Below are 57,671 nucleotides of genomic sequence, written 5' to 3' on the forward strand. Positions count from 1 at the left end.
CGGCAGCAGCGGGCGCGAAGGCTTCCTGGCCGGGGCCGCCGTGGGAGGCGCGCTGATCGGCATGAGCAAATGCCTGGCCAAGGAACTCGGCCGCTACCGGATCGCCGTCAATGTCATTTGCCACGGTTTCATCGAGGGAATCGATACCGGCGTCCGGCTCACCGCCCACGAACAGATGTTGTTCAAGGTGATGGGGCTTGGCAGGCAGGGCAATCCCGGCCACCTCGCCGCCAATGTCCTGCATCTCGCTCGCGGCGGCCATTGGATGACCGGGCAAGTGCTGCGGGTAGACGACGGTTTGATCATGTAGACACGGACATGCCGCGAGTTTCAAAGACCAAGATGGAATCATACGAGAACGAAAAACCTATGGGCTTCATTCAAATAAGCGATTTGCACAAGACCTACCAACTCGGCGAGAGCCAGGTGCATGCGCTTCGCGGCGTCTCTCTCACCGTGAAGGAAGGCGAGCGCCTGTTCCTAGGCGGCCCCTCGGGAAGCGGAAAATCGACTCTGCTCCACATCATCGGCTGTCTCGACCGCTTCGATCAGGGGCGTATCGTCGTCGCAGGACGGGATGTCGCCTCCGCCGACGATCGGGCATTGGCTGATTTCCGCGCGCGCCATATCGGCTTCGTTTTTCAGAATTTCAATCTCTTGCCGGTGCTCACGGTATTCGAGAATGTGGAATATCCCTTGCTCCTGAACGGCGAGAAAAGCGTCAAGAAACGCCGCGGCCGGGTCGAAGCGATGTTGGAGGCTGTGGGGCTGCTCACGTATGCCAAACACTATCCGAACGAGCTCTCGGGCGGGCAACGACAGCGGGTCGCCATTGCCCGCGCCCTGGTTCATCATCCGCGCCTGCTTATAGCGGATGAGCCGACGGCCAATCTGGATTCCACTACCGGCGATGCGATCATCCGCCTCATGCTGGACCTCTCTCGCAAGCAGGGTTCCACAGTGATCATTTGCACCCATAACCGGGAACTTCTGGACAACGCCGAACGCTGCGTCCTGCTCCGGGACGGCCAGATCGAGAACGACGCGACGGCGGAAACTCAGGGGAGGACGGCGGCATGTTTCTGATCAAGGTTGCTTGGCGCAACATTCTCCGCCACAAGCGGCGTTCGCTGTTCGCTCTGCTGACGATTCTCTCGGGCGTCACCGGCATCGTGCTGTTCGGCGGCTTCGTCGAAGCCAACTATGTCGGTCTCCGGGAATCCGTGATTCGCAGTCAGTACGGGCATCTCCAAATTCACCGCGCGGGCTATGAAGCGAACCACCGGCAGGACCCCGACCGCTACCGTATGCCGCCGGAACAGGCCGAACAGGTCAAGGCGCTTCTGGAGAGCAACCCGCATGTCCAAATGACGTCGCGCAGGCTCGAGTTTACCGCGCTTCTGGGTAACGAAAAGAATAGCCAAGCGGCCATCGTGCGCGGTGTCGACCCGGAAACGGAGACGCTGATCAACTCGGCTTTGACGATCATCGACGGCACCGATCTGGATGAGGAGGAACCCGAGGGCGTACTGCTCGGGGAAGGCCTGGCTCAAGCGCTCAATGCCAAGGTCGGCGACCAGCTTTCGCTGCTCGCGTCCACCGTCAACGGCGTGATGAACGCGGTCGACGTGAAAGTCCAGGGCATCTTCCAGAGTTTCGCCAAGGAATACGACGATGCCGCCATGATGATGACGCTCCCGCACGCGCAGCAGCTCCTCAATACTCAGTCGGTCGACACCGTCGTGGCGCTCTTGGACGAAACCATGGCCTTGGATGAGGTGGTGGCGGACGTGGCCGCGCGCAGCCAGGCGCAAGACCTCGGCATCGAATGGGTCGAATGGCATAAGCTAGCCACCTTCTACCAGAAGGTGGTGGATCTCTACGACGGCTTCTTCCTATTCATCAACCTGGTGATTTATGTGGTCGTGGTGTTCGGCGTGGCCAACACCATGATCGTCACGGTCATGGAGCGCACCGCCGAGATCGGCACGCTGCGCGCCATGGGCACCCATCGCGGCGGCATCGTCCGGCAGTTCCTGATCGAGGGACTGATGCTGGGTGTCCTCGGCGCCGTTCTGGGCGTGCTCGTGGGTATTGCCTTGACCTACTCGCTGAACGCCCTAGAGATCATGATGCCGCCGCCTCCCGGATCGTCCAAGGGCTATCCGCTCCGTATCGCATACGTTCCGGAGATCTGGGCTGGTTCGGTCGGCGCGGTCGCCCTCATCGCCCTGTTCGCTACCCTGGTGCCGGCCATGCAGGCGGCGCGGAAATCCATCGTCGACGCCCTGAGATACGTTTGATCACTATCCATTCGTGAGGAAACATCCATGAGATACGTTCTATCCTTCGTGACCAGCGCTTTGCTGCTGGCTGTGTCCACTTCCGTGCCTGCGGAAGACATACCTAAGAGCGACACCCCGTCGGCGGTCGAGTTGCTTCAAAAAGCTGACGAATACCGCAATTTCAAAGGCAAGTCGTTTGCTTTCGATCTCAAGCTAACCAGCATCGAGCCCGGTGAAGCCGAAAAGACGTTCCTGCTCAAGGCCGAGATCCTGAATGCCCACACGTCGTTGATCATCTATGCCGACCCGGTCAGCGAGCGGGGCAAGGCGCTCCTGATGGACAAGAGCAATCTCTGGTTTCACTCGCCCTTGAGCAGTAAGCCGATTCGCATTACGCCACAGCAGCGGCTGCTGGGCGAAGCCTCCAACGGAGACGTCGCCAGCACCGACTTTTCCGGCGATTACGATCCGACCTACCTAAGGCACGAAACCGTGGACGGCATTCCCTGCCATGTTCTCGAGCTGAAAGCCAAGCCTGGCAGTCTCGCGACCTACGACAAATTGCACCTGTGGATACAAGAGAAGAACTTCATGCCCTATCGGGCGGAGTTTTTCGCGACTACAGGAAAGCTGCTCAAGACGGCGCGCTACACCCGCTACGAGAAGCTTCCTGACCTGGGCGGCAAAGAGCAATTGGTCACCATTGAGATCCAGAATCCTTTGAGCGAGGGCAAGAAGACCATCATGGAATACTCGCAGTTCAAGGTCGCTGATCTCCCGGTTTCTCGGTTCACCGTGTCGGCGCTCAGCAGGCTGAGATGAAATCGACCCGCTACGGCGCCATCGTTCTCATACTGGCGGCCGCCTTCTTCAGTCCTCAGGCTACGGCCTTCGATCTAGGCGGTGTGGACGTTCGTGGACAGGCCGAAGCCGCATGGCAGTATGCGCCGCTCCGTGACGACACACCGTTCAACCCTGACGGACGGATAGTGGACTTCCCGGCGCACACGGGCATCCTGGGGCTGCGCTTGTCGCCCATTTACGGTGCGGGGCCCTTTACGCTCCGGGGCGATTTCTGGGGGCAGCAACGGATAAGCAGCACGGATGGGGATGCGGATTTCTACACGCAGATGGCGGCGCTCGATTGGAACCTTTCCGACAACGTGGTGCTCAGCGGGGGCGTTGACATTTTCAAATGGGGGCCCGGCTACATCTGGAATCCCAGCAATCCTTTTCAGGACCAAGAGCTGAATTTCGAGGACCGGGTCATCTCGTACAAGCGGAACGGCGAGGTTTACGCCAGCCTCGACTGGACCGGGGAGGATGGCTGGGGTGCCACCGCCTACGTACTCAACCACAAGTCGCGGGAAAAAGTCTACGGACCAGATATCCGCTATGACTGGGCCTACGCTCTGAGGCTGCGCAAGCAGTTCACCAGCAGCGATGTGGCTCTGACGTATGCCCGTATCGGAGACATGAATTTCGTGGGCGGATCCTATTCGGCTGCGATCGGCGACAAACTCGAACTGCACGGCGAATTCAGCGTGCGCGACCGCCGCCGAACGGCACTGCCGAGACGCATCGACCTGCCCGGTGGAACCGAGAGTTTTTATGTATTCGACCGCGATGACCAACGCGAATGGCGGCCGCAATTCCTAGTGGGTGGACAATACACGACCGAAAGCCTAGTCAACGTAATTGTGGAGTATCTGTACAACGGCGAGGGCTATAGCAAAAGGGAGTTCGACCGGCTCGAAGACGCTGCTGAATCGAGCACGCCGCTGCTCGATTCCCCTCTAGGACCTGCGGCCGGCGGCTTTCTGGGCACGGCGAATACGCTGCTTGGGCGCATGCAGCGCCACTATCTGTTCGCCCGCATCTCCGACAATCACCTGATCGGGGATTTGGACGCCCGCGCCTTCCTCCGTTACGGCATCGAGGATCAGGGCGTGTTGGTCGGCGGATTATTGCGTTACCCGGTTTTCGACCGGGCGGCGATCCTTATGGGGGGCCAATACTACGGCGGTGGGTCTGGGTCGGAAACCCGAGACATCCCCTTTGGCTTCGTCGTCTATTCCGGCGTCGCCATCTACCTTTGATTTCGACAACGACCTGAAGGTGTTCACAATATGAAAAAGAAGACTGTGCTTGCTCTGGCAGCGGCCGCCTTCATTGGTGGCTGCGGCAAAGAATTTCCGGAGACGCCGTGGTCTGCGGCGGAGCTCGAGTTGCGCCAAGCCGTCGAAAATCAGACCGACTATGACAGTCGACTGGAGCTGGCGCGCCTCTACTTCATGCACAATCGGATTGACGAGGCCGACGCGCTGCTGCGGGAACTCATCAAGGAAGATCCGGAAGACATGACGGCGAAAGCCTGGTTCGCCGCGAACGAATGCAAGATCGCCGGCCGAACCGGACCTTGGCTGCTTGGGCTGGAAAAGCTCTATTTGGTATGGGATTGTCTCAAGGATCTCGACGAAGCCGTTAAAAAAGCGCCGGACGACTTCACGGTACTGCTCGTGCAGATGAATACGGATGCCGAGGTCGACATGTACGGTTCCATGCAACGCGCTCTCGACATCCGGGCGCGCCTGGAAAAACAGATCGAGGCAAAGCCGGATGCCTACCCACCGTCGGCCCGGTCCGCCTTTTTCGAGACAGCAGCCCACATCGAAACCCTGCGGAAAAACCCGAAAGCCGCAGCCGACTACTGGCAACGGATCATCGCGCTGAACGCGGATCCCGATGGTGTCGAGCGGGCGAAACGGGAAATCGCGGCATTAGCCCAGGCGCCTCAGAACCCTTAGGCTTCCATGCGATAGAACCGTCTTCTTGCCAAAGCGTTAAGGAAGCTCTGAAGGAAATCCGCTCGTTCAGAGCTTCCTTAAACGCGAACCGACTATTCAAGACTAACTACCGGGCCGCTTATGGCGCCTGGTCTTCGCAAGTTACCCAGCGTTCCCGTGGGCGGGCAAGCAGCGGGGTGAGCCGGCGGATCGTGTCGGAGTCCTTGTATTTTTCGCGAACGGCGTCCGCATCCGCCCGGCTCCGCCAATGGGCGAACGCTATGATATGCCCCGGAGCATCCTGATCGATGAAAATCTGATGCGAGACGTAGCCCTCGAAGCTTCGCATGTCCGACCACACTTGGCGCGTCAGTTGAAGCCCTTCTTGTTCCGCACCGGGTTTTAGCCAAGTATCCCAAATAACTGTAATCATTGACTCCCTCTTAATTTTCATGCTCGTTACGGGCTTTTCCGCGACGGCTTCCGAGCGAGGCCAAGCCTGGACCGGTGGAGGCACGGCTGCTGGGCAGGTTTTACCCCGCACTCTCGACGACGACAATCATCCAAGCCACGCCGAATCGGTCAGTGACCATGCCGAAGCACGGTGAAAAGAAGGTTTTGCCCAACGGCATCTGCACCTGTCCGCCCTCGGCTAGCGTGTTGAATAGCCGAGCAGCCTCGGTTTCGTTCGGCGCCGAAAGCGATAGCGAAAACCCCTGGAAGTTTGGCTGTCCTTGGCAGAGGCCGTCGGAAGCGTACACCGTGCTGTTGCCGATGCGGAAGCTCGAATGCAGGATTTTCTCCTCGGCTCCGGGCGGGAGCGGGCACGCAGGAGGCTCAGGGCTTTCCTTGTTGCGCAGCAGCATCGTCACTTCGGCACCGAGTGCACGCTGATAGAAATCGAGCGCTTCCTTGCAGCGGCCTTCAAAAAACAAATAGGGTTGGATGTGCATGGTTTCTGCTCCTATGGGGTTGGGGGGAACGCCTAGGGGCCACTCGAGAGTTGCGCCTCGATGCGGTCGAAATTCTGTTCGTTTGCAACCCTGTACATCGCCAGGAGTTTTGTCGTACTCGGTGCCGCTTGTCGAGGCGGAAGGGTTCGTTGGTTTCTCCTCATTTATTTATTATCGAATTGCGAGAACACTCGTCTTCAAGCGGCGGAGGATCTGTTAGGTGCCACGCGGGCAATGAGCTATGGATCGTCGCCTGGAATATCGGTTTTCTTTCCGGAATGCGGATTCAAAAGATTTCGGCATTGACGACATTCCAGAGGTATAGGGACGCGACTGTGCGATAAGGCTGCCAAGCGTCGCCCAAAGCTAATGCCTTTTTGGGGGAGGGCACCTCCGGCATTCCGAAGACTTTCGCGATACCTTTTCGAAGCGCGTAATCATCGACCGGAAAGACATCCGTCCGCCCCAGGTTGAAGATGAGCAGCATCTCGACCGTCCACCGTCCCACCCCTCGAATCGAACTCAGCCGCCGCACGATCTCGTCATCGTTAAGCGCGACGATGATTTCGGCCGTCGGCACAGTGCCGTCCAGCGTCTTCGACGCCAGATCCTTGAGCGCATTGATTTTCGGCTGCGACAAGCCCGCGCTCTTCAAAACGTGGTCGGGGGTGCCGAGGAGTTCGCCGGGCTCCGGGAAAGTCGCACCTGGAAATAGGGCTTTCACCCGGCTCAGGATGGCGGCCGCGGCTTTGGGCGTGAGCTGCTGGTGAACGATGGCACTAAATAATCCCGTGTAAGGCGAATGTTCGGTATTCGGCTTGAACGATAGGGGCTGGGACAGCCAATCGGCCAAACGCGGGTCCTGGGACTTGAGCTTGGCCGCCGCTCGCCGGAGGTCTTGCGCAGATTTGAGCGTAGGCGGTAGCCCCCAAGCGACGCCTTCGACGGCCAGCATCCGGGATTTGGTCGTCAATCCGCCCGGCGCGGAAAAGCCGCCGGGTTTGCCGCCGGCCGCTACAACGCGGTGGCAGGGGATAATGAGCGGGATCGGGTTTTTCCCCAAGGCGTAGCCGACCGCCCTGGCCGCGCCGGGCCTAGCCAGGGTTTCGGCGATCTCGCCGTAAGTCGCTGTCTTTCCCGCTGGGATGGCGCGCGCGGCGGCGTATACTTGTCGAGCGAACGGCCCGACGCCGTCGAGATCAACTTCGACGTCCCGAAAATCTTCGGGATACCCTTCGAAGTGCCTGCGAACTCGCTCGACAATCGCGGCGATCGCAGGCGGCGGGTTCGATGGGCGTCCGCCTGTTTCCCGCGCGATTCTCTCTTCCGTCGCCCGCGCATCGATATCGGGCAATTGAAACGAGGTCACGGCCGGCCGTTCGCCCTCGCACCAGGCAATGCCGCAGGGGCCGAGCGCAGTCTCGAAGATGTAGTAGGCGGTAGGTTTCATGGACAAGCTTCTCATGCGGGATCGGAGTGTCTTTTAATAAAGCACGACCGAGTGCCATGCCAAGGACTGCCCATGCACCGGACGGGCGTCTGTCGGCTATCGTCGTCATGGCTCATCATGGCGCGCCCATCAGCCGGTAATCGAACTCGGCGAGACAGCCTAATCGTCGACTTCAGGATTTTCAATGGAATGGATTACCCGGTTGCCCTTCGCTGCTACTGCCAATGGTGACATGGAGGCTTGCAGGAAGCTCTATGGTCGTTCCCATCCCGGCGACCCGGATGGATTGCACCGATGCGCCGGCTAGTACGGTAATCCTGTGATTGGCACCGCTGATCCACAATGTTCTCACCGCACTGCCGGCAGGCACCCGAACGGTATTGCTCTCCCCGGAGACATAGAGGTCGAAAAGTGTCGGATGCGAGGCGGCAACGTCTTGTTTTGTTCCTGAAACCGTGATTTCCGCAACGCTCTCGCTTTCGATTGTATAGAGCAGCGATTGATCGGCACAGCCAAACACGGCGGCTGTCAGGGCAGCAATAACCCATCCTGCAAGACTACGGAGGCGCATAAACATCTTCGTATTGAACACGATACTCCAAGAGCGGTTACGGTAATGGTTTCGCCGAGCAATGTCTTTGTATTGTTGCCTGCAATTGCAGCCGTTGTTAACGAGTGTAGCAAGACGCCCTCGGAATACCGTGAAGAATGTCGGATGACTTCGCTCATTTTCCGGTTGTCGGGACTCGTCACACGCCGAGGATTTCGAGGGACAGGGACGTGTAAGATCGGACCTGGGCAGAGGATCACCGGATCTATCGACGACGGCAGGAATCGGTTCACCCGAACCGAAGAAGATATCCAACGACCTCTGCGAAATCTGTTTCACCGCACGAGCGCGCGGCAAGCGCTTAAAAGTGGTAGTTGACCGCTTGGATGAAGTAGCCGGGGCGATGTTTCTGGGCAGCTTCGCCTACCCAAGTCAGCCTTCCATTAACGTGGCGGTAGGTCGCGCTGTCTATGCCGTGGAAAAAGTACGGCCAAACCGGTAACCATCAACCATAACGCGGTAGGGAGCGGAACCGGAGCGACCGTCGCGGACGACACATTGGCCGTCAAGGGATTTCCGTCCGCATCGCCGAGTGCGTTGACAACTAGGTTCAACAGGCTGCTGCCGGCTTGCAGGAGGTTGAACGTAACTACCGCCAGGATAAAACTGTCGGCCTGCAGGGCATTTAAATCGTCCGGCGAGTCGAAGGACAGTTCGAAAAGGTTCAACCCCCCGCTACCGCTTGACTCGGCCGAAGTAACGTTTGCCCCGAAATCGAGAACGTCCAGTTCGTGTCCTAACACCGGGTCGCCGAAATGGGTATCGACATATTCCAAATGGCTGCTGTCGAAATGGAGATCCAGATCGTAGCTGCCTAGGGAGGGCGCTTCGCCGGTGCCAAGTCCCGCAACCGTGATGCCGATGTTGATCGACGACGCCGATTGGGACAGCGGGGTGATCGCCAGTGTAATCGCGGATTCGGCAAATCCCGATATGGACAATAGCAGCGCTCCGATTAGAGGTTTGCAATAACGGTCTAGCATCTTGATAGTCTCCGGTTAACGAGTTCCTCGCGGGAACGATCCAGGGAAACTCCACCCCGGGTTTGGTCCGAGATCACGCGCACGGATTTCCGCAAACCACATGAATCCAGAGCGGAACCCGGTTGTCGGGAGTTTCCCTAGATGGATAAGGGATGGCATGCACACTTTACTCACTCAGTCGCGCAACGTGGACGGGTGCACGACAAGGTCAGTTTGCGGGCATCGAGCGCGTCGATCGTACCGTTGTTGTCGATATCGCGGGGATCGTCCGGGCCGGATGTCGGTTGATTCCTGGCGGCGAGGATCAGGTCGATATCCAGGCGATCGATATCACCGTCGCCGTCCAGATCGCCGGCCAGCGGGGTTGTTTCGCACGAATCGGGAATATGATTGGCATCGGCGTCAGCGGCCCGGCCTTGTTCGATATCCAGGACGTCCGACAAGCCGTTTTCGTTGCAGTCTGGAAACACGTTCAGATAGTAGACGTCCTGCTCGCCGTTGAAGGTTGCGGTATAAGCCACGCTCGCGCCGTCCCTCCTGGAAACCAGGGTCGAATAGTCCCCTATCTTCAGGGATGCGTGCGGATTACCAATTGTGGTATCGAAAGGCTGGCTGACCGGAACGTTCTTGCTCCAGGTTACGCCACCATCCCACGAATACGCGTAATACAAGCGCGAGACGTTATAGCGGCCGCTCTCGCGCGTGTCGTACCAGACGGCATCGATGCGCGAGTTCGGAGCCACCCCCATCATGCCGAACCATTGCCACGAGTTTCGATTGGGCGGGTCGTCCGTTGACTCTGATCGGTGCAGACCAAGTCTCGCCGCCGTCGCTGCTTCGGATGAATTTGATGTCCAGATTGTCCTCGCCGGGTGGATCGATCGTCGCCAGCACATAGACATTGCCTCGCAACGGCCCGTCGGACAGGTCGACTCGAACTTGAACGTCGCCGATAGGACCGTACTGATTCGGATTGTTTCGAAAATGGAATAAAGGCGCGGGACCGCCGATATCCACGATTCGCGTTGTAAAGCTGGGTATCGAAGCGGGATCTCGCGCGTCTAACGATTTCGAGAAAATGTGCTGGTAGTGGTTTCGATTCTGGGTCTCTTCGTCCCACTCACCGGGCTCGAGCCGTCCGGCGATATACAACTCGCCGTGCGGCCCTACCGCCATGGTGCCGAAGCTTGGATTACCCGGAATCCCCACCGGCGGCTCGAAACTTGCGCCGCCGTCGATAGAACGGGTGAAACACTCGTCATCGCCCGTTTCGCGCCAGTTGACGTAAATATGACCATCGCCGATTCCGCCGCTACGGTCTACTACGATCTGGCCTTTATCGCCGCCTCGTCCGTGGGCGAATACCGGGTTCTGCCAACTGCGTCCGCCGTCGGTCGACTTGATGACCTGAATGTCTTCGATAAAGACGCCTTGCTCGTCGAAATGTAGACTCTGAAAGTAAAAGTTCCCCTGAGCATCTACATCGATAACCGGATTGCTCCGGCCCTGTCCAGGCGTCAGCGATCCTGGAAAGGTCCAAGTAGCACCTCCGTCGTGGCTATACGCCCAGCCGCCTTGGCGAAAGGAGGACTGCACGGAGTCGAACTGGCGCCAGGCGATGACGATGTTGCCTGGGTCCGTCGGATTGATGGCGATGGTCGGCTCGTTGGCCGCATCGCCTACGATTGCTGCAAAGAGCGATTGTCGGATCCATATTCTTTTCGATTCGGCTTCTTGCATAATTTTTTTCCTAACGGTTTGTTAAAACTGTTTATTTCACGGTTTTCCGCTTTGAAGCGGACGCGGCTAAAACGTCCATTTCATGACCAATACCATCCTGATCCAAGTGGTTACGCACTAAACCGCTGGCGGTCGCTGATGAATCTCTTCCACGGAGAAGTAAGGAAAACGAGTCGGTGAGCGGCGCTCTCACCGGTATAGCGCGAGTAACTAAAGCAAATACGATGCCAGACGGCTATGGCAATTTGGGTTTGAAAATCAGGATTCGTCTACCGACAGATACCCCGAGAATACTCAAGGGAACTGAGGGCGAAATTGCCGCCGACCGGAGTAAGAATGCCGATCTACAGGTAGGTGGAGGGATGTCAGAAGCGAGTATCGATTTCCTATCTAAAATTTATTTGACGAACGGATATTCCAGGATCCAAACCGAAAACGATCAGGAGGCCCCTTAAAGACTTAAGCAGCTATGAAAAATGACACAAACCATGGCGCCAGGTGCCATTCTAATTAATTATTTTTATTACTGTATCTCGAATGATATGTGAAAGTCCGCAAATCACTATGGTATATCGCCTGATTTTTAAATTGAGGACTGAGGCAATTCCGAAAATCTTAGAGCGAGATCTTATTTCTTATTCAAAATGGGAGAGAATCCCGATTATGTGTAATCCAGGGACTGCGAATTTTGCTGCGGAATCGGAAGACTAAACATCTATAAATTGCTCCAACTGGTGGCGGTGCGGGCCGTAGCCGCTTGAGGCAGAGCGCGCCCGGCATCCGGCCGACGGCGAATGGCGGGGCGGAAAAGCCGCGGAAAGGGGTGAAAAAACCGGCCAAAGTAATCGAAAACCTTCTGTTCCGCCCAAAAAAAATCGTTCGGCGATCGGCAAGGGAGAATATGGGGGAGTTTGTTACCGTCCTGCTGTTAGGGTCAATCCTCACATTCCAATATGTTGGAACGTGAGAACTGACGCCGTTGACTTCCGAAGAGACGATAACTCTGAGGGTCATTAGCTGACTGTACAGGTATCCGATGCGCTGTGGATTCCCCGACCATCGCCTCATACGGCGCCACACGCGGGACCGCTATTGCACCCGACGAGGGTTTCACGTAAAGAAATTAAAAGCAAATACACAAAGCCTGACCCCTTTACGATACCGGCATCTGTCGCGGGAGCTGGCGACCAAAACCGGAATATCTACGCGTCACCAGCCTACATGGGGAGCGCGGTCCCGCGTATTGTGTCCGGCGCGCGCCCGGTATTGCCTACATGTCAAGTCCCGCAAGATCGTAAATCTTCTTTCGAAAAAGATGAGGATGGGACAGTTGCCAGTTTTTGAGAGCCTGGATCGGGGTGAGATGGCCTAAGGCCTTTTGGGGAATGTGATGATTGTACAGCTCGACATAGCGGTGCAGGGTGGTGTCCAGATCGGCGGTTGAATCGAAGTGATGGGTTTGCAACACCTCCTCGATGCGGCCATTGAAGCGTTCCACCAGGCCATTCGTTTGGGGCCGGCCCGGCGGAATCAGGCGATGTTCGATGCCTTGTTCAGTACAGAGGCGGTCAAACTCATGCGTCCCCGAGGGCTGCCGAGTTCGGGTCAGGAAACGGTCGGTAAACTCCGAGCCGTTGTCGGTCAGGCATTTCTGGATGCGGAAAGGCGCGGCCTGAATCACCGCTTTGAGGAAGTCCTTTGCGCTTAAGGCGGTGCGGTTGGGCTTGAGGGCGACATAGACCCAGCGGGTGGCGCGGTCGATGGCGACGAACAGGTATCGGCGGGGTTCGCCGTCGATGGCGGGCAAGTACTTAACATCCAGGTGAAGGAAGCCGGGCTCATAGGCCTTGAAGGGTTTGACCTTCGCCTTCTCTGTAGGCGGAAGCAGGGTCTTGAGGGACGCCACCCCGTGGCGGCGCAGGCAGCGGTCTAGCCCGGAACGGGACACGGCGGGATTGAGAAATTCCCGGGTCACGGCCAGGAGATCATCCAAGGGGAGGAGCAGAGCTTGGCGGAGGTAGACCACGATGGCTTCCTGGGCGGGCGTGAGCGTGGTTCTGAGGGTGTGGGGCCGGTGTGAGGCATCTTCGACCGAGGAGCGGTGTTTCCACTTGCGGACGGTCGTTCGGCTAATGCCATGCTTTTGGGCCAAGGCGCGCTCGCTCAACGTGGACGCTTGAATGGCCTGCCGAACGGCCGGGGTGGTACGGGCGTTCTTATGAAGACGAATCTGCATGGAGAGGAACCTCACTTGGACGAACCGAATATCTCCTGGAGAAGGCTCCGGGCTTCAAACAGAGCATAACTCCTTCTCGGTAAATAATCACACGAGACGCGACACCTACACAATATCGACAGAACCTAGACCTCGATCGACCAATTTTTCTGCGGCGTCGGCAGCCATGTCGCTGATCACTTTCCAGTTGGCTTTTCCTCGGTGAATTTGTGCTAAGACCTCCTGCGAAGAGATGAATCGTTCAGAGTCGTAGAAAAAGTCGCTACCTAGTTCCCGGCGCTCCGATAATTGCATTTGTTGGCTGCGAGATTTCCACTTGGTGACGATCTCGCCCGTTTTATCAAGCTCATCGACAATATATTCAACTGACTTTATATATTCCGTAATGAACGGGAGCGCTTTCGGAAAGTTAAAAGTTCCCCAGTTTCTATGCACCTTGAAAAGGTTTTCCCAAATAAAGTTAATGTCATTAAACTTATCGAAGTACTGGGCTGTACGGGATAATATTTTCCGAGGCTCGAAGGCCGCTAAGAAAGTCCTTCCTCTATTGAGTTTTATCTTTTTTGTTCCCTGAGCTTCGTAGATGGCTTTCACAATATTATGAAAGCGATTCTTGGTATCGCTGGAAAGCGCTAAGATTTCATTTTCGGAGAGTCCGAGTCTTTTTAGCCATCGATGAGTCAGAGTTCTCTCCATCGTATTGCGGAATTTTTCCCAGTAAAATTTTTCTGATGCAATTTCGTTTGTATATTTAAATCGACTTTTGCAAGTCAGTTTTATTAGGTCGCTAAATAAGGTAAACAATTGTTCAGGTTGTCCCCACCTGCCGCCCAGGAAGTATTTGTTTCCAGGCATATAACTATATTTTTGGTGATGAGCATCGAGGTAAACAAAGGTCGATAGATCGATGGTGCCGCCGTCAGACGTTCTGTTTCCATAAGTTGGAGAGCCGTGCACAGCGTGAAGGTCATAGTAGACTGCAGCCTCTTTTGCGAGATTGGTTACGATACGATCCAGATAATTACGAACGTTTTGGGGAGTTACTGGATAATTTAGAGGTAAACCTAGATCTCGTTTTAATCCGTACTCAAAAATCTTTTCAAGCTTCCACGGTTGGTTAGAAAAATAGCGGTAATGGGCAAATCTCAGATGGTTCCCGATGCGGACAATAAGAGCTGCCTTTTCACCTGTTGCTTCACGGAAGAAGGGTAACTCTATTACCGCGAGAGGGCGTACGGTGTCGATACCGTTTTTAGTGGCAGCCAAACCATAAATGTATTCATGGACAGCTTCTGTTATTCCTAGTTTTCCGTCGCGATGGCTTTGCTTGGAGTGATTCAGCCAAGCAAGAGGAGTAATGCCGATTCCTTTCACCGTAGCATCCATGTAACGAATTCGCTGGTTTACATCTACATTAGAAAGTTCACCAACCCAGACGGTGCGGCCATCACCTAAGGCGCTGCCAACACATTTATCGTCGGAATCTTGATAGCGGGTTGCAAAGAATGTTCGGGTATGGTCGGTATCTAGGTCTTCGCGAGCTGTCTTTTCGTCAGCCTTAAACCACGCGAATAAATCAAGAACAAAATTTTCGATTTCGGTGCTTTTTCTTGGTAATTTTATATCTAATGTTTTAGCGAGCTCTTGATTAAACAAAACTAATCGAGCTCCTCTAATACGACTTACCGGGACATCTACGTAAAAATGGGAGCCAAGGGATTTGAAGGAGTGGATTCCATTGGCAAGTCTTAAATTTTCGTGCTTAGAAAATGGTGGGAGAAATCGATTGAAAGCAATATCTGGCAAAGAATATCGCAAAAAGGCCAACATGAAGTATTTCCGATTTCTAGAAATAAATGGTTGTACGTGCCACGTGCTTGATGCTGGCACTTAATAATAGATTTTTGTTTTTTATTTAATCGGTTTATGTTTTTGCCAATGACATACTGCTGACCTCGCTACGGGTCGCGTAGGCAGGCCAGTCATCCGTGTAAGAGCTTAGCGGGTACCACGCCCTATTAACCGGATTAGAAGTAAGGTATTTTAGTATGAGGCGAGCGCAACGTAACCCGGCTCGTAGGATGGGGTGAGCCAGGAACTGCATCATTTGCGTCATTAGCTCCAAAGGACCTTTCGCGTCTCACCCACCATGGTCGTCAAGTGGTTCAAAAAAAGTCCAAAGCCTGCCGCCTCTGAGCGTCACGGTAGTCGATCCACCGCAGTCCAGCGGGGCTCCACCTGTGCTGGAATGCGATGAAGTCAGGAGCTACGTTGGTCGGAAAACCACACCGATGTGGCTGTGGATCGCCTTCGCCCCGCACACCCGACAAATCGTAGCCTACGCGTTGGGTGACCGTACAGAAGCCACGGCCCGCCAACTGTGGGATCGTCTTCCGTGTCGCGTCTCGTGTGATTATTTACCGAGAAGGAGTTATGCTTGGTTCGAAGCCCGGAGCCTTCTCCAGGAGATATTCGGTTCGTCCAAGTGAGGTTTCTCTCCATGCAGATTCGTCTTCATAAGAACGCCCGTACCACCCCGGCGGTTCGGCAGGCCATTCAAGCGTCCACGTTGAGCGAGCGCGCCTTGGCCCAAAAGCATGGCATTAGCCGAACGACCGTCCGCAAGTGGAAACACCGCTCCTCGGTCGAAGATGCCTCACACCGGCCCCACACCCTCAGAACCACGCTCACGCCCGCCCAGGAAGCCATCGTGGTCTACCTCCGCCAAGCTCTGCTCCTCCCCTTGGATGATCTCCTGGCCGTGACCCGGGAATTTCTCAATCCCGCCGTGTCCCGTTCCGGGCTAGACCGCTGCCTGCGCCGCCACGGGGTGGCGTCCCTCAAGACCCTGCTTCCGCCTACAGAGAAGGCGAAGGTCAAACCCTTCAAGGCCTATGAGCCCGGCTTCCTTCACCTGGATGTTAAGTACTTGCCCGCCATCGACGGCGAACCCCGCCGATACCTGTTCGTCGCCATCGACCGCGCCACCCGCTGGGTCTATGTCGCCCTCAAGCCCAACCGCTCCGCCTTAAGCGCAAAGGACTTCCTCAAAGCGGTGATTCAGGCCGCGCCTTTCCGCATCCAGAAATGCCTGACCGACAACGGCTCGGAGTTTACCGACCGTTTCCTGACCCGAACTCGGCAGCCCTCGGGGACGCATGAGTTTGACCGCCTCTGTACTGAACAAGGCATCGAACATCGCCTGATTCCGCCGGGACGGCCCCAAACGAATGGCCTGGTGGAACGCTTCAATGGCCGCATCGAGGAGGTGTTGCAAACCCATCACTTCGATTCAACCGCCGATCTGGACACCACCCTGCACCGCTATGTCGAGCTGTACAATCATCACATTCCCCAAAAGGCCCTACGCCATCTCACCCCGATCCAGGCTCTCAAAAACTGGCAACTGTCCCATCCTCATCTTTTTCGAAAGAAGGTTTACGATCTTGCGGGACTTGACATCTAGTTAATCACTACCCCCGTGGGGAGAGACCCGCTTCAAACTCACTCGCTGCCGAAGGCAGCTTCTATTCGAGCGTACATCAGAGATGAAAACGCTCTAGTGATCAGTAATTCAGCCCCCTATTCGTTAGTCCCAGCTATATCCGCGAAGCCAAATGTCGTGGTGTTTTTATGGCTGTCGAGTGATTAACCCATTCTGCCCCCATTATACCCTTATACTTTTCGGAGACCGGATCTTGCCGTAATGACGAGTGAGCCTTGGCTGCGGTTTCAAATTCGCTCACGGCAGGAAAAAACAATATTGCGAAGTAATAGGGGGCTTGATGGATAGGATTACGAACGAGCGGCCTTACGGCGAAATCGGTTGGCGTGTGCCGTCCCAACGCATCGAGGCAACGCTCGTCTCTAAGCTGAATCTCGCCTACTTTCAGAATTCCGTCCCGATGCTTCGGGAGCTCAGCATCGTGAATGATGCGACGGAGACGATAAAGGATCTCGAGCTCCGCCTCGAATCCGTTCCGGCGTTCCTCAAATCGAAAAGATGGCGAATCGATGAAATCGAGGGCAGCAGTCGCTACCACATTACCGATCTGGACGTTCAGCTCGATGGAGCACTGCTCACTCGTTTGACCGAAGCCGAGAAGGCATCGGTCTCTCTCGTTTTGTACCGGGTTTCGGTGCTGCCCGAGGAACTGGTGCGATTCGAGTGTACCGTTGAACTTCTGCCTCGGAATCAATGGGGTGGCTTGTCGGATTTGCCGGATTTGGTTGCCGCCTTCGTTCAGCCGAACGAACCGGCCGTGGAGCGTCTGCTCAGGCAAGCCGCCGAGATTCTTCGCAAGAACAAAAAAAGCCCGGCGCTGGATGGCTACAGCGGCGGCCCGAAGCGGGTATGGGAACTCGCTTCCGGTATCTGGAGCGCGATTGCATCGATGGGATTGAACTATGCCCTACCGCCCGCGAGCTTCGAACATAAGGGGCAGAAGATTCGCGGCCCGGCGCAGATCGCCGAATCCGGTTTGGCCACTTGTCTCGACCTCGCGCTTCTGTTCTGTTCGGCCATTGAACAGGCCGGTTTAAACCCGCTGCTGGTCTTTACCAAGGGGCATGCGTTTGCGGGCGTCTGGCTCAACCCGGAGGAATTCTCGACCACTGTGGTCGATGACGTCACGGCCTTGCGCAAGCGGGTCAAGCTGAAAGAACTGCTGCTGTTCGAAACCACTCTCGTCACGCAACATCCGCCGCCGCTGTTCTCCTTTGCCGTCCAACTCGGAGAGCAACAGATTTCCGAAGAAAAGGAAGAAGACTTCGAGCTGGCGGTAGACATCCGCCGCGCGCGCCTGCAGCGGATCAGGCCTTTGGCGAGTGCTGAAACGCTCGTGCTAACGACATCCATCGAGCCATTCCAAGTTGCCGAACCGCGAATCGAGGACGCTCCGGATTTACCGGACGAGGAAATTGTCGAACCCGATCCCGCCACCCTCAATCCCAAGGATCGGTTGATTCGCTGGCAACGTAAGCTGCTCGATCTGTCGCTACGCAATAACCTGCTGAATTTCAAAGGCGGAAAGAAATCCCTCAAACTCGAAGCACCGGCTCCTAGTGCGCTCGAGGATCTTCTGGCCGAAGGCCAGGCTCTGAAGCTTTTGCCGAGGCCCGACCTCATGGACGGTGCCGACCCGCGCAATCAGGCCATTCATGAGGCACGAGTACGCGAAGACCTACGGCGCGAACATGCGCGCGATGCCTTGAAGCGTCGTGAGGTATTCGTCGACCTTCCCCCGGAAGAGCTCGAAGTGCGGCTCGTGGAACTGTACCGTGCGGCTCGCAACATGCTGCAGGAAGGGGGAGCCAATACTCTCTATCTGGCGTTCGGCTTTCTGTCCTGGATACGGGACGACAAGGCCGGCCAGCGTTATCGCGCGCCATTGATACTCGTGCCGGTCACGCTGAATCGCAAGAGCGCACGCTCGGGCTTCACCTTGACCTTGCACGATGACGAACCACGTTTCAATCCGACGCTGGTCGAAATGCTGCGTCAGGATTTCAAGCTCAACCTCGGCTTCGCCGATCGCGAGCTGCCCAAGGATGATTCCGGACTGGACGTGGCCGCCATCTGGAAGGCGGTGTCCCATGCGGTAAAAGACATCAAGGGTTGGGAGGTCACGGAAGATGTCGTGCTGGCGACGTTTTCCTTTGCCAAGTATCTGATGTGGAAAGACCTGACCGACCGTATCGACCAGCTGCGCGAAAACGCGGTGGTGCGACACCTCATCGATACGCCGCGCGAGCCCTTTCCTTCCGGCGTACCTTTCCCGATCCCGAATCAGCTCGACCGTGAATTCAGGCCGGACCAGATTTTCTGTCCGCTTCCGGCGGATTCCTCTCAGCTTTCGGCCGTCATGGCGGCCGCACGAGGCAAGGATTTCGTACTGATAGGGCCGCCCGGCACCGGCAAGAGCCAAACCATCGCCAATCTCATCGCGCAATGCTTGGCGGAAGGCAAGCGGGTGCTCTTCGTTTCCGAAAAGATTGCGGCGCTCGATGTGGTGTACCGCCGGTTGCGCGAAGTGGGGCTAGGTGAATTCTGTCTCGAGCTGCATTCCAGCAAGGCACGCAAGCTGGACGTGCTGGCACAACTGCAAAAATCCTGGGAGGCGCGCGGCGATATCGACCCCGAAGCATGGCGCCTCGAAGCTGAGCGGTTGAAACGTGTGCGTGACGAGCTCAATGCCTATGTCGAGCGCCTCCATCTCCGGCATGCGAACGGCATGAGCATTTACGATGCGATCGGACGCGTGGTCGACGGTAGGGACGTGCCGGTGATCGGCCTGTCATGGGGTAGAGCGGATGTCCACGACAGGGCGTCCCTGGACGCCATGCGGGAGCTAATTGACCGCTTGGATGTGAACGTTCAGGCCGTCGGACAGGGAGCTTTGCAGGACCATCCTCTTGCGCCTATCGGCCATAGCGATTGGTCGCCGAGCTGGCAGCAAAGCCTGATCGATGCCGTAAGCAGCGTCATTCCAGCCGTGAATGCCTTGCAACAGGCCGGCGAGCGGTTCATTCAAGCCGTAGGGCTACCGAGCGTGCCTTTCGACCAGCGGGCGCGGAGCGCCTTCGCCGTGCTGGCCCGCGCACTACCGAACGCCGCCGGGCGCGATTGGCGCTTCGCCCTGCGTGTTGACGCGCGTTCGATCGCTGATCGCCTCAAAACCGGTACCGCGCTCTTGAGCCAACATCGGGCGCTGCGCACAGCGTTCTCGCCGAACGGCACAGAGATCGTCGTCGATGCCGATCCCGATCTACAAGGGATGCTCGACGAGATTTTCCAGGCGAGAAGCAAGCTGTCGGTTCAGTACGCCGACGAGGTCGAACGTTTGGATCTTCCTGAGCTCGCAGCTGCTTGGAAAAAGGCGGAAAAATCGATTTGGCCGTTGTCGTGGTTTCGGAAACGCAAGGTTCGCAAACGTCTTTCTACCGCGATCGTTGCTAAAGGCAAGCCGCGCATCGCACAGGACATCCGTTTGCTGGCCAGAATGGCGCGCTTGCGCGAGCAAGGGTTGGCACAGGTCGAACGACAGCTCGCCGATTATGAGGATCTTCGGGACATTACCGCAGGCCTTTGGAACGGCCTGAAAACGCGTGTGGAAGAAATAGAGCAGGTCCTGAAATTTCAGTCCGCTCTTTCCAGCGCTATAGCGAACCTAGCCAGAACACCCGAACAGATCGGCGCCGTTAAATCGCCGCTGGAACGCTTGCTCGGTGATGGCAACGTTTTCCTAGAACCTGGTGGCCCGATCACAGCGGCGGGCGAAGAATATCTTAAAGCCTACGAGGCGTTGCAGCCGGCCATGGACCGCCTGGTTTCGGTCGCGAGCTTTTCGGAAACCGCCAAGTGCGATTTCACCGAACTTACCCTCGGCGAAATCGCCGAGCGGTGTGCAAGCTTCGTTCGCCTTCAGCATCGACTGAATGCTTGGTGTGCTTGGTGCAAGGTGCGGGATGAGGCCCTAGCGGTCGGACTTGGGCCGCTCGTAGAGGCCATCGAACGCGGCACTGTGGCGCAGGGCAGCATACGCCGGGCGTTCGAGACCAATTACAGCCGCTGGTGGTTGAACGCGGCGGTGGACGAGGAACCAGTCATCCGCAGCTTCGTATCAGCCGTGCACGAAAAGCGCATCGACGATTTCCGACGGCTCGACGACCGTTTCACCGAGTTGACCCGAGCCTATATCCGAGCCCGATTGTGCGCGGATTTGCCGACTCAGGACAGCGTCGCACGAAACTCGGAGTGGGGCATCCTCAAGTATGAAATGACCAAGAAGCGGAATCACACGCCGCTTCGTCAGCTCATGAGCAAGATCCCGACGGCGCTGACCAAGCTAACGCCGTGCTTGCTCATGAGCCCGCTTTCGATCGCCCAGTATCTGGTGGCCGATGCGACCGCGTTCGACGTCGTCGTCTTCGACGAAGCCTCGCAGATTCCGGTGTGGGATGCAGTGGGAGCGATCGCGCGCGGCAAGCAGGTCATCATGGTCGGCGATCCCAAGCAGCTGCCGCCAACCAGCTTCTTCGATCGCGCCGAATCGGATCTGGACGATGAGGATGTCGAGGGCGACTTGGAAAGCATCCTCGACGAGTGCCTAGGGGCGAGACTACCGACCATGAACCTGACCTGGCACTACCGCAGTCGTAACGAGAGCCTGATTGCCTTCTCGAACCATCGTTACTACGAAGGCTCGCTCGTGACCTTCCCGTCGCCGGTGACTGAAGATCGGGCTGTGAGCTTCCACTATGTGAAGGGGGTGTATGAAAAAGGCGGAGCTCGCGTCAACAAGCCGGAGGCAAAGGCGCTGGTGGCCGATCTCGTGGGGCGGCTGAATTCGCCGGGCTTCCGCGAATCCGGGCTGACTATCGGCGTGGTGACCTTCAATGCCGAGCAGCAGGCGCTGATCGAAGACTTGTTGGACGAAGAGCGCCGCAAAGATCCAGCCATCGAGCCTTATTTTAGCGAGACGGAACTGGAACCCGTGTTCGTGAAAAATCTGGAGAGCGTCCAGGGGGACGAGCGCGACATCATGTACTTCTCCATTACTTATGGCCCGGATCTCCACGGTGCGGTGTCGATGAACTTTGGTCCCATGAACCGTTCAGGCGGCGAGCGCCGCCTGAATGTCGCCATCACCCGTGCCCGCCACGAGTTGCGCGTGTTCTCCAGCCTCAAGGCCGAACAGATGGATTTGACGCGAACCCAAGCCGCGGGCGTGCGCGACCTTAAGCACTTCCTCGAATTCGCCGAGCGCGGCCCGCGCGCCCTGGCAGAAGCCACTCACGGCAGCCGAGGCGGCTTCGAAAGTCCTTTCGAACAAGCGGTAGCCGCCGCTCTCGCCAGCAAAGGTTGGGAATTGCACACTCAGGTTGGTGCTTCGGCGTTTCGTGTCGATCTGGCGGTCGTGCATCCGGACGCCCCCGGCGCTTATCTGACAGGTATCGAATGTGATGGGGCGACCTACCACCGCACCGCCACTGCCCGCGATCGCGACAAGTTGCGCGAGCAAGTATTGCGCGGGCTCGGTTGGGAAATCATTCGTGTCTGGTCGACCGATTGGTGGATTGATCCCGAGGGTACGCTGGAGAAACTGGACGAGAAGCTCCGGTCGCTTCTGGAGGCGAGCCGTATTAAACGCGCCGAAGCAGCCGAGCAGGAGGAAAGCCCGTTCCTTATGCCGGTAGAGACGATGACGGAAGCGTAAAGGAAGTTCGGCTTCCGGCACGATCCTCGACGCATCCGGAAATGACATTGACGCAAGTCTTGTAACGGGTGGTTCAATCTGGCGGGCGGCGCATAGGAACTAGGAAAATTGACCTTTTCGCCGATCATGCGCCAACTGAGGTATATACCAAGAACGCCAGTGAAAGACTAATCATGCAGTATGCCGTGTATTGGGGAAGCGGGCCCGACTTGAGTGGTGGATTGCATCGATCCGGAAGCTTTCTTCGATACGTCTTACGACGCCACGTTGACCCGGATGATTATTCACATCGATGCGGGACCCGGGTGTGCTGCCAACCGTGCGCTTTAGCTATGCGCGGCGGGCGAGTACCGCGCTCAACACCTCCCGATAAACCTCGACGATATGAGCAATCGGTTGTGCGGCCACTGGTTTAATAGGAACATGGCAGCCGCGAGGCGGCCGAAGATGTGAACGAGGAGTCCCCGCGAGGAGCGGACTTTGCAGGCCGTCTCCATACCGGTTTTCGCCTAAATCCAGTTAAACAACGCTTCAATGGGCTGGTGAACCTCGACACGGCCGAGGAAGACAAGCGGTCGGCGGCATCGAGAGGCGGCTGTCCCGGCATCTTTCGCACGGGCGTGAAGACCGTGAACGGGAGCGAGGTCCAGCGCGACAGGTAGTCGTAAGCCTTATCGGCAAACAGATATCGATAGCCCAGGTTCGGGGCAATCTGTTCGGTACCGGGCAATCGTTCAAGTTTGCCGCCGTCAGAGCGATAGAGCGGGGTCGGGGTAAAGTGCCCGGCCGCTCATCGCCGATCACGCGGATTTTCACTCCAGGTAGGAGAGCTTCTTGGTCGAACAATAGCCGCTCGCCGCCAGGTCCGGGGCAGCCTTGGCAGTATACTGCCGGGTTTGCTAGGCCTGCACTACCTAGGAACGATTCGGCCTTCCTGATCCAGGAGGCGGGCGCGCCCGCTGGACCCCAGCGTTCCAACAGCGCGGGAAACCCATCGGCGAGCCGATTCAGGCGCCGGACGAAGCCGCCGTTGTGGACAGCTGGGGAAACTCGTCGCGCTAAGAGCGCCGCGCATGCTCGTACAGCGCTTTGACCTGGCACGTTCCATCGAAGATGTCGCATCAATAAAGGGCGATGACCTCTTCATCCCTAAAGCGCAGGTCGACACAGGGGGCGCGCGCTCTGTTAGCTTGTGATTCAGATTTAAGTGGGCGCGAAGTCTGAGTGCAGAGCCCGTAGGCTAGGTTGGAGTTTTGCGGAAACCTAGCATTTCCATGCCTCAATTGCCGGGTTTCGTCTTCAGCCCTGCCCACGATTCTCGTCAACAATCATCGAGATACCGCTTTCGTCATTGAGGTCAACATCGGGTTGATGAGCTCAACGGCCAGTGCCTCGAAGCTTTCGTCCAGCGGATCGCTGCGCCGGTAAACCGTCTGGTAGTAGACATTTATGCTTTCGCCGGACTGGAATTCCGAACCTTCCCAGATACTCCGCGCCTGTCTTAGGGCATTGAGCCTGATAGCTTCCGGATCGCCGCCGAGTCTGGCCGGAGGGTCTTGTAGGCAGCGGGCATAGGCGTAGCTGGTTTTGGGGAAGAAGGGGAGCGGGGCGGAGAGACCTTGCCAATAAGCGTTCAGGAGTTTGGTGAGCTCGTGCTCGGGATCGGTAATCGCTTGGAACGTGAAGGTCTGTTTGGGCGTGTGCAGTAAGGATTGAAGCGTCGCGCCTTCGGGGGCGATCAGGCATAGCATCAGGTGACGAAGCCACAGGTTGAAGAGTTGGCGGGGAGAGGGTTCTTCGAAGCTGTAATCGATCAGACCGCTGGCGCTGACGTCGGCGAGCGAGCCGAGGAGGCGCAGGCCGTTTGCTTCGAAGTCGATCGGCAGGGGTTCGAAACGCGGTTTGACGAGGTCTGGGAGCAGTTTCACGGCGAAGCTCTGGACCAGCCGTTGCTCCTTGCTGTGCAGCGCTTCGCCGAAGCGGCCGTGGGGCAAGAGTCCCTGGGCGTCGGCGAGCAGCAAAGCGCTTTGTGGTTTTCGATCCAATGCCAAGGCGTTCAGAAGGTTCTGCCGGACCAGATTTCTCGTTGGGTAATCAAGACCGAAGGGTTCGCGAACTTCGAATTCCGTTGCGGCGTCTTCCAGGATCAGGTTCAGCCGCCGCCGCAGTAGATACCGGACAGGGTTGCCGAAAAAGTAGGCGAGACTTTCCGGGTCGACCGTTCGCCATTCCTCTTCGGGGTCCGGAAGAGGGCCGGCGAACAAGGGATCGGGCTCCTTATTGCCCCGTCCGATCAGTTGTGCCGCGGCTAGCCAGGTCGACGAAAATCCGGGCAATCTCGGGTCATGCCGGAAATAACCGGGATCGAACGGCTGGAGCGGATGTTCGGTTAGGAGATGGGATTCGAGGTCGCCCTCGGCCAGTTCGCAACTTTGTTTCGCGACGTCGATCAGTTCGGACACCAGCGGGGAGGGCGGCAGCTGGGTATTATCGCGAACGCTGCGGCCGACATAGCTGAGATAAAGCACTTCCCGCGCCGACAGCAGCGTTCCCAGGAAGAGATAACGGTCGTCGAGCCGGCGCGATCGGTCTCCTTTGCGGGGGTGTTTCGCCATCAGGTCGAAATCGGGAGGATGGCGCTCGCGGGGGAAACTGTCGTGATTCAGACCGAGCACGGCGATGATTTTGAACGGCAGGCTGCGCATGGGTACCATGGCGCAAAAGGTGACCGCCCCCGTCAAGAAGCCGGCCGTGCCGGAGGGCTGCGAAAGGCGGTCGGCCAGCCAGCGTTTGATTACCCGGATTCCGACCGGTGCGCCGAAGCCAGCTTGTTCCGCGAACTCCCGCAGCTGATCGAAAGTGCTACGCAGCTGGAGCAGCAGCGTTTCGTCCTCGTCGCGCGGATCGAACAGTCGGTCGATGAACGCGTTCAAGCAGTCGACCCACTCTGGTATGGACTGTCTGGCCTTGAACCGGTCCGCCCATTCGAACAAGGTTTCCAGAAATTCCGCGAATCGTTCCAAGATCAAGACCCGGCTGCCTTCGATATCGTCGTACGGCAGGGTGTCGGCGAACAGTGGAAAGCCGTCGCCGGCCAGTTCCTGCGGTAGGGCGTAGCCCAGCATCAGGCGCTTGAGGCCGTCGCGCCAGGTGTGGCGTGGGATGTCCGGCAGCCGAAATTCGGCTTTGTGAGCGCCGTCTCGTCCCCAGCGGGTGCCGACCGCCAGCGCCCACTGATGGATCATGGGAAGGTCGTCTTCGCACAGCCGGAAACGGCGTTGTATAGATGGTTGTTCCAGGTAGCCAAGCGTGGTGTCCGCCGCGAATCGGCTTTCCGGTAGGTCGAGCAGGGCGAGAAACGTGTCCAGGAGCGGCTGCTCGTGAGCCAATCCGCGGTCGGCGATGCTGAAAGGAATCGGCGGAGTGTCGCGGCTTTCGGCGAAGACGGCTTCGATATAAGGCGTGTATTGTTCGATGTCTGGCGTCAGCACGGCCACGTCGCTCGGCTTCAGTTCTGGATCGGCGTCGAACAAAGCCAGAAGCTGATCGCGCAGGACTTCCACTTCGCGCATCGGACTGTGGCAGGCATGGATTTGCAGCGAACGGTCGTCCGTTCGTATGACCAAACGTTCCGCCTTCCGGCGGTCTATCGGTTCCAGAATATCGGCCTGAAGTATGTGTAGCAGCGAATCTCGGGGTGGCTCTGGCTGAAACAGGTCGTGGATCTCTGGTTGTTCCGTCAGGAGATCGAAGAATTCGCGGCCCTGTTTTCCCAGGGACGCCAACAGAGGATTTCCCACTTCCAGGTACAGATCCTCCGGAGAGCGGTCGCCGGCCATGTGGCCGATTTCCCGTTCGTCCCGGATTTCGCCCCAATACGTACGGCACGGGTTGAGCGCGTACAGGTCGACCTCTGTGTGCTTAGCAAGCGCGTTCAATACGTCCAGAAACGCCGGCGGTAGCGAGGAGACGCCGAATACGGTGATGCGCCGCGGCGGCAGCCGGTCGGCCGCCGACTCGGATTCGAGCGTTGTCTTAAGTTCGTTCAGATAGTGGGCCCGATGGGGTGTGGTTTCCGCCGCGGTCAGATCGCGCCACAGCAGGGCTTGCCAATGCTCGTCGTTACCCAAACCCAGAGTCTCGCCGCGTTCCCAGGCGGCAATCCAGTCCGGTCGGTACATCAGGTATTGATCGAACAAGTCGGCGATTCGCCGGGCGAGCTGGAACCGGCGCAACTCGTCGCCGTTCTGTAGATAGCCGGAAAGGCGCGGGGCTCGCTCCAGGTTTGCAGGCAGCTCTAGCCAGTCGAGTATCCGGAACGTGAGGACCTCGCAGGAGAAGGGCGAGCGTCCTGGGAGTTCGCCCAGGAGTTGCTCAAGCAGGCTCCAGATGAACGAGGCCGGCAATTGAAAACGCACGTTCGCGCAGATGCCGAGCCTATCGGCAAGGCGCAGGGAAAGCCAGCGTCCCATGCCGAGGCTTGGAACGATGATGGTTTCCGGTTCGAAAGGGGAGGTCGGCGGTGACGGGTTGGCCGTCAAGAATTCGGCGAGAAATTCCAGTTTGTTGGATTGGTAGAGGCGGAGCACGGGAGGTTGGTTTGGTTTCGTTCTCGAATACCCTTGCTTAAATCCGCTTCCAGGGAACGGGAAAGAGTAGCACTACCGCGCAATGAGCGGACCGCGCCGGGGCCAGGGCTACAAGCTCGCGAGGTGCGGCATCGTACGCCGGGTCGAACGACGAGCCCCAGGCTTTGCAGGGCCGCGGAAGTCAGGCCAGGCCGGGATTCCGCAAAGCGACACACCCGGCCTGGGAGGTCTCTCCTTATTTACAGAACGGCGCGCCCGTTCATTTCATGCCTTGCCCAGGTGAGGCCATTTATAGCCCCTGATCAGGCCTTTCCAGTAAATCACCGGGATGATATAGCGCTTCAGAAGATACATGCTGTAGCGCTCCTTGCCCTGGTCGAACGGGAAGGTTTCCTTGGGCTTCAGGTCGTAGTCGAATTCGGCCAGAATCAGTTTCCCGTAGCCGGTGATCAGCGGGCACGAGGTGTAGCCGTCGTATTTGGCGACCGGCTGTCCACCGTTCATGACCGATAGCAGATTCGCGGCCAAGACCGGGCTTTGCGCGCGAATGGCCGCCGCCGTTTTGGATGTGGGTAGACTGCTGGCGTCGCCTAGGCTGAATACGTTGGGATAGCGGACGTGCTGAAGCGTTTCCTTGTTCACGTCCACCCATCCGCCCTCGTTACCGAGCGGGCTCTTTTTGAGGAAATCGGGGGCGCTCATGGGCGGAACCACGTGGATCATGTCGTAGGGTTGGACGACGTTTTCTCCGGTGTCCAGATTCTTAAACACCGCCTCTTTCGAATCGGGGCGCAGTTCCACCAGATTGTGCTTGAAATGGACCTCAATGTTGCGCGGCTTCACCACCTGCTCCATGAGGCTGGTGGCGTATTTCGGCGCGCTGAAGATAGTGGGTGTTGCGCAATAATAGACGACGCGCGATTTGTCGCGAATGCCCTGCTTACGGAAATAATCTTCCGCCAAGTACATGATTTTCTGCGGCGCTCCGGCGCATTTGATGGGCGGCGGCGGAAAAGTGAACACGGCGTTGCCGCCCTTGAAATTCCGAATGTTTTCCCAGGTGCTGTTGACGGTGTCGTAGCTGTAATTGCTGCACACTCCGTTCTTGCCTAGGGCTTCTTTGACTCCCGGAATCTTATCCCAATCGATCTGCAGCCCAGGACAGACGACTAGGTAATCGTAGCCGACCTGCTTGCCGCCACGGGTTTTGACTAAATTGTTGTCGGGATCAAACTCCTCGGCAGCGTCTTGGATCCATGCGGCGCCTTTGGGAATCAAATCGGCCATGGGTTTTACCGACTGCTCGCGGTTGACGACGCCGCCTCCGACGAACGTCCAGAAGGGTTGGTAATAATGTTTATCGGACGGTTCGATGATGGCGACATCCTTGACTCCGGCATGCAGCATACGGGCGGCGATGCCGAGCCCGGCAGCGCCGCCACCGATAACGACGACACGGTGGTGAATCTTGGTATCCATGTGATCTTCCTCTTGAGTGGATTAGGTGTGGTTTTGTTGACTGGGGATTCTTCTGCTTGCTTTGTTCCTGTAACTCGTTTTTTTCCTTCCCATTCTGCATTGCATGAGGGCCATTTGACAATCCGATGGATTCGGTCATGAGCCGGCGTTTTCGAAGTCGCTCTTGATCGCGTTGTCAAGAATGACGCAGCGACGATCCGATGGGTGCAGCGGAAGTCCGTATGGAGCGCCGCTTTTGAGATTCCACGAATGGAGTGGAGCGAGAGGCGCTTACGGCAAATCGGCGGGCCGGACGAGTAGTTTGCCGAGGGTCTCGAAATCGGCATGGATGGTGTCGGCGACCCAATCGAAGCGCAAAGCGGCAGCCGGGTGGTAGGTGACGAAATAATTCTGCCCTTTGTGATTTGCTAGTTTTCCATGCAAGTCGGAAACGGTTGCGGTATCGCCCAGCATCTGGCGAGTGGCGACTTGCCCGAGCAGAACGATGAGGTTGGGTGAGATCAGCTCTAGCTGTTTTTCCAGCCAAAGGCTCGTGCAGGTTTTCAGCTCATCGCGGCGCGGCGTTCGATTTTCCGGAGGGCGGCACTTGACGCAGTTAGTTATGAATAGCCGTTCGCGGGTCAAGCCCTGATTTTCGAGCAGCTTGTCGAGATAGTGGCCTGCTGGACCGACGAACGGGCGGCCGGTCGCATCCTCTTTGCCCCCCGGACCTTCGCCCAACAATACGATCTCCGCGCTCGCCGGGCCTTCGCCGGGAACCGCGTGTCTGCGGCGTTTGTGAAGCCGGCAGGAAACACATCGGCGAATGCCGCTCGCCAAGTCTTCGAGCTGTTCGGACGGCGTCCTTGATTCGTCTTTCATCATATCGGTGTCCGTGCCGGCTACAACCGGGGCTTATTTCGGTGACATGCTCGATACGTCTGAAGTTCAACAATAACCGGATTGAGCGCCCGGAACAGCCGAAACCCGTCGAAACCTGCCGAAATGACAGAAAAAACGAGTTGTGTATCTGCGTTCTAGCGGATGAGTTTGCCGCGCAAATTTGTTAATCTCAGATTCGCTAACCCGGCGCGGATGGCTGGTTTGAGTCCGCGCGCAGACCAGGAATGGTCGGCTACCTCGCGAGCCGGGATCTCGTCAACGGACGAGTTTCCATGGACATGGTTTGCGAGGTGTGATTTCAATCAGGACGAAGAGGTGGCACATGTCTAATTTGAGAAAAGGAAACATTTCTATCGCACGGCATTCCGCCGCCCAGGTGCTCACGGAAGACACCGGCGGTGCATTCCCGGGCCTCGAATTGGCCGGACTGGAAACCGTTTTCCGAGGGGGCAAGCGCAAGACTTTCGCTGCCAAGCAAGTCATTTTCCGCGAGGGGGATCCGGCCGATACCGTGTTGGCGATTTTGCAGGGTTTGGTAAAACTCATCAGCTATTCGCCCGACGGGAGAGCCCGTATCGTTCGGCTGCACGGCAAGTGTGCGTTTCTCGGTCTCGGTGGGTTGATCGAACCGACCTACCAGCACACGGCGGTCGCGGTCGATCAGGTGGAAGTGATTTGTACGCCCGTGCGAGCGATCGCCCAGCTCAAGAAAGACAACCCTTATTTGTATTGCCGGCTCATCGAGTGCTGGTATCAGCATCTGAAGAGCGCCGACATCTGGATTACCGATTTTTCGACCGGATCGATAAAAGCTCGGGTCGCACGGCTAGTCAATTTTCTCGCGGCCATTCAGAACGATACCCCGGCCTCGACGGCAGTAACCTTGCTGACTTGCGAGGAAATGGCAGCGATTCTGGGCGTCACCGTTGAAAGCGTTAGCCGGGTTTTGGCGGAATTCAAGCGCTCACAGATGCTCAGAGCGGTCAAATGCAAGCCGGCTAAGCGGTACGAGACTAATCCGTCCGCGCTCAAGCGCGTCGCGCAAATCTGAGGAAATAAGCAGCAATTTTGTCGACTTACGGACAATCCGCCTGCCGAAGACGGTACCGGCGGGCGGATTGTTTCAAGTTTTTGTGATGCTGCGAAACAGCCACTCCCTCAAACGCCCGCTGGCACCGAGAACCAGGCCAGCGACCAAAGCGGCAATCACGATGTCACTGGCTTTGATGTTAGACGCGCCGAGTACGTCGCTGACGGTCGCCCGCACTGCCTCGGGTACGGACCCGGAAGGTTGATGCGCCGCGGCAAGAGTGGACGTCGAAGCCGAGGGCAGCGTTTCCGGACGACCTTGCTTGGTGAACAAACGCATGATGATCCATAACGCGATGACGGCGATCAGGATCATGGTGCAGCCGACGATCACCCCGGCAAGCCACGGCTCCATCACGGTTTCCAACGATAAATAAATACCGAGCAGCGCGAAAACCAAGCCGCCGAAAGCGGCTAATGTGGCGAAAATCGCCAGGGCAAGCAGCACCGCTGATCGACCTAGCGAATGCCAGAGCTTCGCTTTTTCCGCAGCAACAAGGTCAGTGAACGAACGAATCACGGCCGAGACCCGTCGTCAGCGGCGAGAGGCCAGCAACGTACCTATTGCGAAGCCTGTGCCGAAGGCCACCAGCAGACTGGTCAAGGGACGCGCCTCGATATAGTGTTCCACGCTTTCCTGTGCGGCCAGCGCATGACCGCGGGCGCGTTCGCCGACGTCGCGCGCACGCTCATAAGCGGTTCGTCCGTGCTCTACGCCCAAATCCTTCATCGCGGCCATGAGGTTGCCTACATCGGCTTTGAGTGTGGCCAAGTCCTGTCTCAGATCCTTGGTAATGTCTTCCGTAGTTGCCATCGCTGACCTCCATCTTCCTTTTCCAGCGGAAACTGCCGATCTCGGGACGGCTTCGTTGCAAGTTAACCTTCGTCCGACCCGACCGGCAATTAGAAAAATCAACGACCGGCGGCATTCTGCGCCTGCCGTGCCGATTGCATTATGTTAGCGTCCCCCCGGATCGTGGAGAAACGGCAGAAGGACCAACCGACCGACCTGTGTACGCGGGATTCGCAAGTCGAAAGACCGATCGGCTGTCTGTAGTTGGACTCGAAGATGAAGGGGAAAGTTGCTTTAGAGGGCGCGTACTCGAGTTGTCGACGTATAGCTTTATTTATGATAAAGAGAGCGATCCCGAAACCGGTCCGGCTCGGTTTTACCGGCGAGAGCGAGACCGAAGTCGTTCAAAACGGTTGTGCTCAGTAGAATATGTAAACAACAAGAAGTTCTATTGTGATTGTTTTGAATATTGTGCATTAACGAAATTTGTGTTTGTAGGCTTCTTTGTCACTATTCCGATGTTTGTAAACATCTGAATCTCTTCGGCTCGCTAACACTCCCACTTGCTATGTCGCTGCGAAACGTTGTTGTACTAGGTGTCCCTCCTATGGCTTCGCGTCAAGTCGCAACCACAAATGTGCGATTTGCCTGGGTGGAGTTACCACCCCCTAAGGCGCAGCAAGGCGCCAAAAGCACAAGACTGCATAAGCATAAAGCCTATGCTTCAAACAGCAACTCCTACACATTCTGCATCGGATTAATATCTCGTCTTAAGTAAGAACTACTTCTCAACGCTAAACGTGATTACACTACCTACTCCAAATCTATCACACCCAAAGTACCGTCCGGACATAGATGGCTTGAGGGCCATAGCAGTTTTATCTGTTGTTACCTTTCATGCATTTCCAACTTGGATTAAAGGTGGATTCATCGGCGTTGATGTGTTCTTTGTAATTTCAGGCTTTCTGATTTCGACAATTATCTTCGAGAGCTTGGATAAGGGAACGTTCAGCTTTGCAGAATTCTACGTAAGGCGTATTCGAAGGATTTTTCCGGCGCTCATTTTAGTTTTGTCTGCCTGCTTAGCATTCGGCTGGATGGTATTAATCGCAGACGAGCTAAACCAACTCGGCAAGCACATCGTCGGTGGCGCTTTATTTGCTTCCAATTTTGTTTTATGGAGTGAGGCTGGTTATTTTGATAACTCTGCAGAGACTAAACCACTTTTACATCTTTGGAGCTTAGGAATCGAAGAGCAGTTTTATATTTTATGGCCTTTCGTCCTTTGGTTTTTTTGGAAAAGAAAATTCAATCTAATTACGTTAACGTTTTTGATTGCTGCTTGTTCTTTTTATCTAAATTTACGAGGAGTTAAAAAGGACCCTGTTGCCACTTTTTATTTGCCACAAAACAGGTTTTGGGAGTTATTATGTGGGAGTATATTGGCGTGGGTTGTGCTTTATAAAAAAATGCATGTAAAAGCATTAGACTAAAACTTGATGGCTGGCTTGCCAAAGTCATCTATAGAGATAACGTAGATACGGATGGCAAGACTATTTCGAATGTTACTTCCTTTGTCGGATGCTTGCTTCTTGCATATGGTATTTGGAAAATAAATAAGGATATTAGGTTTCCTGGTAAATGGGCAGTTTTTCCAGTAATGGGTACTGTCTTGGTAATTTTGGCTGGCCCTCAAGCTTGGATTAATAAGAAGATATTATCTAAAAAGATTGCTGTTTGGTTTGGTTTAATTAGCTTTCCTCTATATCTTTGGCATTGGCCGTTGCTTTCCTTTGCGAGAATAATTGAAAACGAGCCTCCGGGTCATGAGATTTGCACGGCGGTGATTATTATTTCAATTCTTCTTGCCTGGCTTACGGTAAGGTTTTTAGAAAAGCCATTCAGGTTTTCAAGTCAGAGGAGTGTTCTTAAGCTAAACATCCTTGTTGGGTTAATGATTGGGACCGGTTTCTTAGGATTTTTTGTAAGCAAAGGAGATTTTGAAAACTCTCATGGATATGAAAAATTATTAATTAAACGTAAAGGATTTGAGCATGCGTTGGGCTCATCCCTTTCTTGGTATAAGGGCAAGGAAGACTGGTTGTTTTTAGGTAATGCTCATGCTAATACTGTTGCGAAACTTAAACTCGCTATCACACCCAGCTATTCTGAATTAAGAAAAAGTAAAGAAATTTTTTCGAAAATTTCCAGGGCGGCATCTGATAGGGGAATAAAAGTTGCTTTGATTATAGGTCCAAATAAGTCGAGCATCTACCCAGAGTATTTGCCTAGTAAAATTATCCCTTCGTCCAAAAGATACATTGATTTTTTTATAGATGAACTCAAAGGAATTCCTAATTTAATTGTTTACGATCCAACTAATGATTTGCTTAATGCAAAAGAATCTGAGGGTATTCTTTATTATAAGACTGATACCCATTGGAATAAGAAGGGAGCATTCCTAGCATACTCCGGCCTCTCTAAGTTGCTTGGAACTCCAATTCCCGAAGTCCATTTTAAATTGGGGCAAGCGCGCCCTGGCGATCTTATAGGCATATCTAAGTTGAAGAATTTTCCTTTATGCAAAGAAGACAATTGGGATATTTGGTTTAAAGAGAATTCTGCCTGGCAGGAGGAAAAGATTCCCGACGAGCAAATCACTTCCTTTGGTGCGGCCAGCGTTTCCGTTAATAAAAACCCGCTATCAGAGAAATATGTTTGGGTTTTAGGAGATTCATTTACTGTAGCATTAAAGCCATACTTTAATTCCGCTTTCAAAGAAGTGCGATATATTGGTCACTGGGCGCAAAAGATTAACGATTTACCCACTGAACTGGCTAAAGCAAAGAGAAAGCCTGACCTGGTAGTGATTGTTAGAGTTGAGCGTTCTTTCTAAATGTAGGTATGCATTCTATTTAGGAAATTTTTTGGAAAGTTTAGTTTCTTCACATTAAAGTAAATAAAGATTAAGAGCGATACTCGCTACGTAGAACATGATTCTTACCAGCTTCGGGTCAGAAATAGGCGATTTTTTTAATAACGTTGTCTGCAATATTCTTCGGTCTGCCCTCTACATGTCGCGTCTCGTGTGATTATTTACCGAGAAGGAGTTATGCTTGGTTCGAAGCCCGGAGCCTTCTCCAGGAGATATTCGGTTCGTCCAAGTGAGGTTTCTCTCCATGCAGATTCGTCTTCATAAGAACGCCCGTACCACCCCGGCCGTTCGGCAGGCCATTCAAGCGTCCACGTTGAGCGAGCGCGCCTTGGCCCAAAAGCATGGCATTAGCCGAACGACCGTCCGCAAGTGGAAACACCGCTCCTCGGTCGAAGATGCCTCACACCGGCCCCACACCCTCAGAACCACGCTCACGCCCGCCCAGGAAGCCATCGTGGTCTACCTCCGCCAAGCTCTGCTCCTCCCCTTGGATGATCTCCTGGCCGTGACCCGGGAATTTCTCAATCCCGCCGTGTCCCGTTCCGGGCTAGACCGCTGCCTGCGCCGCCACGGGGTGGCGTCCCTCAAGACCCTGCTTCCGCCTACAGAGAAGGCGAAGGTCAAACCCTTCAAGGCCTATGAGCCCGGCTTCCTTCACCTGGATGTTAAGTACTTGCCCGCCATCGACGGCGAACCCCGCCGATACCTGTTCGTCGCCATCGACCGCGCCACCCGCTGGGTCTATGTCGCCCTCAAGCCCAACCGCTCCGCCTTAAGCGCAAAGGACTTCCTCAAAGCGGTGATTCAGGCCGCGCCTTTCCGCATCCAGAAATGCCTGACCGACAACGGCTCGGAGTTTACCGACCGTTTCCTGACCCGAACTCGGCAGCCCTCGGGGACGCATGAGTTTGACCGCCTCTGTACTGAACAAGGCATCGAACATCGCCTGATTCCGCCGGGACGGCCCCAAACGAATGGCCTGGTGGAACGATTCAACGGCCGCATCGAGGAGGTGTTGCAAACCCATCACTTCGATTCAACCGCCGATCTGGACACCACCTTGCACCGCTATGTCGAGCTGTACAATCATCACATTCCCCAAAAGGCCTTAGGCCATCTCACCCCGATCCAGGCTCTCAAAAACTGGCAACTGTCCCATCCTCATCTTTTTCGAAAGAAGGTTTACGATCTTGCGGGACTTGACAATTAAGCCCACCACCGGTTATTGCAGTATTTAGAGCATTGACGCGTCCATTACGTGATGGTAAGCGCGCTGCGTTTCGCGCGAAAGCTGCTTTTTTTAATGTGAATGCATCAGCGAATTGCTTATGCTTAAAAAGTGCTTGACGAGTGTATTCCGCAGAAATACTAGCCTTTATAGCTGCAATCGAGGTGTCCCAGGTGAGCTTACCTTGCCAACAGCAGTCCAAGACGTAAAGGCGGATTGCTCGCCTTCCTGTTGGGCTTCGGCTTGCTCCAAGTGAGACGCCCGTTGAATATCTGTCAATTTAACAACGGTCTCCCGCAGGGATTTCCGGTTGCTCAAGAAGGGCAAGCAGTTGCGTGCAGTGCTCCAATGTTTGCCGCTGATGAGCAACCCACCGTGATGCGCCACATGTATCTTCACGCTCGGCTTCCACGGCCTTTTAAAGCAATTGCTCTGTTTTAATTTTTTAATTTTGAAACAACGGAGATTCGGCGTCTTCCCGTTAGCGCCGTTGACACATACCAGTTCGTTGTAATTCAGGCAATCTCGATGAATCTGGCAAGACGACATTGCTTGGTCATGGGTGCACATGCCGTAGTTGGTGATATACGCGGAACTGGGGATGAGTCTGCCGTCCTCGCCTCGGCGTGCTATATCGCTTGAAGGATAAGCGCAAGCCGGGCCAACGCCGACGGGAACAACGGTCGTTAACTAACCCTTCAGCCTCAAGCCGGTCAATTTTTCGTCAGCAATAAATCCTCAAAAGGGGCACTTTTCAGTCGGCGTTGACACTTTCGTTTTGCCCAGAAACCAGCAAGAAGCTTTATTTGTCCTGCGGAAAGCGCGCCGACGGGCGCATGTTCTCGCCCTGTCAGACCTACGGTCTGAAGGGCTTCCACCAAGCTTGCAAGCAAAAAACAAGCCATTGGGTAAGCGAGAGACGCAGATTTTCCTTTACGGAAAGATCCCCTTTTAACCCCAATTTTTGGCCGAAATACGCGACTTCGGAAAGATTGAGGTAAGCAGGAAAAAGTGGACACCAAAGTTTCAAACTATGAGACGGATGAGTTGCCTGGAAACGTTACCGAAAGGAACCTATACCCAAGAATTCCGCGAGCGGGCGGTGAAACTGGTGTTGGAAAAGAAGGCTTGTCGTGGGGGACGCCGGCCAACGGCTCTCGCTATCGCCTAAGACCCTGCAGAACGGAGTGATGGCCGCGCGGAAAGTCCTGCGGAAGGCCATCGGGCCACAGGGCTGTTCAATGCTTGATGCCTTTATAACTCAAGACGCGCTCCAGCTCCGTCCCGTTATCGTAAAGGGCGGTGTGAATATTGGATTGGCCGTTCTGACTTAGGAGGTTCAGCGCGAGATGGCGAAGATGAGCGAATATACCGGGGTTCTTGCGGATGCGGCTCGCATCCTCGCCAAGTGCGGTGTCCAGCATGTAGTAGAGCCGGTTTTCGATTTCCCAGTGACCGCGAATAACCTCGGCCAACGTGGCCGTCGAGGCGTCGGGGTGACGAGATAGTAAGCGATGGGTGCCTGACGCGGCGCAAAACAGCGGTGACGAGGAGTGAATTCCGCCACGTGATGGGGGACCTCGACCACGGCTTTGAAGTGGTCGTGCCAGGGTTCTGGACCGGTCCCTTCGGGCAGAGGGCAGACCCATGCCGTGCGTTGTTCGATGCGATTACGCCGGCCCAGGTCTACCGTGTAGGTTTGCTCGGCGTGAGGCTGCGTCTGACAAACCGCCTGTACGGCTGCGTATAGCTTGGGATGATTGCCTTTGAGTTGGACCAACAGATCGCTTCCGGTGGCGATCGCGGCCTCAACTGTTTTTTGAAGATGGAGGACGTCGAGCGTGTACAGCCGCCCGGCTAGTCCCAGGGTTTCGATGAGCCGCTGGGCGGCCTGGATGTCATGGTCCTTGCCGGCATCCTCGATCAGCACCTGGCCCAGCACGATCCGCTCTCCAACGGCGAAAGCGCTCACCACCTGGGCGGCCCGGCGGTCCTCGAAGCGATTTAGGCTGCCGCGCAAGGTCTTGCCATCGCGCCTGATGGGTGTGGATGAGCTGATGAATCCGGCCGTACGAGGTCGCTCCGCTCATTACCGCCAGGATACTAAACAGCCGCAGGTGAGGGAGATCGTACCGCTTCCATTGCGCACAACGGTGATCCGCAATCGGCAGCAGGCTTTGTTTTACGGGGACAACGGTTCACTCCCTCGGCAAATCAAAACCGTTTACCCGAATTCATAAGAATTGAACAGCCCTGCATCGGGCCAAGCCAGCCGCCTCTAACCGAGCTGGAACTGGGGATGGTTCGATTGAAGCGAGAGCTCGCCGGGGCAAGCTGGAGCGCGATGTGTCAAAAAGCGGCGGCGTACCCTTCGACTTCGTTCAAGACAGGCTTTGCGAAGGAAGAGCGAAGCGAAGGATGCCGCTGCAACGTATGCGTTAATGGAAACGTTGCGACTTGAGGATCCGGTACGGCTGATGTGCCGGGTGTTCGATGTGTCCCAGAGTGGGTTCTATGCCTGGCTCAAACGGCCTCTGTCACGGCTGCCACCGACGAGACCCGGTTGGCGGTGGAGATCCAGGCTGCCCACCAGCGGACCCGGGAAACCTATAAGGAAAGCAACTCATTACGCCTGACACGTTCCAGCAGGTCAATGCCGCTAGCGAACAAGATTTCGTACAGCTGTTGTACTGACCGAAGGGTCTGCCCGAGAGTATTCACCACACGTCCGCGTGAGCGCAGGTGCAACGCATAACTTGTTGGCTTAAAGAGTCCTAAACCAGATTGGGATTCACAAATAAGAGGCATACGTTCACCGGCCTCTATCTCCACCATAACAACCAAAAAAGTAGAGATTGTTTACACTTCTTTTGACTGCGTTATAACTTACAACGCCTGCCAAAGAAAAAGTTTAAAAGATAACAATAACTTGGGAGGGTTTGTTTGGTAAATTCAGGTTGACTGGGTCTCAAAACGGAATATCGTCGTCGAAGTCGTCTATGCTGCCGAATCCCGGTTCGGGCTTCGATTCCGACGAGGGTGGCGCATAACGGTCGGCCTCCCCGCCCCGCGCGTTTGCTCCGGCAGGAGCGCTGCCGACACGGTCCAGCATTTGCATCTGATCGGCGATGATTTCGGTCGTGTAGCGATCTAGGCCATTTTTGTCCTGCCACTTACGCGTGCGCAGGCTGCCCTCGACATATATCTTGCTGCCTTTCTTCAAATATTCTCCGGCGATCTCGGCTAGTTTCCGATAGCACACGACCTGGTGCCATTCCGTGCGTTCCTGTTGTTGGCCGGTTTGCTGGTCCTTCCAGGTCTCGGTAGTGGCTAGGCGTAACGTGGTGACTGCGCCTCCGTTGGGCATGTAACGGACTTCCGGATCGGCGCCGAGGTTGCCGATGAGTATGACTTTGTTGACGCCGCGACTGGCCATATCAAGGTGTCTCCGATCGGTGGTACGGTTGAGAGTTTAAACGTATATTAGACCTGGTTCAGGTCTCGAGGTTCTAAAAAATGTATAAGCGAAAACGTTATGCCTCGCGGGCTTTGACACCAGCCGAAAAGCGCCTGGAGTTTCACGCCGCCAACTCCTGTAACAATCCATTGAGCGCCATGCGGTCGAGTTTCTCTTTGTCGATCTTCAGATAAGCGACTCCATCTTCCGCCAGGACTACGGCTTCGGCAACCCCCGGTATTTGAAGCAGTCGCCGGGACAGGCTGGAAGCTTGGTCTTGAGTCAATCCCCGTACGTTGACCATGAGACTACTCAATCCGCGCGGGGCCTTCATACCTAGCGCAACCATAAACCATAGCAAAGCGACGGCGGCGCAAAACAAGAAGACGTACGGTATCCCATAATGGCCGTAGACCCAGCCGCCACCGGCTCCGCCCACAAAAGCGCCCAGAAACTGTGCCGTGGAATAAACGCCCATGGCCGTGCCTTTGAGATCGAGCGGAGCGACCTTCGAGATCAGCGACGGGAGCATGGCCTCGAGGAGGTTGAATCCGGTGAAGAACAGGTAAAGCAGCCCGAACACGCTCCAGAAATCGTGCTGAAGCCAGGCAAAGCCGACATTCGAAACGGCGACCAGCCCGATGAAAGAGACAAATACCACTTTCATCTTGTGTCGTTTCTCCGCAAGGACCACGAAGGGGACCATGCTGGCGAGGGCAAGCGCGAATACAGGCAGATAGATGTGCCAATGCTTAGCTGTTTGGAGCTGCAGCGTATCGCGTAAAATCAAAGGGAGAACGACGAATGTCGCGGTCAGGACCAGATGTAGGCAGAAGATGCCTAGGTCCATGCGCAACAGCTCACGGTTTGCCAGAACCTCTTTCAAAGAGGCCGGTCGCACTTCCGTATCCCGGTGAAATCGGCTCACGGCGGGCGTCGGCACGACGGCGTACAGCACGACGATACTGAGCATGGCCAGGGCTGTGATGATCCAGAAAAGACCGTGGAGTCCCAGCCAGCCAGACAAAACCGGACCGATTACCATGGATAGCGCGAAGGATATTCCGATGCTGACACCGATCAAGGCCATGGCCTTCGTGCGGTGTTCTTCACGGGTAAGATCGGCGACCAGAGCCATAACGACTCCGGCAACCGCCCCGGCGCCTTGAAGAGCCCGGCCGGCGATGATGCCGTAGATTGAATCGGACAAGGCGGCCAGCGCACTGCCTGCCGCAAAGAGTAACAAGCCGAGCACGATCAGGCGTTTCCGCCCGTAGCGGTCCGACCAGAGGCCAAACGGAATTTGAAAGATCGCTTGGGTCAAACCGTAAGCGCTGATGGCGAATCCAACCAATTGTGGTGTAGCGTCCGGAAGCTCGCGGGCGAATACCGAGAGCACCGGCAGGACCAGAAACATGCCCAGCATTCTCAGCATGTAAATGGCGGCCAGCGACAAGCTGGCGCGCGTCTCGGCGCGGGTCATCGGTGTGTCTATCTGCAAAGCTGGATTCAAGCGATATGCTCCTTTGCGAGTCGCAGGAATCCACTTATAGTAACAGGTTCTATTTTGCGCTTGAATTTTGCATGGATACGATTCAAATCCGTGGAGCCCGCACCCACAATCTTAAAAATATCGATCTGGACCTGCCCCGTGACAAGCTGATTGTCATCACGGGCTTATCCGGGTCCGGTAAATCGTCGCTAGCGTTCGATACCATTTACGCCGAAGGGCAGCGGCGGTATGTGGAGTCGCTTTCCGCGTACGCCAGGCAGTTCCTGTCGGTGATGGAAAAACCCGATGCCGATCACATCGAGGGTTTGTCGCCGGCTATTTCGATCGAGCAGAAGTCGACATCGCACAATCCCCGTTCAACCGTCGGCACGATTACCGAGATTTACGATTATCTGAGGCTGCTCTATGCACGCTGCGGCGTGCCGAGGTGTCCGGAGCACGGCATTTCGTTGGAGGCACAAACCATCAGCCAGATGGTGGACCATGTTCTAGGCCAGCCAGAGGACAGCCGCTGGATGCTGCTCGCTCCGGTTGTCAGTGAGCGCAAGGGAGAACATGCTCAGGTGCTGGACGACTTACGCGCTCAGGGTTTCATCCGTGCCCGCATTGACGGCGAGATCTACGAACTGGACGAGCCGCCGAAGCTTGATCTCCGCCGCAAGCACAGCATCGAGGTGGTGGTCGACCGATTCAAAGTGAGGCCGGATTTAGCTGTGCGCCTCGCGGAATCGTTCGAAACGGCGCTGCGGCTCGCCGACGGCATCGCTTTGGTCGTTTCCATGGATGATCCCAAAACCGAACTGGTTTACTCAGACAAATACGCCTGCCCGCATTGCGGCTATTCGCTGAGCGAGTTGGAGCCTCGGATCTTTTCCTTTAACAATCCCAAGGGCGCGTGCCCCAGTTGCGACGGACTGGGCGTCAAACAATTCTTCGATCCAGAGCTCGTGGTCCAGAATCCGCAGTTGAGTCTGGCGGGTGGCGCGGTGCGGGGCTGGGACCGTCGAAACGCCTATTACTACCATCTGGTTCAGTCGCTGGCCGCGCACTACGGTTTCGATCCGGAGCAACCGTTCGCTCAATTGCCGAAATCGGTTCAGGATATCGTTCTATACGGAAGCGGCACCGAGACGATCCCGTTCAAAGTGCCGACGGCACGCGGCGATACGCTGGTCCACAGGCACCCTTTCGAGGGGATCATTCCGAACATGGAGCGACGCTATCGCGAAACCGATTCGATGATGGTGCGCGAAGAGCTGTCCAAATATCTTTCCAGCAAGCCTTGTCCGGAATGTGAGGGGACCCGCCTAAACCGTTCGGCACGGCACGTGTTCGTGGCCGATTGCTCCTTGCCGGAGCTGACCGCCTTGCCGATCAGACGCGTACTCGAATTTTTCGGCGGATTGACGCTTGCCGGGCGGCGCGGCGAAGTGGCGGCCAAGATCGTCAAGGAAATCACAGCCCGTCTCCAATTTCTGGTCAACGTCGGACTCGATTATCTGACTCTGGCCCGCAGTGCGGATACCTTATCGGGCGGCGAAGCTCAGCGGATTCGTTTGGCGAGTCAAGTCGGAGCCGGCTTGGTGGGCGTGATGTATGTTCTGGACGAGCCCTCGATCGGTCTGCATCAGCGCGACAACCAGCGCCTGCTCGACACTTTGCTGCGACTGCGCGACTTGGGTAATACCGTCATCGTTGTGGAGCATGACGAAGACGCGATTCGGACTGCCGATCATGTCGTGGATATCGGGCCGGGGGCGGGGGTTCACGGCGGGCGAGTCGTAGCCGAGGGGCCGCCGGAAGCGATCATGGCCAATGAAGACTCTCTCACCGGCCAATATCTCTCCAACCGTCTCGAGATCGCCGTACCGGAGCGGCGGACTCCACCGGATCCGGAGCGTCTGCTGCGGATTCGGAATGCCCGCGGCAACAATCTGAAAGGTATCGACGTTTCGTTTCCAGTGGGGCTTTTTACCTGCGTGACGGGCGTGTCGGGTTCCGGCAAGTCCACTTTAATTAACGATACATTGTTCCGCCTCGTGGCGCGCGAGCTGAACGGTGCCGCCACAATGCCCGCGCCATGCGACGGCGTCGAAGGATTGGAGCACTTCGACAAGGTGGTGGACATCGATCAGAGCCCAATCGGCCGTACACCGAGGTCCAATCCAGCGACTTATACAGGGCTGTTTACGCCGATTCGGGAACTCTTCGCGGCGACTCCGGAGGCGCGATCGCGCGGCTATTCGCCTGGGCGGTTCAGCTTCAACGTCAAAGGAGGGCGTTGCGAAGCTTGTGCCGGCGACGGTGTGATCAAGGTGGAGATGCATTTTCTGCCGGATATTTTCGTCCATTGCGATGTTTGCAAAGGCAAGCGCTATAACCGTGAGACTCTGGAAATCCGCTATAAGGGCAAGACTATACATGAAGTCCTGGAAATGACAGTGGAAGAAGCCCGTGAGTTCTTTTCCGCGATACCGGCCGTGGCCCGCAAGCTCGATACCCTGATGGAAGTGGGATTAGGTTATATCTGCCTGGGACAGAATGCGGTGACGCTTTCCGGCGGCGAAGCTCAGCGGGTGAAACTGGCCAGGGAGTTGTCGAAACGGGACACTGGCAGAACGCTCTATATTTTGGATGAGCCGACGACCGGGCTGCATTTTCATGACATTCGGCAACTTCTGGGCGTTTTGCACCAGCTGCGGGATCACGGCAACACGGTGATTGTCATTGAGCACAATTTGGATGTGATCAAGACCGCCGACTGGGTCATCGATTTGGGACCGGAAGGCGGTGATGGCGGCGGTCTTGTCGTGGCGGAGGGGACCCCCGAGCAGGTTGCCGAAAACGAGGTGTCCTACACCGGAGTATTTCTTAAAAAGATCTTGTCGCGGCGGCCAGCCTCAGACCGAGGATCCAGCGATGCGGCCAACCGAGTCAGTCGGAAGACTGCTCGGTCGTCACCGTGGTGATGATGTCCATCTCAGGATCGCTCGCGATAGAAGATAACGACGGCGATGAGGTCAGAGATGATGCTGTCGTAGGAGTCCTAGGATCGGAAGCGATCAGCCAAAATATGATCGCGCCTAAGGCTAAAGCTGTTACGACAACCATATGCTTTTCGGTAATGGCGTTCACTTATCTCTCCCTTTCTATGACTTAGAATCCGTGGCAAAGCTTACTGAGAATCCGTGGCAAAGCTTACTGAGCTTGTGGGACGGTGTGGTGAGACGGAATTTGTGTAAGCTTTGCGGAGCGAAATGATAACGCCGACGCGACAAGCTTACAAACGGTTTTACGCGGATAAAATAGCGGCTGTCTGCCTTTTCCAAATAATGACGTTTGCGCCATGAGTAAGACCTCGAGTACGAATCCGATCACCTTTGCGGCGGTATGTCGCCACCTCCTAAGTCCCTTGGCTCGGTATCTGATGTCCAAATTTCAAAAGATTTATTTCCGGGCCGTGGAATCGGCGGGACATCACAAGCGGGACATTTTGGTCAGCCGCGTGGAAAGCGCGCGGGATAGTTTGGAAGAAGCCAAGGAGCAATTTCAGAGTGCGCTGGACAAGTTCAGTGCGCTCACGGCGTTTCATGGCGGCGAACTCGAGGACATGTATCGGCAAATCAAGGTTGAGTTCGACTACAGCAAAGCGAAGGCCTTGGCGGTCAAGGATCGGATTGCCGCAGTGCAGGATGTGGCCGAGGCTCTTTTCACGGAATGGGAAGGCGAACTCGAGTTATACAGCAACAGAAGCTTGAGAAGTGCCAGTCGGCAAAAGCTGAAGCTCACGCAGCAGCATTATGGACAACTGATTTCGGCGATGCGTCGAGCCGAGAGCAAAATCGAGCCGGTGCTGAGCGTATTTCAGGATCAGGTTTTGTTCCTGAAGCATAACCTCAACGCAAAAGCAATCGCTTCGCTCGAGCACGAATTGGCGGCAATGAGCGTCGGGGTCGCTGGTCTAATCACGGCTATGGAGCGATCCATACATAGAGCCAACGATTTCGTGCATTCCCTGAACGGTCAAAAAGCGCTCCCGGCGGGGGGCTAGCCGGACCCTTTTGCTTATACCGCGCCGGGTATGAACGCCTAAAAGCCTGTCCAAATGTTAAAAACCCCGAATGCGCTCCTTGCATCCGGGGTTATCGCCTGCTTGGTTGGCTATCAAGTGGCGTCCTTGCGGTCGACCTTAGAGATTCGGCAATCCTTACCTCCTTGTCGGCGACTGGATGAGTGTCGCAGAAAATCCGCTTAGAACTAAGTCAGAAAAAGCTGAAAATCGTGTAAGCTTTTTCCTACACACGGAACAACCTGTTGTTCAGGGGAGATCGGGCTTAGCAAGGTAGACGGGTCGTTATATCATTTAGCGCGGATTCACTCAGAAGCGTTCTCGATTGTTCATGACTAGCCGTATTGCCGACGTAGATCGCAACACATTGGAAACCCAGGTCCGGGTTTGTCTTAATTTGGACGGAGTCGGCAGGGGAGTTTTCGAGACCGGCGTTCCATTCCTCGATCATATGCTGGATCAAGTGGCGCGACATGGCTTGATCGACCTTGAGGTACGCGCAAAAGGCGATCTGCATATCGATGCGCACCACACGGTGGAAGATATCGGGATCACGCTAGGGCAGGCCGTGGAAAAAGCCTTGGGCGACAAAAAGGGCATACGGCGTTACGGCCACGTCTATATCCCTTTGGATGAAGCATTGTCACGCGTCGTGATTGATTTTTCCGGGCGGCCAGGTTTATCTTACAACGTGAGTTTTCCGCGTGACCGGATAGGCGAATTCGATGTCGATTTATTTCTTGAATTTTTCCGAGGATTCGTCAATCACGCCAAAGTGACTTTACATATCGACAATCTTAAGGGACAGAATGCCCACCATATTGCCGAAACCGTTTTCAAGGCTTTCGGCCGTGCTATGAGAATGGCCATCGAACCGGATTCCAGGATGCAGGATCTTGTCCCGTCCACTAAAGGGATGATTTAAAAAGATTTATACGGAACGTTTACTCGGCCGCGTTTACTCATGTCGTCCGTTGCAGTCATCGATTATGGAATGGGAAATCTACATTCCATTGCCAAGGCCCTTCAGCACGCCCATTCTGAAACATCCGTCATCGTTACGGATAATCCCGAAACCATTCTGGGCGCCGACCGGGTAGTATTTCCAGGTGTCGGGGCAATTCGGGATTGCATGAATGCGCTGGCCGACCGGAACCTCATCAGGACTATCGAGAGTGTGGCTGCTTCGAAGCCGCTTCTGGGCATTTGTCTAGGAATGCAGGCTTTGCTAAACGAGAGCGAGGAAAACGGAGGGACGGCTTGCTTGGGGTTGATTCCTGGCCGGGTCCTACGTTTTGCCGACGACATAACCGACGCTGCGGGCCAGCCTCTGAAAATTCCGCACATGGGATGGAACCGTGTCAAGCCAGAAGTCAGCCATCTGTTATGGCGCGGCATCCCTCCCGGCAGTTGGTTTTATTTCGTCCACAGTTATTTCGCGAGGCCGGACGATTCCCGGAACGTTGCGGCGACCACCGATTATCCGGAACCCTTCGCCTCGTCACTGGTGCGAGAAAACATCTTTGCCGTTCAATTTCATCCTGAAAAGAGCCAAGAAGCCGGATTGCGCTTGCTGGCCAATTTTCTAAACTGGGACCCGGGGCGATAAGGCACCGTTCATTCACTCTTTCCGTAGTTGAGGACGTTCCTATGTTGTTGATACCTGCTATCGATCTGAAAGATGGCAAGTGTGTCCGTTTGCGGCAAGGCCGCATGGAAGACGATACGGTTTTTTCCGATGACCCGGTGACAATGGCGGGAAAATGGGTATCCGAGGGCGCGAAACGCCTGCATCTGGTCGATTTGGATGGTGCCTTTGCCGGTATCCCTCGCAACGCAGAAGTTATCCATGCCATCCGCGAGGCTTATCCGGATGTACAAATCCAGGTAGGAGGCGGCATTCGGGACGAAGAAACGATCCAGGGATACCTGAACGCCGGTGTCGACTACGTGATCATCGGTACCAAGGCGGTCAGCGCGCCGCATTTTGTGCGTGAAGTCGCAGCGGAGTTTCCCAACCACATTATCGTTGGTTTGGATGCAAAGGATGGCAAGGTGGCTATAGACGGCTGGTCGAAGCTGTCACATCACGACGTGATCGATATGGCACAAAAATTCGAAGACGACGGTGTGGAGGCGATTATTTATACCGATATCAGCCGGGATGGCATGATGGAAGGTCTCAACGTCGACGCGACAGCAAGGCTGGCGCGCTCCATACGTATTCCAGTGATCGCTTCGGGCGGAATCCGGAGCATCGAGGATATTCACGCGTTAGGCCGGGTGGTCGGCGAGGGTGTCATGGGTGCCATTACCGGCCGGGCGATCTATGAAGGCACGCTTGACTTCGCGGAAGCGCTAAAAGTCGCGGAAGAGTACTGATCGCCATGCTGGCCAAGCGTATTATCCCGTGCCTAGATGTCGATAACGGGCGCGTGGTTAAGGGTGTTCGCTTTGTCGACATCAAAGATGCCGGCGATCCTGTCGAGATCGCTCGGCGTTATGACCAGGAGGGCGCGGACGAATTGACGTTTCTCGACATCACGGCGAGCGCGGACGATCGCGAAACGATGGTACATGTCGTCGAGCAGGTCGCGGGTGAGGTGTTCATTCCGCTTACGGTGGGAGGTGGTATCCGAACTCTCGACGATATTCGCCGCATGCTGAATGCGGGTGCCGACAAGGTCAGCATCAACACTGCCGCGGTTGCCCGGCCGGAGTTCGTACGCGAGGCGGCGGAACGTTTCGGCTCCCAGTGTATCGTTGTCGCTTTGGATGCCAAACAGGTGTCGGAAAATCCTAAACGATGGGAGATTTTCACCCATGGCGGACGCAAGCCGACCGGTTTAGATGCCATCGAATGGGCGCGCCGTATGGTAACTTTTGGAGCGGGTGAAATTCTCTTGACCAGTATGGACCGGGACGGCACCAAACAAGGCTTCGATCTGGAATTGACTCGGGCCATCAGTGAAGCGGTGACGGTACCCGTGATTGCTTCCGGCGGCGTAGGCAATCTGCAGCATCTGGCCGACGGGATTTTGCTGGGCAAAGCCGATGCGGTATTGGCGGCCAGTATATTTCACTTCGCCGAATACACCATTCGCCAAGCCAAGGAGCACTTGGCCGCTCAAGGCATCGAGGTGCGGCTGTGATGACGCCGGCGTGGCTCGACGAAATCCGTTGGACCTCCGACGGGCTTGTTCCGGTCATTACCCAGGAAGCTTCCACCGGGCAGGTCCTCATGTTCGCCTGGATGAATCGCGAGGCGCTGCGGCTTACTGCCGAGGAAGGTTATGCGGTCTACTGGTCGCGTTCGCGGAACCGGCTTTGGCGAAAGGGCGAGGAATCCGGGAATCGGCAAAAGGTACTGGAAATTCGCCTGGATTGCGACGAGGATGTGATTTTACTCAGAGTGGAGCAGGCCGGCGGTATCGCCTGTCACACTGGTCGCCATCATTGTTTTTTCCGGCTATTACGGAACGAATCCTGGGAAACGGTGGAACCCGTCCTGAAATCTCCGGAGCTTATGTACAAACATTGATATGGACGTGTTGAAAGAGCTTTCCAGAGTGCTGGAAGAGCGAAAATCCCAGGATCCGCAAAAATCCTATGTCGCAAGCCTATACACGAAAGGGCTGGACGCCATCTTGAAGAAGATTGGCGAAGAGGCTACTGAGACCGTGATGGCCGCCAAGGACGGAAATCCGGACAAAATCGTTTATGAAATCGCCGACCTGTGGTTTCACTGCCTGGTGTTGCTCGCTCATCAGGGGTTGTGTGCAGATCAGGTTATGGCCGAATTGCAGAGGCGGTTCGGTCTTTCGGGATTGGAAGAAAAAGCGAGTCGCGGCAGCAAGACGGGACAAGGATAGAGAATTTTCCGGTTCAGCAGTACAAGGTTGGGGTCGGCAAGCCCGTACCGACACGCCGCAAACCGTTCAAAGGATCGAGCCGAACCGCAGCTGCAACGCCCAAGCCGCCAAACTGCCCGCGCTCAGGAAGCCCAGCGCCGCAAGCCAGGCGTTGCGCCGATAGCGTCCAGTCAGCACAGCCTGTGGAACGACCGATAAGATGTAAGGCCGGCCATAATCCGGTTTTTTCATCAGATGAAACTCGGTTTGACTCGCTCTTTCGCGCCAAGAGGCCAAGACTTCGCGTTCGGCTTGTTGTCGCACGGTTTCCCACTCTTCAGCATTGATCTCGCCGTCGCCATCCGCGTCGAAGCGCCGGATGAGCTCCGCACGATTTCGCTTCCATCGGTTCAACAGATCGCCCACCTCGGTGTGTAGGTTGACGCGTTCGGGGCCGCCGAGCGACACGAACTGGCCTATCGCGTAAAGCGGATCGTTCGGCTGAATCCGGTATTCCGTATAGCGATACGGCCCGGATGAAAAAAAACAATCCCAAAAACGGGTCTTGGGCGGAGCGTATCCCGGCCGCGCTAAGCGGCCGTGCCATCGGAGCCGAACGGACGGTATGACCTCAGCGCCCTCCGGATCGACGATGCACCGTCCGGTGTCGTCCTCCAAGTGGAAGATCGCTTCGCTTACCCCGCTCTCAATCGTTTGCCACCGGGTTGTCCTACGGCCGTATTCGTGATTCGTTTCTCGTTTTTCGACTTTATAGCTGTACCAAACGCAACTCGCGCCGCTCAGGGGTGCGTGGATCGGCTCACCATCCATCAGCTTGGCGCGTCCTTCCAGTTCGACATAGCCCTGGGCAGCCGAGCGAATCTTGGCCGGTGGTGTGTCGGCGATCAGCCGCGCACGATGGAGCCAACGGAACGCGAGGAAGAAGGCGGACGCTGCGGCCAGAACGATTAGTCCTATCGCCAGCCAGAAGTGTTGGGGAGGCAAATGAAGAACGAGATCGCGAAGCTGCACGACTCAGAGCTCAGCCAAAGAGTGCTTTCATGTCCACGTCGCGTTTCTCGTCTTCCGAAAATTCGAGCAACTCGAACGGCCTGAAATTGAATAGCCGAGCAATGATGAGGTCGGGAAATTCCTCCAGCCGGACATTGTTGTTGTTCACGGTCTGGTTATAGAACTCGCGGCGGTCGGCGATCGCGTTTTCGAGGCCGATGATCCGGGACTCTAAAGTGCGGAAGGAAGCATCCGCCTTCAGGTCGGGATAACGTTCTGCGACTGCAAAGAGCTGCGTCAAGCCCTGTCTTAGCTGGGTTTCCGCCGCACCGAGCGCATGCAGGTCAGAAATTTCCCGAGCTGCAAAGATGCCGGCGCGGGCCTGCATGACCTTTTCCAGCGTTTCTCTTTCATGTTGCATATACTGCTTACAGGTTTCGACCAGCTTCGGCAATTCATCGTGACGTTGTTTGAGCAGCACGTCGATGTTGGACCACGCTTTTGCGGTATCATGCTTCAGATTGACTAGCCGGTTGTAAATCAGAATGGCATACACGACCGCGAACAGGATCGTGCCGACTAGAATGAAACCGCCAACGCTCATACGCTCACCTCGTGCCTGTGAAATCGAATCGGGGATGGGAAAAGTATAGACGGCGGGGCCGGCGAGTCGTTTGGTATCAATTGGAGTGTCATAAGTGGCGATTCAGATTTACAACGGTATCGAGCCGAAATTGGGAGCCAGGGTTTATATTGCGGACAGCGCACTGGTGATCGGCGATGTGACTCTGGGGAACGACGTCTCAATTTGGCCGACGACAGTCGCGCGGGGCGATGTACACCGCATCGAGATCGGCGACGAGACCAATATTCAGGATGGCTGCGTGCTACACGTCACCCAACGAAGCCGCTATAACGAGGAGGGCAATCCTTTGATTATCGGGCGTGGCGTCACCGTAGGGCATCGAGCCGTTTTGCACGGCTGTACGATTGGTGATCTTTGCCTGATCGGCATCGGTGCCGTAGTTATGGACGGGGCCGTCGTGGAGAACCAGGTCATGATTGGCGCGGGCGCTTTGGTGCCGCCAGGCAAGCGCCTGGAAAGCGGTTTCCTTTACGTGGGGGCTCCGGCGAAGCAAGCCCGTCCGCTCAAGGAGGCCGAATTGGAATACCTCAGTTTCTCCAAGGACGGTTACATTCGCTTGAAAGATCAATATCTGGCCGACGCTGGGTTGCCCGGTGCTTAGCGTCAGCAGGGATGCTCCCGGCTCTTCAGAGCATCGATCACCGGACGGGTCTCCGGCCGAATTCCTCGCCAAATTTGAAATGCCTCGGCCGCTTGCTCGACCAGCATGCCCAAGCCGTCGACGCTGACGGCGGCGCCCGCGTCTCGTCCCCACAAGACGAAGGGGGTGGGTTCGGAACCGTAGGCGAGGTCGTAGCAATATCCGCCGGTCTGTAGGATATTCTTCGGTAGCGCGGGAACTTCGCCGGCCAGACTGGCGGCGGTTGCGTTCAGAATGAGATCGAAGGACTCTGTGCCGAGGTCCGAAAAGCCGCATCCTTTAATCAGACCGAGATCGCCGAATTCGTCCGCAAGCTGGAAGGCTTTTTCGGGGGTGCGGTTGGCGATTACTAGATGAGCCGGGCCGTGTTCTAACAGCGGCTTGATCACGCCGCGGCTCGCGCCGCCCGCACCTAACAGAAGGATTCGGAGGCCTTTCAAAGTAAGTCCGAGGTTGACTGTAAGGTCTCGTACCAAGCCGATCCCATCGGTGTTGTCGCCATAAATCGTGCCATCCGGACGCAAGGCTAAAGTATTGACGGCTCTGCTGAGTTCTGCCCGCTGGCTTCTATGGTCGGCGATTTTCCAGGCGAGTTCCTTGAGAGGAACAGTGCAATTCAAGCCCTTCCCGCCTCCGGCAAAAAAAGCCCGAACCTCGGTTTCGAAGGTTTCCGGTGGAACGTCTTGTGCCGTGTAGGTTAGGCGTTCTCCGGTCTGTTCCGCGAACAGGGTGTGAATAATAGGCGATTTACTGTGAGCAATGGGGTGGCCGAAGACGGCATAGCGATCTGCTGAGGACATGGGTTAAATAAAATCGGCTCTTTAGTTTTTTGAAGCGCTCAGGACCCGGATCCAATCGCATCTTCCCGAATCCATTCGGCGACGGTTTTGGCGTAATAGGTCAGGATGGCATCCGCTCCCGCGCGCTTGAGTGCCAGTAAAGACTCGAGCACCGTCTTCCGTTCATCGAGCCAGCCATTTTGCGCCGCGGCTTTGAGCATGGCGTATTCTCCGCTGACCTGATAGGCGAATGTCGGGACGCCGAAACGGTCTTTGACCCGGCGGATGATGTCCAAATAAGGTAAGCCCGGTTTGACCATGACCATGTCGGCGCCTTCCGCCAAATCGAGTTCGACTTCCCGCAGGGCTTCGTCCGAATTGGCTGGGTCCATCTGGTACGTGTATTTGTTACCGCTGCCTAGATTGGCCGCGGAACCCACAGCGTCTCGAAACGGTCCGTAGAAAGCTGAAGCGTACTTGGCGGAATAGGCGAGAATTCGGGTGTGGACGAATCCTTTCGCTTCCAGCGCACAGCGAATGGCGCCAACGCGACCGTCCATCATGTCCGAAGGCGCTACGACGTCAGCACCGGCTTCGGCATGAGACATCGCCTGTCTGACAAGTACCTCGACGGTCTCATCGTTGACCACATAGCCTTCCTGGTCTACGAGGCCGTCTTGGCCGTGAGTCGTAAAGGGGTCTAATGCGACGTCAGTAATGACGCCTAGCTCCGGCAAGTGCCGTTTCAGCATGCGTACGGCCCGTTGTACCAAACCGGCAGGGTTATAAGCCTCGCGTGCATCGTCCGTTTTCTTTTCCGGGGACGTTACGGGGAACAAAGCGATGGCAGGAATTCCGAGCCGGTAAGCCGTTTCGCACTCCTTTAATATAAGATCGATGCTCAGCCGTTCAATGCCGGGCATGGACGCAACCGGTTCCCGCCGATTCTCGCCTTCCAAAACAAAAAGGGGATAAATCAAGTCATCGGCGGAAAGTCGCGTTTCTCGAATGAGGCGCCGACAGAATTCGTATTGCCTCATTCGGCGCAAGCGAATATTGGGGTAAGAAATGCTATTATTTATCGACATTGTGGCCGGTTTATGGAGTGGGATACAGAGGGACCCAATAGTTTAGTGCATGCCGCCGAGTTATGATAAGAATACAAATAATGTGAGCAGGAGTTTTTAGATGAAACTTACCAAATCTTCCTTCGGACTAGTGAGCTGGGCGGTTACAGTGTCGTTGTTGTTAAGTTGGGCAGCCACGGCGTGGGCGGAGGAAGCATTGCTCCCGCCGCAGCAAGTGATCCAGCACAGTGCCGACGAGTTGCAAACCACTCTGCAAAAGCCGGAGTTCAAGAACGATTTCAAGAAAGCGACCCAGGTCGTGAATAGCATCATCGAGCCGCATGTGGATTTCGATCGCGTATCGATGCTGATTTTGGGCAAGTATTGGAAGACGGCAACGCCCGAGCAGAGGGAACGATTCAAAAAGGAATTCCGGACGCTTCTCGTACGTACCTATACCACCGCATTTACCGAGTACGCCAACTGGAAAATCCGTTATCTACCGCTCCAGATGAAGCCAGATGACAGGAAAGTAATGGTTCGTACCGAAATCCTCCAAGGGGGTGCTCAACCCGTAGCTGTCAACTATCGTATGGTTTTCACCAATAACGAGTGGAAAGTGTATGACGTATTGATCGAAGGGATCAGTCTGCTGCAGAACTACCGAGCTAGCTTTACCGATGAGGTTGCCCGCACTGGTTCCCTCGATCAATTGATTTCGCACCTTGCCGAGCGCAACGCGACCGCTATGAAAGAACCGCTCAGTTTCGCCGGTGGCGAAAAGAGAGGCTCATAGCCACTCTCTTGGTTTCAGGTAGTTCTTGTACAGATTGTCTTCGGCGCAACCTTCTTGCGGCTTCCAGTTGTAGCGCCAATGCGCGACGGGGGGTAAAGACATCAAAATCGACTCTGTTCTTCCCCCCGACTGCAGTCCGAACAATGTTCCGCGATCATAAACCAGATTGAATTCGACATATCTTCCGCGCCGATAGAGTTGGAAATCGCGCTCCCGTTCTCCGTAGGGCGTGTTCTTCCGTTTCTGGACAATCGGTAGATAGGCCTTTAGGTAATGGTCGCCTACGCTACGCAGGAAGTCGAAGCAGCGATCGAATCCCCACTCGTTGAGATCATCAAAAAATAGCCCTCCGACGCCCCGCGTTTCATTGCGGTGCTTCAGGAAAAAGTATTCATCGCACCACCGCTTGAATCTGGGATAAACGTCTTCCCCGAAAGGCAAACAAGCGTCGCGGGCGACTGTGTGCCAATAAATCACATCTTCTTCGAACGGATAATAAGGCGTGAGATCGAAGCCACCGCCGAACCACCAAACCGGCGGCTCGTTTTCCTTTTCCGCGAGAAAAAAACGGACATTAGCGTGAGAGGTTGGGACATATGGGTTCAAAGGGTGAATGACCAGGGACACGCCCACGGCCTGGAATGTCCGGCCGGCGAGCTCGGGCCGATGAGCCGTAGCGGAGGGAGGAAGGTTCCGGCCGAACACGTGGGAGAAGTTGACGCCGCCTTGTTCGAAGGTTTTTCCGCCGCGTAGCACGCGCGTTCTTCCGCCGCCGCCTCCGCTGTGTTGCCAAAGGTCCTCCAGAAAGCGGCTCTCCGGCTCCTCATTTTCAAGGGCGCGGCAGATCCTGTCCTGAAGTTCTTGAAGATAAGCTTTAACCTGTAAGATATCGGGTGTGTTCATGCGGCGATCGTCCCGTAAAAACGATTGTGGGTGGAAGTCTCCGGGATGCTGCGTTGGTTTGGGCGTTTTGCGGCCTTCTTCTTATACGATCTTATACGACGGACGAGATTGTAGCACGGAGGAATGCGGGATGTTTTTGCCTCAAAAACATTTAGTCTCGCTAAGTAGGCGATGCGGGACCGAATCCTTAGCCTATCCGGTTGCTTCGAAAGTCCGTCGGTAAGCCCAGGATAAGCGATCTTTTAGGCTCCAACAGAAGACAAATCCTTGAGCCAGCATGTCTCATCTTGATGTGATTGGCACAGTTTATTCCGGTCTCTTCTCGAGACCTAGCCAACCGCGATTGCGTCCCTGGTTGGAGCGTTTACCGTCGCAGTTGAACGAGGTTTTTGATGTCGCGAGGAACGGCAATTGGCCAGCTTGGCGGTCCGTGCTCGCTGACTTGCCTGAAATCTCTGCGTCCGAAGTCGATCTGAATGCCGATTGTATTTTTATCGACGGAGGGTGCAGTGAGGAAGTGCGAACGCGAATCGAGCAATTGCTGCGCCGCCTTCATCCGTGGCGGAAAGGGCCGTACACCATCCACGGCATTCATATCGATACCGAGTGGCGTTCCGACCTGAAATGGAACAGGCTCAAAGACCACATACAGCCGCTTGAAGGTCGGACGGTGCTGGATGTGGGCTGCGGGAACGGGTATCACGCCTGGCGGATGGTCGGGGGCGGTGCCGAGTTGGTGATCGGCATCGACCCAACGCTGCTGAGTGTCGTGCAATTTCTGACGGTCCGCCACTTTGCTGGCGATTTCCCGGTTTATGTGCTTCCTCTGGGTATCGAGGATGTTCCGCAGGGCCTTCGGGCCTTCGATACAGTTTTCTCGATGGGGGTGCTTTACCATCGACGTTCGCCTTTGGATCATCTTCTGGAACTCAAGGCTTGTCTTCGATCCGGCGGTGAATTGGTGCTGGAGACTTTGGTCATCGACGGCGGAGCGGGGCAGGTTTTGGTGCCAGAAGATCGCTATGCTCAGATGCGCAATGTATGGTTCATTCCGTCATGCCCTACCTTGCTGTCGTGGCTGAAACGATGCGGTTACCGGAATGGCCGGGTTGTCGACATCAGCAAGACCACTGCCGCCGAACAACGCTCCACAGACTGGATGCGTTTCCAGTCGTTGCCCGATTTTTTAGATCCGGTCAATCCGGCACTGACGATCGAGGGCTTGCCGGCTCCGATTCGGGCAGTGTTTATCGCGGAGAGCCCATAGGATCGAAAACCAGCGCTGGGGTAAAATAGTTTAAATCGCCTTCGACCCTTCTTAATAGATTCCTTCTCCTTCATGAAAACACCCCGTATTGGTTTTGTCAGCCTTGGATGTCCAAAGGCGCTGGTAGATAGTGAGCGCATTTTGACCAAGCTGCGCGCCGAAGGTTATAGCCTCGTTCCAACCTATCAAGACGCCGATCTTGTTGTCGTAAACACTTGCGGGTTCATCGATGCCGCGGTCGAGGAATCGCTGGAGGCAATAGGCGAGGCTTTGAGAGAGAACGGAAAAGTCATCGTGACGGGTTGCCTGGGCGTTAGAGAGAGCGAGATTCGCGCTCGTCATCCTCAAGTGCTGAAAGTGACGGGAGCCCATGCCTATGAGGAGGTCGTCGAGGCGGTGCATGAGCATCTGCCGCCGCTTCACGATCCCTTTGTCGATCTGCTGCCGCCAGAAGGCATTAAGCTGACGCCTCGCCATTATGCGTACCTCAAGATTTCCGAGGGCTGCAATCATCGCTGTACGTTCTGCATCATTCCGAGCCTGCGCGGCAATCTGGTTAGCCGCCCTATTGGTGAGGTGATGGCTGAGGCGGAACGCCTGGTCGCGGCAGGGGTGAAGGAACTGCTCGTGGTGTCTCAGGATACCAGCGCTTACGGAGTCGATTTGAAGCATCGGACCGACTTTTGGGGCGGGCGTCCGCTCAAGACTCGTTTTTACGATCTGGCCAAGGCCTTGGCGGAACTCGGGGTTTGGGTGCGCATGCACTATGTGTACCCGTATCCGCATGTGGATGACGTCATTCCGCTCATGGCCGAAGGGAAAATCCTGCCGTATCTGGATATTCCGTTCCAGCACGCCAGTGCTCGAATTCTGAAGCTGATGAAGCGCCCGGCGGCGGCCGAGAATATTCTGAGCCGGATCGCAGAGTGGCGGAGAATATGCCCGGAACTCGTGCTTCGCAGCACGTTTATCGTCGGTTTTCCCGGGGAAACCGAAGCCGATTTCGAGCAACTCCTCGCTTTTTTGCAGGAAGCGCAACTCGATCGGGTTGGCTGTTTTACCTATTCACCGGTCAAGGGCGCGGCCGCCAACAATTTGCCCGATCCAGTGCCAGAAGCCGTGAAGGAAGAACGTCTCGCTCGGTTTATGGCGGCGCAGGCCGAAATCAGCGCTAGCCGACTGCAATCCAAAATTGGACGGCGGGAAACGGTTCTAGTCGATGAAGTCGTGGAAGAAGGCGCGGTCGCTCGCAGCCGGGCCGATGCGCCGGAGATCGACGGTCAGGTGTTTATCGACGGTGCGACTCATCTGAAAGTCGGGGACTGGGCGGAAGTGATTTTCGAGGAAGCCGATGACCACGATTTGTGGGCCCACCTGGCCGATCATTAATTTCGGGCGGCTATCTTCCCGGCCGGATAGCCGCCCTCGATTTGTCAATCGAACTAGCTGTGGTGGTGTCCACCCGGGCCATGGACATGGCCGTGATCCAGCTCCTCGGGTGTGGCATCGCGGATCCCAGTGATTTCGACCTCGAAATTCAAGGTCAGACCGGCCATCGGATGATTGCCGTCTAGGATAACCTCATCGTCATCCACGCCGATCACCGTCAGCAGCTGAAGCCCTTCCGGAGACTGGGCATGGAATTGCATGCCCGGCAATATCTCCTGACCTTCTTCAAAAGCGGTTTTCGGTACCGACTGTACGAGATCGTCGTCGCGCAGGCCGTACGCTTCTTCAGGCGGGATGCTGACTGTGAACTTGTCGCCCACAGATCGACCGGTCAAAGCGTTTTCCAGCCCGGGAATGATGTTGCCCATTCCGTGAATATAGGCCAAAGGACCTTGACCCCTTGAGCTGTCGAGGATGTCGCCGTCATCACTGGTGAGGGTGTAGTGGATATGAACCACTTTGCGGGGTGAGACTTGCATGAGATACCCTTGCTGTCGCGGTGGTTGAAATTCCCATCATAACGAGTTTTCTCGACGATAGACAGGGTTGTTCGCATTTAGATATCAAGCGATGAAGTGATAAGGGGATTTTTGTGGCTTCCGGATGGTTTTGCGTTGTTCTTTATAGAGAAGGTATACAAAAACTCCCATCAATGCTGTCAGCAGGCCGCACTTTACACGCAACAAAAAATCCAGTTTCGCAATCCAATGCGGATGGGACAGGATGTAAGCATTCATGTGAGCAAACCAGTTCTCGAACATGACCTCGGCTCCTTGAAAAATCCCGTGCGAGCGTACCTAAAGTTCTTAGAATCAATTTTACGTGTTTGAATCCCCACTTTGCCAACAAATCCGTGTCATCGTTGTCCCTGCCTTGCAAAAACGGATCGGGCGCCGGGCGCATTGAGTGTGTTCGCCGCCTAAGGTAACATTCCGAGTTCTTTCTGGTCTAACAGCGAAAGATACTC

49 protein-coding genes and 1 pseudogene (1 of these 50 only partly in view) are annotated in these 57,671 nt (G+C 55.7%); 25 read left to right on the forward strand and 25 right to left on the reverse strand.

What is annotated here, in order from left to right; translation table 11 throughout:
• The 6 genes in view from QEN43_RS17515 to QEN43_RS17540 are tightly spaced (at most 59 nt apart) and all read left to right on the forward strand, a layout consistent with a single transcriptional unit that may run on beyond the window.
• Positions 1 to 310 carry the end of an SDR family NAD(P)-dependent oxidoreductase gene (locus QEN43_RS17515; RefSeq protein ID WP_051331509.1) on the forward strand. 362 nt of this gene lie to the left of the window's left edge, so 310 of the gene's 672 nt are visible here — the last part of the coding sequence; the start codon falls outside the window, past its left edge; its stop codon occupies positions 308 to 310.
• A 59-nt stretch (positions 311 to 369) separates the two neighbouring features.
• Positions 370 to 1,086 carry an ABC transporter ATP-binding protein gene (locus QEN43_RS17520; RefSeq protein WP_051331666.1) on the forward strand — a complete coding sequence of 239 codons (717 nt, stop codon included), beginning with the start codon at positions 370 to 372 and terminating at the stop codon, positions 1,084 to 1,086.
• Positions 1,077 to 2,303 (forward strand): ABC transporter permease, encoded by a 1,227-nt coding sequence (locus QEN43_RS17525; protein WP_026609590.1) that lies wholly within the window; start codon positions 1,077 to 1,079, stop codon positions 2,301 to 2,303. The genes QEN43_RS17520 and QEN43_RS17525 overlap by 10 nt, the downstream gene beginning before the upstream one ends.
• 27 nt (positions 2,304 to 2,330) lie before the next feature.
• Positions 2,331 to 3,107, forward strand: a complete 777-nt coding sequence (locus tag QEN43_RS17530) for an outer membrane lipoprotein-sorting protein (RefSeq protein ID WP_026609591.1) — start codon at positions 2,331 to 2,333, stop codon at positions 3,105 to 3,107.
• Complete coding sequence (locus QEN43_RS17535; RefSeq protein ID WP_026609592.1) at positions 3,104 to 4,384, forward strand: hypothetical protein; 1,281 nt, start codon at positions 3,104 to 3,106, stop codon at positions 4,382 to 4,384. Before QEN43_RS17530 ends, QEN43_RS17535 begins: the two co-directional genes overlap by 4 nt.
• 30 nt (positions 4,385 to 4,414) lie before the next feature.
• On the forward strand, positions 4,415 to 5,092 hold the full coding sequence (locus tag QEN43_RS17540) for a tetratricopeptide repeat protein (RefSeq protein WP_026609593.1): 678 nt from the start codon (positions 4,415 to 4,417) through the stop codon (positions 5,090 to 5,092).
• Positions 5,093 to 5,210: 118 nt separating this feature from the next.
• Here QEN43_RS17540 and QEN43_RS17545 read toward each other — a convergent pair whose 3' ends face one another.
• From QEN43_RS17545 to QEN43_RS17585, 9 genes are all read right to left on the reverse strand, one after another.
• A complete protein-coding gene (locus tag QEN43_RS17545) occupies positions 5,211 to 5,504 on the reverse strand; it encodes a putative quinol monooxygenase (protein ID WP_026609594.1) in 294 nt (97 codons plus the stop codon).
• 100 nt (positions 5,505 to 5,604) lie between these two features.
• Positions 5,605 to 6,024, reverse strand: coding sequence for a VOC family protein (locus QEN43_RS17550; RefSeq protein WP_026609595.1), 420 nt, complete (start codon positions 6,022 to 6,024; stop codon positions 5,605 to 5,607).
• Between the two features lie 286 nt (positions 6,025 to 6,310).
• Positions 6,311 to 7,474 carry a methylated-DNA--[protein]-cysteine S-methyltransferase gene (locus tag QEN43_RS17555; protein ID WP_317963447.1) on the reverse strand — a complete coding sequence of 388 codons (1,164 nt, stop codon included), beginning with the start codon at positions 7,472 to 7,474 and terminating at the stop codon, positions 6,311 to 6,313.
• 181 nt (positions 7,475 to 7,655) lie between these two features.
• Entirely contained in the window at positions 7,656 to 8,066 is a 411-nt protein-coding gene (locus tag QEN43_RS17560; protein WP_156912674.1) for a hypothetical protein, read from the reverse strand.
• A 401-nt stretch (positions 8,067 to 8,467) separates the two neighbouring features.
• On the reverse strand, positions 8,468 to 9,067 hold the full coding sequence (locus tag QEN43_RS17565) for a hypothetical protein (protein WP_026609598.1): 600 nt from the start codon (positions 9,065 to 9,067) through the stop codon (positions 8,468 to 8,470).
• Positions 9,068 to 9,237: 170 nt separating this feature from the next.
• The gene (locus tag QEN43_RS17570; RefSeq protein WP_156912675.1) at positions 9,238 to 9,810 is read right to left on the reverse strand and encodes a hypothetical protein; all 573 of its coding nucleotides are present in this window, start codon (positions 9,808 to 9,810) and stop codon (positions 9,238 to 9,240) included.
• Complete coding sequence (locus QEN43_RS17575; protein WP_026609600.1) at positions 9,749 to 10,807, reverse strand: sialidase family protein; 1,059 nt, start codon at positions 10,805 to 10,807, stop codon at positions 9,749 to 9,751. Before QEN43_RS17575 ends, QEN43_RS17570 begins: the two co-directional genes overlap by 62 nt.
• 1,270 nt (positions 10,808 to 12,077) lie before the next feature.
• Positions 12,078 to 13,043: an IS481 family transposase gene (locus tag QEN43_RS17580; protein ID WP_317963448.1), complete on the reverse strand. Its 966-nt coding sequence runs from the start codon at positions 13,041 to 13,043 to the stop codon at positions 12,078 to 12,080.
• 105 nt (positions 13,044 to 13,148) lie between these two features.
• Positions 13,149 to 14,873: a protein adenylyltransferase SelO family protein gene (locus tag QEN43_RS17585; RefSeq protein WP_317963449.1), complete on the reverse strand. Its 1,725-nt coding sequence runs from the start codon at positions 14,871 to 14,873 to the stop codon at positions 13,149 to 13,151.
• A 410-nt stretch (positions 14,874 to 15,283) separates the two neighbouring features.
• Between QEN43_RS17585 and QEN43_RS21855 the strand changes: the two genes are divergently transcribed.
• The 3 genes from QEN43_RS21855 to QEN43_RS17595 all read left to right on the forward strand — a co-directional run bounded on the left by QEN43_RS21855 (position 15,284) and on the right by QEN43_RS17595 (position 22,261).
• Positions 15,284 to 15,532, forward strand: coding sequence for an IS1 family transposase (locus tag QEN43_RS21855; RefSeq protein ID WP_396661866.1), 249 nt, complete (start codon positions 15,284 to 15,286; stop codon positions 15,530 to 15,532).
• 11 nt (positions 15,533 to 15,543) lie between these two features.
• Complete coding sequence (locus tag QEN43_RS17590) at positions 15,544 to 16,509, forward strand: IS481 family transposase (protein WP_317963450.1); 966 nt, start codon at positions 15,544 to 15,546, stop codon at positions 16,507 to 16,509.
• A 319-nt stretch (positions 16,510 to 16,828) separates the two neighbouring features.
• Positions 16,829 to 22,261 (forward strand): DUF4011 domain-containing protein, encoded by a 5,433-nt coding sequence (locus QEN43_RS17595; RefSeq protein ID WP_317963451.1) that lies wholly within the window; start codon positions 16,829 to 16,831, stop codon positions 22,259 to 22,261.
• Positions 22,262 to 23,589: 1,328 nt separating this feature from the next.
• Here the strand turns inward: QEN43_RS17595 and recC are convergent.
• The 3 genes from recC to QEN43_RS17610 form a co-directional block, all read right to left on the reverse strand.
• Positions 23,590 to 26,850: an exodeoxyribonuclease V subunit gamma gene (gene recC / locus QEN43_RS17600; RefSeq protein ID WP_317963452.1), complete on the reverse strand. Its 3,261-nt coding sequence runs from the start codon at positions 26,848 to 26,850 to the stop codon at positions 23,590 to 23,592.
• A 264-nt stretch (positions 26,851 to 27,114) separates the two neighbouring features.
• Complete coding sequence (locus QEN43_RS17605; RefSeq protein WP_026609605.1) at positions 27,115 to 28,329, reverse strand: NAD(P)/FAD-dependent oxidoreductase; 1,215 nt, start codon at positions 28,327 to 28,329, stop codon at positions 27,115 to 27,117.
• 270 nt (positions 28,330 to 28,599) lie between these two features.
• Complete coding sequence (locus tag QEN43_RS17610) at positions 28,600 to 29,193, reverse strand: uracil-DNA glycosylase (protein WP_051331511.1); 594 nt, start codon at positions 29,191 to 29,193, stop codon at positions 28,600 to 28,602.
• A 340-nt stretch (positions 29,194 to 29,533) separates the two neighbouring features.
• On the opposite strand from QEN43_RS17610, the gene QEN43_RS17615 reads away from it, so the two are divergent.
• Positions 29,534 to 30,262 carry a Crp/Fnr family transcriptional regulator gene (locus QEN43_RS17615; protein WP_051331512.1) on the forward strand — a complete coding sequence of 243 codons (729 nt, stop codon included), beginning with the start codon at positions 29,534 to 29,536 and terminating at the stop codon, positions 30,260 to 30,262.
• Between the two features lie 72 nt (positions 30,263 to 30,334).
• Here the strand turns inward: QEN43_RS17615 and QEN43_RS17620 are convergent, their stop codons facing one another.
• Positions 30,335 to 30,820 (reverse strand): phage holin family protein, encoded by a 486-nt coding sequence (locus QEN43_RS17620; protein WP_084161751.1) that lies wholly within the window; start codon positions 30,818 to 30,820, stop codon positions 30,335 to 30,337.
• Between the two features lie 15 nt (positions 30,821 to 30,835).
• A complete protein-coding gene (locus tag QEN43_RS17625; protein WP_026609608.1) occupies positions 30,836 to 31,114 on the reverse strand; it encodes a DUF883 family protein in 279 nt (92 codons plus the stop codon).
• 839 nt (positions 31,115 to 31,953) lie between these two features.
• Here QEN43_RS17625 and QEN43_RS17630 point away from each other — a divergent pair.
• The 3 genes from QEN43_RS17630 to QEN43_RS17640 all read left to right on the forward strand — a co-directional run bounded on the left by QEN43_RS17630 (position 31,954) and on the right by QEN43_RS17640 (position 35,238).
• Positions 31,954 to 32,586 (forward strand): acyltransferase family protein, encoded by a 633-nt coding sequence (locus QEN43_RS17630; protein ID WP_026610029.1) that lies wholly within the window; start codon positions 31,954 to 31,956, stop codon positions 32,584 to 32,586.
• Between the two features lie 92 nt (positions 32,587 to 32,678).
• Positions 32,679 to 33,989, forward strand: coding sequence for an acyltransferase family protein (locus tag QEN43_RS17635; protein ID WP_156912697.1), 1,311 nt, complete (start codon positions 32,679 to 32,681; stop codon positions 33,987 to 33,989).
• Between the two features lie 283 nt (positions 33,990 to 34,272).
• Complete coding sequence (locus QEN43_RS17640) at positions 34,273 to 35,238, forward strand: IS481 family transposase (protein ID WP_317963453.1); 966 nt, start codon at positions 34,273 to 34,275, stop codon at positions 35,236 to 35,238.
• Between the two features lie 1,357 nt (positions 35,239 to 36,595).
• Here the strand turns inward: QEN43_RS17640 and QEN43_RS17645 are convergent.
• The 4 genes and pseudogenes from QEN43_RS17645 to QEN43_RS17660 form a co-directional block, all read right to left on the reverse strand.
• Positions 36,596 to 37,315 carry an ISAs1 family transposase gene (locus QEN43_RS17645; protein ID WP_317964083.1) on the reverse strand — a complete coding sequence of 240 codons (720 nt, stop codon included), beginning with the start codon at positions 37,313 to 37,315 and terminating at the stop codon, positions 36,596 to 36,598.
• A gap of 7 nt (positions 37,316 to 37,322) precedes the next feature.
• Positions 37,323 to 37,430 (reverse strand): annotated as a pseudogene (locus tag QEN43_RS21860) (hypothetical protein); the annotation flags it as partial.
• A 794-nt stretch (positions 37,431 to 38,224) separates the two neighbouring features.
• Positions 38,225 to 38,692: a single-stranded DNA-binding protein gene (gene ssb, locus QEN43_RS17655; protein WP_026609611.1), complete on the reverse strand. Its 468-nt coding sequence runs from the start codon at positions 38,690 to 38,692 to the stop codon at positions 38,225 to 38,227.
• Between the two features lie 142 nt (positions 38,693 to 38,834).
• Complete coding sequence (locus QEN43_RS17660) at positions 38,835 to 40,214, reverse strand: MFS transporter (RefSeq protein WP_317963454.1); 1,380 nt, start codon at positions 40,212 to 40,214, stop codon at positions 38,835 to 38,837.
• Between the two features lie 83 nt (positions 40,215 to 40,297).
• On the opposite strand from QEN43_RS17660, the gene uvrA reads away from it, so the two are divergent.
• The 8 genes from uvrA (at position 40,298) to QEN43_RS17700 (ending at position 48,167) form a co-directional block, all read left to right on the forward strand.
• Positions 40,298 to 43,195 carry an excinuclease ABC subunit UvrA gene (uvrA, locus tag QEN43_RS17665; protein WP_036268004.1) on the forward strand — a complete coding sequence of 966 codons (2,898 nt, stop codon included), beginning with the start codon at positions 40,298 to 40,300 and terminating at the stop codon, positions 43,193 to 43,195.
• 377 nt (positions 43,196 to 43,572) lie between these two features.
• Positions 43,573 to 44,277, forward strand: coding sequence for a DUF2959 domain-containing protein (locus tag QEN43_RS17670; RefSeq protein ID WP_051331513.1), 705 nt, complete (start codon positions 43,573 to 43,575; stop codon positions 44,275 to 44,277).
• A gap of 349 nt (positions 44,278 to 44,626) precedes the next feature.
• Entirely contained in the window at positions 44,627 to 45,220 is a 594-nt protein-coding gene (hisB, locus tag QEN43_RS17675) for an imidazoleglycerol-phosphate dehydratase HisB (protein WP_026609615.1), read from the forward strand.
• Between the two features lie 39 nt (positions 45,221 to 45,259).
• Positions 45,260 to 45,904 carry an imidazole glycerol phosphate synthase subunit HisH gene (gene hisH / locus QEN43_RS17680; protein ID WP_026609616.1) on the forward strand — a complete coding sequence of 215 codons (645 nt, stop codon included), beginning with the start codon at positions 45,260 to 45,262 and terminating at the stop codon, positions 45,902 to 45,904.
• A gap of 41 nt (positions 45,905 to 45,945) precedes the next feature.
• Positions 45,946 to 46,677, forward strand: a complete 732-nt coding sequence (gene hisA, locus QEN43_RS17685) for a 1-(5-phosphoribosyl)-5-[(5-phosphoribosylamino)methylideneamino]imidazole-4-carboxamide isomerase (RefSeq protein ID WP_026609617.1) — start codon at positions 45,946 to 45,948, stop codon at positions 46,675 to 46,677.
• Positions 46,678 to 46,682: 5 nt separating this feature from the next.
• On the forward strand, positions 46,683 to 47,447 hold the full coding sequence (hisF, locus tag QEN43_RS17690; RefSeq protein ID WP_026609618.1) for an imidazole glycerol phosphate synthase subunit HisF: 765 nt from the start codon (positions 46,683 to 46,685) through the stop codon (positions 47,445 to 47,447).
• Positions 47,447 to 47,836: a phosphoribosyl-AMP cyclohydrolase gene (gene hisI / locus QEN43_RS17695; RefSeq protein WP_026609619.1), complete on the forward strand. Its 390-nt coding sequence runs from the start codon at positions 47,447 to 47,449 to the stop codon at positions 47,834 to 47,836. Before hisF ends, hisI begins: the two co-directional genes overlap by 1 nt.
• Before the next feature lies 1 nt (position 47,837).
• On the forward strand, positions 47,838 to 48,167 hold the full coding sequence (locus QEN43_RS17700; protein ID WP_026609620.1) for a phosphoribosyl-ATP diphosphatase: 330 nt from the start codon (positions 47,838 to 47,840) through the stop codon (positions 48,165 to 48,167).
• A gap of 66 nt (positions 48,168 to 48,233) precedes the next feature.
• Here QEN43_RS17700 and QEN43_RS17705 read toward each other — a convergent pair whose 3' ends face one another.
• Both QEN43_RS17705 and QEN43_RS17710 read right to left on the reverse strand, forming a co-directional pair.
• Positions 48,234 to 49,178, reverse strand: coding sequence for a GIDE domain-containing protein (locus QEN43_RS17705; RefSeq protein WP_051331514.1), 945 nt, complete (start codon positions 49,176 to 49,178; stop codon positions 48,234 to 48,236).
• A 10-nt stretch (positions 49,179 to 49,188) separates the two neighbouring features.
• Positions 49,189 to 49,761, reverse strand: coding sequence for a LemA family protein (locus tag QEN43_RS17710; protein WP_026609621.1), 573 nt, complete (start codon positions 49,759 to 49,761; stop codon positions 49,189 to 49,191).
• Positions 49,762 to 49,855: 94 nt separating this feature from the next.
• Between QEN43_RS17710 and QEN43_RS17715 the strand changes: the two genes are divergently transcribed.
• Entirely contained in the window at positions 49,856 to 50,404 is a 549-nt protein-coding gene (locus tag QEN43_RS17715; RefSeq protein ID WP_026609622.1) for a gamma carbonic anhydrase family protein, read from the forward strand.
• Positions 50,405 to 50,406: 2 nt separating this feature from the next.
• Here QEN43_RS17715 and aroE read toward each other — a convergent pair whose 3' ends face one another.
• Together aroE and hemB are read right to left on the reverse strand one after the other, a co-directional pair.
• Entirely contained in the window at positions 50,407 to 51,243 is an 837-nt protein-coding gene (aroE, locus tag QEN43_RS17720) for a shikimate dehydrogenase (protein WP_026609623.1), read from the reverse strand.
• Positions 51,244 to 51,281: 38 nt separating this feature from the next.
• Positions 51,282 to 52,310, reverse strand: coding sequence for a porphobilinogen synthase (gene hemB, locus QEN43_RS17725; RefSeq protein WP_036268007.1), 1,029 nt, complete (start codon positions 52,308 to 52,310; stop codon positions 51,282 to 51,284).
• A gap of 100 nt (positions 52,311 to 52,410) precedes the next feature.
• Here hemB and QEN43_RS17730 point away from each other — a divergent pair, with 100 nt between their 5' ends.
• The gene (locus tag QEN43_RS17730; RefSeq protein WP_051331515.1) at positions 52,411 to 53,085 is read left to right on the forward strand and encodes an MlaC/ttg2D family ABC transporter substrate-binding protein; all 675 of its coding nucleotides are present in this window, start codon (positions 52,411 to 52,413) and stop codon (positions 53,083 to 53,085) included.
• Here the strand turns inward: QEN43_RS17730 and hemF are convergent.
• Positions 53,080 to 53,988: an oxygen-dependent coproporphyrinogen oxidase gene (hemF, locus tag QEN43_RS17735; RefSeq protein WP_026609626.1), complete on the reverse strand. Its 909-nt coding sequence runs from the start codon at positions 53,986 to 53,988 to the stop codon at positions 53,080 to 53,082. The genes QEN43_RS17730 and hemF overlap by 6 nt on opposite strands.
• A gap of 277 nt (positions 53,989 to 54,265) precedes the next feature.
• On the opposite strand from hemF, the gene cmoB reads away from it, so the two are divergent.
• On the forward strand, positions 54,266 to 55,255 hold the full coding sequence (gene cmoB / locus QEN43_RS17740; protein WP_026609627.1) for a tRNA 5-methoxyuridine(34)/uridine 5-oxyacetic acid(34) synthase CmoB: 990 nt from the start codon (positions 54,266 to 54,268) through the stop codon (positions 55,253 to 55,255).
• A gap of 72 nt (positions 55,256 to 55,327) precedes the next feature.
• Positions 55,328 to 56,644, forward strand: coding sequence for a 30S ribosomal protein S12 methylthiotransferase RimO (gene rimO / locus QEN43_RS17745; protein ID WP_026609628.1), 1,317 nt, complete (start codon positions 55,328 to 55,330; stop codon positions 56,642 to 56,644).
• A gap of 53 nt (positions 56,645 to 56,697) precedes the next feature.
• On the opposite strand, the gene QEN43_RS17750 is transcribed toward rimO, so the two are convergent.
• Entirely contained in the window at positions 56,698 to 57,183 is a 486-nt protein-coding gene (locus tag QEN43_RS17750) for an FKBP-type peptidyl-prolyl cis-trans isomerase (RefSeq protein ID WP_026609629.1), read from the reverse strand.
• Between the two features lie 84 nt (positions 57,184 to 57,267).
• Complete coding sequence (locus QEN43_RS17755) at positions 57,268 to 57,465, reverse strand: hypothetical protein (protein WP_026609630.1); 198 nt, start codon at positions 57,463 to 57,465, stop codon at positions 57,268 to 57,270.
• Positions 57,466 to 57,671: the final 206 nt, after the last annotated feature.

Origin of the sequence: Methylocaldum szegediense, from assembly GCF_949769195.1 — a bacterium.
GTDB lineage: Bacteria > Pseudomonadota > Gammaproteobacteria > Methylococcales > Methylococcaceae > Methylocaldum > Methylocaldum szegediense.

Excerpts from the sequence above, each read along its gene's own strand:
- QEN43_RS17605 (WP_026609605.1), bottom strand. The coding sequence starts at position 28,329 with ATGGATACCAAGATTCACCACCGTGTCGTCGTTATCGGTGGCGGCGCT.
- QEN43_RS17640 (WP_317963453.1), top strand. The coding sequence starts at position 34,273 with ATGCAGATTCGTCTTCATAAGAACGCCCGTACCACCCCGGCCGTTCGG.
- rimO (WP_026609628.1), top strand. The coding sequence starts at position 55,328 with ATGAAAACACCCCGTATTGGTTTTGTCAGCCTTGGATGTCCAAAGGCG.
- hisF (WP_026609618.1), top strand. The coding sequence starts at position 46,683 with ATGCTGGCCAAGCGTATTATCCCGTGCCTAGATGTCGATAACGGGCGC.
- QEN43_RS17730 (WP_051331515.1), top strand. The coding sequence starts at position 52,411 with ATGAAACTTACCAAATCTTCCTTCGGACTAGTGAGCTGGGCGGTTACA.
- QEN43_RS17595 (WP_317963451.1), top strand. The coding sequence starts at position 16,829 with ATGGATAGGATTACGAACGAGCGGCCTTACGGCGAAATCGGTTGGCGT.
- cmoB (WP_026609627.1), top strand. The coding sequence starts at position 54,266 with ATGTCTCATCTTGATGTGATTGGCACAGTTTATTCCGGTCTCTTCTCG.
- QEN43_RS17575 (WP_026609600.1), bottom strand. The coding sequence starts at position 10,807 with ATGCAAGAAGCCGAATCGAAAAGAATATGGATCCGACAATCGCTCTTT.
- QEN43_RS17755 (WP_026609630.1), bottom strand. The coding sequence starts at position 57,465 with ATGTTCGAGAACTGGTTTGCTCACATGAATGCTTACATCCTGTCCCAT.
- uvrA (WP_036268004.1), top strand. The coding sequence starts at position 40,298 with ATGGATACGATTCAAATCCGTGGAGCCCGCACCCACAATCTTAAAAAT.
- QEN43_RS17610 (WP_051331511.1), bottom strand. The coding sequence starts at position 29,193 with ATGATGAAAGACGAATCAAGGACGCCGTCCGAACAGCTCGAAGACTTG.
- hemF (WP_026609626.1), bottom strand. The coding sequence starts at position 53,988 with ATGAACACACCCGATATCTTACAGGTTAAAGCTTATCTTCAAGAACTT.
- QEN43_RS17545 (WP_026609594.1), bottom strand. The coding sequence starts at position 5,504 with ATGATTACAGTTATTTGGGATACTTGGCTAAAACCCGGTGCGGAACAA.
- aroE (WP_026609623.1), bottom strand. The coding sequence starts at position 51,243 with ATGTCCTCAGCAGATCGCTATGCCGTCTTCGGCCACCCCATTGCTCAC.
- QEN43_RS17750 (WP_026609629.1), bottom strand. The coding sequence starts at position 57,183 with ATGCAAGTCTCACCCCGCAAAGTGGTTCATATCCACTACACCCTCACC.
- QEN43_RS17525 (WP_026609590.1), top strand. The coding sequence starts at position 1,077 with ATGTTTCTGATCAAGGTTGCTTGGCGCAACATTCTCCGCCACAAGCGG.
- QEN43_RS17700 (WP_026609620.1), top strand. The coding sequence starts at position 47,838 with ATGGACGTGTTGAAAGAGCTTTCCAGAGTGCTGGAAGAGCGAAAATCC.
- ssb (WP_026609611.1), bottom strand. The coding sequence starts at position 38,692 with ATGGCCAGTCGCGGCGTCAACAAAGTCATACTCATCGGCAACCTCGGC.
- QEN43_RS17555 (WP_317963447.1), bottom strand. The coding sequence starts at position 7,474 with ATGAAACCTACCGCCTACTACATCTTCGAGACTGCGCTCGGCCCCTGC.
- hisI (WP_026609619.1), top strand. The coding sequence starts at position 47,447 with ATGACGCCGGCGTGGCTCGACGAAATCCGTTGGACCTCCGACGGGCTT.
- QEN43_RS17535 (WP_026609592.1), top strand. The coding sequence starts at position 3,104 with ATGAAATCGACCCGCTACGGCGCCATCGTTCTCATACTGGCGGCCGCC.
- QEN43_RS17585 (WP_317963449.1), bottom strand. The coding sequence starts at position 14,873 with ATGTTGGCCTTTTTGCGATATTCTTTGCCAGATATTGCTTTCAATCGA.
- QEN43_RS17670 (WP_051331513.1), top strand. The coding sequence starts at position 43,573 with ATGAGTAAGACCTCGAGTACGAATCCGATCACCTTTGCGGCGGTATGT.
- hisH (WP_026609616.1), top strand. The coding sequence starts at position 45,260 with ATGTCGTCCGTTGCAGTCATCGATTATGGAATGGGAAATCTACATTCC.
- QEN43_RS17580 (WP_317963448.1), bottom strand. The coding sequence starts at position 13,043 with ATGCAGATTCGTCTTCATAAGAACGCCCGTACCACCCCGGCCGTTCGG.
- QEN43_RS17550 (WP_026609595.1), bottom strand. The coding sequence starts at position 6,024 with ATGCACATCCAACCCTATTTGTTTTTTGAAGGCCGCTGCAAGGAAGCG.
- QEN43_RS17520 (WP_051331666.1), top strand. The coding sequence starts at position 370 with ATGGGCTTCATTCAAATAAGCGATTTGCACAAGACCTACCAACTCGGC.
- QEN43_RS17565 (WP_026609598.1), bottom strand. The coding sequence starts at position 9,067 with ATGCTAGACCGTTATTGCAAACCTCTAATCGGAGCGCTGCTATTGTCC.
- hisB (WP_026609615.1), top strand. The coding sequence starts at position 44,627 with ATGACTAGCCGTATTGCCGACGTAGATCGCAACACATTGGAAACCCAG.
- QEN43_RS17710 (WP_026609621.1), bottom strand. The coding sequence starts at position 49,761 with ATGAGCGTTGGCGGTTTCATTCTAGTCGGCACGATCCTGTTCGCGGTC.
- QEN43_RS17530 (WP_026609591.1), top strand. The coding sequence starts at position 2,331 with ATGAGATACGTTCTATCCTTCGTGACCAGCGCTTTGCTGCTGGCTGTG.
- QEN43_RS17590 (WP_317963450.1), top strand. The coding sequence starts at position 15,544 with ATGCAGATTCGTCTTCATAAGAACGCCCGTACCACCCCGGCGGTTCGG.
- QEN43_RS17625 (WP_026609608.1), bottom strand. The coding sequence starts at position 31,114 with ATGGCAACTACGGAAGACATTACCAAGGATCTGAGACAGGACTTGGCC.
- hemB (WP_036268007.1), bottom strand. The coding sequence starts at position 52,310 with ATGTCGATAAATAATAGCATTTCTTACCCCAATATTCGCTTGCGCCGA.
- hisA (WP_026609617.1), top strand. The coding sequence starts at position 45,946 with ATGTTGTTGATACCTGCTATCGATCTGAAAGATGGCAAGTGTGTCCGT.
- QEN43_RS17615 (WP_051331512.1), top strand. The coding sequence starts at position 29,534 with ATGTCTAATTTGAGAAAAGGAAACATTTCTATCGCACGGCATTCCGCC.
- QEN43_RS17540 (WP_026609593.1), top strand. The coding sequence starts at position 4,415 with ATGAAAAAGAAGACTGTGCTTGCTCTGGCAGCGGCCGCCTTCATTGGT.